Here is a 57,671-nt window from a genome sequence, read left to right as displayed (position 1 = left end):
CGCTATGAAGTCCATCACAACGTCAAAATTTCTGATTCGGCTTTGGTAGCAGCAGCCACTTTATCAGCACGTTATATTAGCGATCGCTTCCTACCAGATAAAGCTATTGATTTGGTGGATGAAGCAGCAGCACAATTGAAAATGGAGATTACCTCCAAACCAGCCGAATTGGAAACCATTGATCGCCGCCTCATGCAGTTAGAAATGGAAAAGCTGTCATTAGCTGGCGAAGAAAAGGGTACTCCTCAAACGAAAGAACGTTTAGAGCGCATTGAACAAGAAATCGCCAATTTAACGGAAAAACAGCAAATATTTAATGAGCAATGGCAAGGCGAAAAGCAGCTATTGGAGGCTATAAGCGCCTTAAAGAAAGAAGAAGATGCCCTGCGAGTGCAAATTGAACAGGCGGAACGTGCTTATGACCTAAATAAAGCTGCCCAACTGAAGTATGGCAAATTAGAAGGAGTACAGCACGATCGCGAAGCCAAAGAAGCCAGCCTTTTAGAAATTCAAAACCAAGGTTCCACTTTACTTCGAGAACAAGTCACCGAAGCCGATATTGCCGAAATCGTCGCCAAGTGGACAGGAATTCCCGTAAATCGCCTGTTGGAATCGGAACGGCAAAAATTGCTGCAACTAGAAAGTCATTTGCATCAACGAGTCATTGGGCAAGAAGAGGCTGTCGAAGCAGTAGCTGCCGCAATTCGCCGCGCCCGTGCGGGAATGAAAGACCCTTCTCGTCCCATTGGCTCATTTTTGTTCATGGGCCCTACAGGTGTGGGCAAAACCGAACTCGCCCGTGCTTTAGCTCAGTTTCTCTTTGATTCTGATGATGCATTGGTGCGCTTAGATATGTCTGAGTATATGGAAAAACACTCAGTTTCTCGGTTAGTGGGAGCGCCTCCAGGATATGTAGGCTATGAAGAAGGCGGTCAACTTTCCGAGGCAATTCGTCGCCGTCCTTACTCAGTGGTGCTGTTGGATGAAGTGGAAAAAGCGCACCCCGATGTGTTCAATATTTTATTGCAGGTGTTGGATGATGGGAGAATTACTGATTCTCAGGGAAGAACGGTAGATTTTCGTAACAGCGTTATTGTGATGACCAGTAACATTGGTAGCGAACATATTTTGGATATATCTGGTGATGATTCCCAGTATGAAACGATGCGGAAGCGGGTAATGGAAGGTTTGCGATCGCATTTCCGCCCCGAATTTCTCAACCGCGTTGATGATATTATTCTCTTCCATACCCTCAGCCGCACGGAAATGCGGCAGATCATCCGCATCCAACTCAAACGGGTAGAAAATCTCCTCCGCGAGCAAAAAATCTTCTTTGAGATATCCCAATCTGCCTGCGATCACCTTGTCGAATCAGGCTATGACCCAGTTTACGGTGCGCGTCCACTCAAACGGGCAATTCAGCGAGAAGTAGAAAACCCCCTCGCCACCAAATTATTGGAAAATACTTTTATCTCTGGAGACACGATTATCATTGACAAAAATGAAAACGGTCTGTCTTTTAGCAAAAAAGTGCTTGTGAAGGTGTCAGTACCACAGATTGCTACATAGCACCTAGCGTCTCCCCTTCATTCAAAGGGACGTACTCAAAGGGATGTAGGGAGAAGACAAACTGGCTTGAATACACAAACAAAATCTAAGAATAATTGAGAGTTTGAAACCCACGGATGTGAGTAAACCCCGTATAGTTGGGGTTGCTAAACATCCTTGTAACATTAATGTAACTGCGTCTGGCATCTATGATGCTTAGTCGCTTCTGTCACACAGTACTAATTTTGCGTACCTTGTGGCAGAAGCTTGCTTGCCGTTAAACGTGGTAGTGGGATTTACGCCAAGGTGTAAGCTAAAACACATCTAATTTGCAGATGAAAATTTTCTCAATATCTTGTGGGGCGGACAAGATGTCATTGGTGTCAAGTTAAAGCCTCAGCCCAGATGTCAAGAGACCCTTTTAAGCGCTGTGGCAAACTAGCTTGTGTTGCTAACAACTTTGCTCATCTCCAGGAATGCGATCATCGTATTACTTACGGGTGCTGCGCGCAATCGCAAACTTTTAAGCGCGAATGCAATCTTGACGAACAAAGTGCTGACTAGGTAAAGGTGAAGTCTCTGGATAGACTGACATTGGTGGTGTCTTGAACGATAGCAATCAACTCACTGCCATAGTAAATTTCTGTGTCTAGAAGCAACGAACTGCCACTCCAATTTGAATAACCGAGAGAGTATTGACTAGAGTTCCCAATAGTTGCAATGTAATCAGCATAGGGGTTCCAGTCAGTAATGGTAGCGTAACCAAAATCTTGGTAAGAAACACCCCAAGAACCGCCAAGAACGAAAGTATCAGAACCAGAACCGCCAACCAGAGTGTCGTATTCTACGCCACTGATTCCATAGCCGTCAAGGCGGTCGTTGCCGTCTCCACCATAGAGGACATCATCGCCACTAGAACCATAAAGGTTGTCAGCCTCATAGCCACCATACAATACATCGTTTCCAGCAGTACCATAGATATAAGACATTTGAGTTTCTCCTGAGAATTTGTGTTTTTGATTGGTTATTTAGTAAACTAGTGTTCAGTCAGCGGTTATTGCTTATGCATAACAGCCAATTTCCTCTGCCCTAAAACGTTGGATATCTTTCCAATTTATTGGACAACAAGTATTTCATCCTGCGGAAAAATTAAAGTTTCTCTAGCTATGCCGCTCATTCGAGTTCACTCATCTTAAAACTAGAACCCTTGGACGTAACCCGATCTCAATTGAGTGATATAACTTCAAGACAACTTGCTATCCTGTTGATTGAATTATTCGTTGATACCCAAAAAACGTTTATAGATTGAGTCTGTCCTTTTTCCCCATTTAACTCAACCGAAGTTGACGAACTTAAGAACAAACTTAAAGACTTCTTAAATTTGATTTTCCTAAGCTAGACACAAGAATTATTTCAGCCACTGCCAAACTTAATTCCCCACTCTCTCTTCTTCCTTAAGTTCGGCAAAACTATCTTAATTTCAGCATCGATAGTTACAAAACTTAATATTAGTTTGTCAAAAAAATATAATTGAAGTTATAGCGAACATAAGAATAGCGATCACTTTCCAGGGAATTTGTGGATAGGGGTTGCAGATATAAGAATTTTTTAACCGCCCCTGCCCAAATTTTGATCGCCTTCACAACAGCTAAAATATTTTCTGTGTTCTGTCGAAACGCTTCAATATCAATCGCAGCAGTTAAGTTTCGATATCAGCAATCGCTCTATAGAACTGAAGAGAAAGGCGATCGCGTCTGGGAATTTGACAATATTTCACTCTGGTTTCAAGCAGCCAGAACCTTGCAACTACTATAAAACTCAGCAATTCGCGATCGCGGTTTTAATAACCAACCGTAAAATTACTTAATGTCGGTGCAAGAAGAAAGCAAGTAACATAAATTTAGCTGGATAAATTGGCTTCATTCAATCTTTTCTTTTAACTTTTACCTGATTTAGATTTGCAATAGTGCATCGCATCTGTGTTCCCTAGGATAATTATTTAACAAATCTTTTAAATGAGTTCAGCTTTTACAATCAAGGTTTGATTGAGCTGTAGATAGCTTTGTAGCTTTCGCAGCTTAAGTTATTTACTGCTGAATTGTGCCAGTTATCTTCTGTTTGCTGCTACATCTTAAAGATGTGCTACAGACGGTCATGCCAAACCATAAAAAAACATTTATAACCTCTGAGGTTCCCAATGAAATCACAACACAGGAGCCGTAGACGTGGTGTAATCCTAACGCCCCAAGGATTGCAGAAACTCCAAGATGCAAAATCTAAATCAGAACATTATGACAATTTCGATAAACATTATAGTCGTGAAGTCTTAGGCTTTCGCATGGGGTTAGACTCCGATACAGTGACAAAGGTATTTGCCTGTGAAATAGGGGTAGATCGGCAAACTCTAAAGTACTGTTTTCAAGCATTCAACCTACAACTAGAACCTCATGACTATCAGTTTTCCAATCAGGATATCAACCTACAGCAAAACTACACAAAAATTCAAAATCAAATTGATTGGGGAGAAGCACCAGATGTATCCCTTTTTTGCGGACGCACGGAAGAAGTGGCAACCCTGAAACACTGGATTGTAGCTGAATCTCCTACAAATGAGCCAATACCCTGTCGTCTGATTACGATATTGGGCATGAGTGGGATCGGCAAAACCTGGGTATCCGTGAAACTAGCTCAACAACTTCAGGATCGTTTTGAGTTCGTGATTTGGCGATCGCTCCTCCCTAATCTTCCAGTTAACGATCTCCTAACAGACCTGATTGCAGTCCTATCCAATGGAAAAGAAACCGATCTGCCAAAACCATTCAATCACAAAATTTCACAGTTGATTCATTATTTGCAACGTCATCGTTGTTTACTGGTTTTAGACGGTGCTGACAGAGTTATCCAAGAATATGCCGCCCCAAAGATCGCCTGTCGAGACTATATCTGGCTTCAGAACACAACCATCGGGGAGTACTGCGAGTTGTTTAGGAAAGTGGGAGAAGTTACCCATCAAAGTTGTTTAATCTTGACAAGTCGTGTCCAATTCCATGAGATTGCCTCGCTTGAAGGAAAGACACGACCTGTGCGAGTGTTCTGTCTCCAAGGATTACAGGTTACAGACATACAAGAACTTTTCAAAACAAAAGGAATCTTTAGAGGAACACCAGAGAACTGGAATCGATTAATCGAATCCTATGCAGGGAATCCCTATGTGCTAAACTGCATTGCGACAACGATTCAACAGTTATTTGATGGCAGCATCACTGAATTTTTAAAACAAAAAGTTACAGTTTTTGGTACAATTCTTAACAGTTTAGATCAAGAATTTGAACGCCTCTCGGATGCAGCTAAAGCAACGATTCAATGCATGGCAATCAATCGTCAACCCATTTCTTTTTCACAGCTACGAACAAAGATGCCATCCTCTGTTTCATCCCAAGAACTCTTGGAAAACTTGGAACTACTGCAAGCGCGATCGTGGATTGATGCCAAATCAGGTCTGTTCTCTCTCAAAACGATGATTATTGAATATATCAAATCTTTTATTCTTGACGAGAAGATCGCCAAATTTCAGCCGAGTGCATTTTTGGATCGAGAACATCAACGTCAGGTAGCAAGCTAAAACTGCCAGGGGAACTTTTGTCTAAGACTATGTTTCTTTGAGTTCATTACCATAACACCTAACAATAGCAAGAAGCTTTCGTGCATCTAGATTGTACTTTTTGGAGGCTGAAAAGTTCACTGTCAGATTTTCAGCTTGAAAAATTAAATCCATCTCAGCTTTATCTACACAATTCGGCGTTTAGCTGCATCTGCTTCTTGAATATACCTTGGCCAAATTTTAAGCACTATTACTTATTGACAAATTGTTTATGACCTTAACCCATCAAGGATGCCCTCCAAATCCTCTGCTCCCGTATGCTTACCCTTTTCATTCGGGGGTTACGTGGTTAACAATGGGTTGAATGTTTTTTAAATGATTCAACTTTATGGCTAGAACTGCAAATGAATATGCCGTATACATCCTACTGGAAAGCGGCCACCGAGAAGAAGTACGTTTTCCTACTATTCAAGAGTTTCAGAAATGGTATAGCGGCGAACTTGTGCCAAAATCTGCTTCTAATGACTTTATTAGCGTGCCGATCAAAAATATTCAAGGGGAATATATGGTAGTACGCCCTTCTCGGATTGTGGCAATCCGGGTAGAACCGATTTTTAGTTCCAGTGTTGAAAGATTCAACTAAATGATGAGAAAAACCCTTACTTTGCTTTCCTTGAGTCTAGGAATTGCCCTCGTAAACCCTCTCTGGTCGGCTGTTGCTCAGGTTCCTAACTTACTGCCGCTGCCACTACCGACTACTCCCGATCTTCCACCTATACCAATACCGATCACTCCTGAGATCACGCCACCGCTAAAACCAATCACCATCGGAAGCGATTGTACAGTCCGGCCGACTTGCTTGGGTTGGGATGAGCAAATTTGGAGTCAAAGAGGTAAAATAGGCGATCGCAAAGCGCTGTTGGCTTCCATTGATAACAGTTTGGTTTACTTAGCAAAGAAAGAAGCGATCGCAGCATATCAAAATTATCCTATCAAGGAAATCACTCTTGATCGCGTCCGCCGGAGTTTACTACGTTTCCGCCAACTGGTTGTCAGTTCTAAGTCACCAGCGCAATTACAAGCCGCTGTCCGCCGTGAGTTTGTCTTTTACCAGTCCGTGGGCAATGATGGCAAGGGTACTGTTAAGTTCACTGCTTACTACGAACCTGTTTACACCGCTAGCCGTGTCAGGACTGCAACATATAAGTATCCCCTTTATCGGCTACCACCTGATTTCAGCCAATGGCCGAAACCCCATCCAAAACGAATTGATTTGGAAGGAAAGGATGGTTTACAAGGGAATAAGAGCAAGTTACGCGGTTTAGAACTGCTTTGGTTTCGCGATCGCTTAGACGCATACATGGTACATATCCAAGGTTCTGCCCAAATTAAATTAACTAATGGCAAGAAAACATCAATTGGCTATGCCGGTGGAACTGATTACCCTTGGACTAGTATCGGCAAAGAACTAGCCAAAGATGGCAAACTTCCCCTGGAAGGATTAACAATGCCACGTCTAATTAGTTATTTCCGACAAAAGCCCCAGGAGTTGAACAATTATCTGCCCCGCTGGGAACGATTTATTTTCTTCCAAGAAACAAGCGGTAGACCTGCTACTGGTAGTATTCATGTGCCAGTAACAGCGGAACGTTCCATTGCTACAGATAAATCTCTCATGCCACCGGGAGCGTTAGCCCTGATTTACAACTCATTTCCCTATCCTGCCAGTGGTGGCAAACTAGAGAGGCGTACTGTCAGCCGCTTTGTGCTTGACCAGGATACAGGAAGTGCTATCAAAGGGCCGGGCCGGGTGGATTATTTTATGGGGTCTGGTAAACTAGCGGGCGATCGCGCTGGTGTCACAGGCGGTAATGGTTCATTATATTATTTGCTGCTCAAAGAATAAAGTTAGAAGTTAGAAGTTAGGAGTTAGGAGTTAGGAGTTAGGAGTTATTAATTCAAAACTCATCACTCCTCACTCCTCACTCTCCTTAATACGGCGGATAAGCAAAATCATCTTCATCAGCATAAACGTAAGAGTTGGAAACTCCTGCCATTGCCAATTTGGGCGTTTCTGATTTGACAGGTTCCTTGCCAAAATCTTTATGTTCTTCAAAAGTCTTACAAATCATTGCAGACTCAAGAGCATCGGAAGCAATTAAATATTGCGTTAAAGTCCCTACAGTGGGATGTTTATAGTCCACAGTTGAAGCTACCAAAACTGTATTTGGTTCAATTCCTCTTTCTTCACACTCAATGATGGGACAAAAAATCCCATGAGCGTGGAACAAAGGCCCTTTCGATGTCAAAGGTTGCTTGCGGTAGATAGCGTAAGCTTTTTCTAGTTCAGCAACGAATCCACTTACTACTCTGCCTTGTTGATATTCGCAGTAGGTTTTGCTGAAACTGGCTCCGGCTGCACCATTGAGAGTTAGTTGTAGTGGTGATTCATGTAAAAACTTTTTATTCTCACCCACTATAAAAATTAGATAGCGAGTAAAGGTTTTAAATTTAAGTTTGTCGGCTAAAAAAGCATCATAATTATCTTTGAGCGTACCCAGTTTTAGACCACTTTCCCGGTCTTTAACAGACAATGGCCCCCGACGCACTATAACCAAGCGTGGAGTAGCGCTAATAAAGACTGTTTCTACTCCAGAGCTAAATTCATGCTCAACTTGCTGCCAATTATCATCTGGCACAAAGCCGACAGCATTGGCATTATCCAGCTTAATCGCCAAACCGTGAGATTGTATACCATCTGTGCCATACCGAGGATTAATCATCTGACACCAGGGAAGGACTTGAGAAGGCGGTGCATTGAATTTCTCGTCTTCAAAGTCAAAATTAGCAGATGCTTTCATCGTTTTAGGCTATCAAAGTGTTTTATTGAACAAGGTTATCGGCAGGGCGCACAGGAAAGGAAAACCAGTTATATGCTGTGGTTTTCAAAGTTTAAGAAAATTAAACTGACGTAGTATTTTTTCTAGAGTAAGACAGAATCAATCTATGTTGCAATCCCTGTTTAGTTTTTTAACAACAAATTCTTTCTTTGGCATCTCTCTATCTAAATACGATCTCCTTTTTGTTGCTCTCGTGGTTAAATTCAAATCAGCAAATTACTGTGAACTTAAAGCCGCGAGAGTCTTCAAATCAGGCATTTCTAAATCAGGTTGAGTGACTGCTGGCAAGTTCGCACTAACCCCTTGCTCTGCTCGACGATTTACCCAGACTGTTGATAATCCCAGAGATTTGGCTGTCACGATATCATGATATACACTAGCGGCAACGTGTAATATCTGCTCTAACGGCAAATCAATTCTCTCAATAGCCAGTCTGAAGTTGTTGAAGGAGGGTTTGTAGCTTTTTGCCTGTTCTGCTGTGATTATCTCGTCAAATTCCACCTCCAAGTGCTTTGCCGAGAAAGCAAAGAGATCGTCATCTACATTTGAGATAATTATCAGCTTAAACTTTTGCTTTAAAGTTCTAAGTGCCTCAACTGTATCGGGGAAAGGCAGCCAATACTGAATCGAATTGGCAAGTGAATTTAGGTCGTCAGCAGTTGGCTCAAAACCAAATCTTCCACCAAATTTCTGAACTACTTTTTTCAAAACTTCTCGATATTTGATATATTCTCCTTTTTCCAGTTCTGCTTCAAATTCAGCAAAAATATCAAGAATTTGATCGTTATCTAAATTAGTATTGTGTGCCAGCAAAAGTGGCTTTAGCACCCCTAAGATGCCATTTTCCCAATCAATTAGGGTTCCGTAACAATCGAAAGTTAAAGCCTTATACTGATTTAATTCAATCACCTTTTTATACTCCAAAGCTTGATTAATAGTGTTCAGTTTTCACAAACTAAAAAGACGGGTGAACCCATCTGCGTTGGCGCAGCCCGCATTTCTCTACGAGATGCTACGCGAACGACATGGTTCGACTCCGCTCACCAGCCGTTCAGTGACCACCGCAGGCATCGCCACATCCACTGTTATTGAAGTCTCTAAACAATTTTTTCTATATCAGGGCAATACGGAACTTATAGGTTGCTCAAAGATTGGCAAAGTTAACCACCAAGGTAGTTTTACAGTTATACCTGCGTTAGAGAGCAGTACTCACCGAAGTTGTATGGGCGTTATCCAAATAAATTCATATTACATTGATATTACAAGATTACTAAGTTTAGGTGTGGGATAATAGTTATTCCAGAAAGGAAATTATTCCTAAGTATAGTTTGTATGGATGTGAAATTTCAGGATACACAAGCGAATACCACTAAACAATTAAACTCAAGTAAACAGCCATCTAATAGCAAGCCATCCGAAACTTTTTCGGTAGCGGAAGCAGTGGTAAAAATCCTGGAAGATATGGGAGTACAGTATGCCTTTGGTGTATCGGGAGGTGCGATCGCCCCAGTGTGGGCTGCATTACATCAAAGTTCCATCCAGGTGTTGCACTTTCGCCATGAAGCTGGAGCCGCTTTTGCAGCCATTGAGGCGTATTTTGCTAGCGATCGCCCAGTTGTGATATTCACTACAACTGGTCCAGGGATCACCAACGCTTTGACAGGGCTATTAGCTGCTCGTTGGGAGGGCGCTAAGGTAATTCTTGTGTCAGCTTCAACCTCAGCACCACAGCGGGGACGTTGGGCTTTCCAGGAAACCAGCGCATACACTATGCCCAGCACAAGTATTTTTAATTCGGGGCAAATATTCCATTACGCGACTAATCTCAAATCTAGCGATGAACTCACAGAGATATCTCGAAGGCTTGCCATCGGGCTAGCACAACCAGAAGGATTCGTCGCCTATCTAAGTATCCCTACAAATATCCAGACAAGTTCACTAACAACTTCGTTGCCACGAGTAACTCTGTCTCATGCTGTGGCAATAGCAAGTGAAGAAACAATTGCAGAATGTGTCCGGTTACTGACTGAAGGGCCCTTTGCCATCTGGGTTGGCTTCGGTGCGCGCGATGCTGCCGAAGAGATTCGGCAACTTGCTGAGATAACAGGCGCAGCAGTAATGTGTTCACCGCGTGGTAAAGGGATTTTTCCCGAAGATCATCCACAATTTGTAGGAGTTACAGGCTTTGCTGGACACAAATCTGTTTTGACATATATGCAGGAGTACTATCCTTTGCACACTTTGGTTCTGGGAACGCGCCTTGGTGAGTTTACATCGTTCTGGAACCCTACAATGATCCCCCAGCGGGGATTTTTGCATATTGACATTGACCGAGATGTGCCAGGAGCAGCATATCCAGATGCTAAGACATTTGCTATCCAGTCTGACATAAAAGTGTTCATCAAGGAGCTGTTGAAGCATTTTTCTGTAAGTGATAGTCGCTCAACGGCGCTAACGCTGCCTCGACCTGAACTTGATTTAATCAAGCCATGTACAGGCAGTTTAGTGCGTCCCAAAGTGCTTATGGATGCGATTCAACAGGTGATTGTTGAAGGAAGCGATGCAGTAGTAATGGCTGAATCTGGTAACTCCTTTGCCTGGGCAATTCATCATCTACGATTTACTAAACCAGGCCGTTTTCGGGTTAGCACTGGCTTCGGGTCTATGGGGCATTTTGTTACGGGTGTTGTAGGTGCGGCACTAGCAAGAAATGGCAAAGCTGTTGCAATTGTTGGGGATGGTGCCATGCTCATGAATAACGAGATAAGTACAGCTGTGCAACACCAGATTCCTGCTGTTTGGATTGTACTCAATGACTCGCGCTACAACATGTGCGATCAGGGATTAACGCTGCTGAATTTCAAAGGAGTACATACGAAGATGACGCCGGCGAATTTTATTGAGATTGCCCAAGGTATGGGATCTGATGGTATACGTGTTGAAAAGGAATCCGACATCCAAGTTGCACTAGAGAAAGCAATGGCAGTGAGCAGTCCATTCGTAATTGACGTACTCATCGACTCCACTCAGATACCACCCTCCGAGAGTCGCAATCAGAGTCTAATTTCGCAAGGCGCTAAGACTTAATTAACTAGGTAATTGGATATGGTGCATCCCCCAGTAGGTATTAGTTCACTCGCCGTGAGCTTTCCAAACGTTATACGTAGAAATGATTATTACATAGAAAAATACCCTGAGCTAGTAACTCAGGCTGAACAAAAAAGTTTAGCAAAGATGTTCTCGCTCGCAGGAGGCATACCCAGCAACGAGTTTGAATTAGAAATGATGCCCTATCTGTCAGATCCTTTTCGTGGCACCGTTGAGAGGCGGGTGCTAGGTCCAGGTGAGTCATCGCTGACGTTGGAGTATCGTGCAGCAAAAGATGCTCTCGATACCGCAAAGCTTTCTATCGACGACGTAGATCTCTTACTCGTCGCCTCCTTCTTACCTGAACAAATTGGATTTGGCAATGCTGCCTTCCTTGCTCGTGAACTGGGACTACAGTGTGGTGCATGGAATCTCGATGCAACGTGTGCCAGTACCCCAGTTTCCCTTCAAACTGCCTGTGCCTTGGTACAAGCTGGAGGGTACCGCAATGCGCTAGTGGTAATATCATGCACGTACTCTCGCTTTTTTGATGAAAATGATACTCTCTCATGGTTTTTTAGCGATGGTGCTGGAGCTTTTGTAGTTAGTTCGCTCAAACCGAATCAGGGTATCCTGGGCACAAAAACTGTTAACACCAGCATTTTGTGCGACCAATTCTTTTTTAAACTTATGGAGGATGAACAGGGCAAGCATCAGCTCCGTATGCAGGTGGCCAAGGGTACAAACAAGGTGATCAGCGAAACAGCCGCAAGTCTTCTCCATACTTGTTGCGAAGGGGCTATTTCTGCTGCTGGTATAACCTTGGAGGAAATTGATTTTTTTATTTTCAACACAGCCTCTGCTTGGTTTGCAAGCTTCTGTATACGTGTACTGGGCATTCGTCCAGAGCGCACAATTAATGTCTACCCACTTTATGCAAACATTGGGCCAGCACTAACTGTAGCCAATTTGTACCATGCTGCTCAACTAGGCAAAATTCGCGAAAATGACTTGGTTTTGATCTATGGCTTTGGTGCAGCTAGTTCTGCCTCTGCAAGCGTGATCCGCTGGGGGGATGTGGTGCTAGGTCCTGTTCCGGTCAATGCAACTGATTCGACAGTGAAAAATTCCGAAACTAGAAGTATCATTCTTTGCTAAGATATGCACCATTATTTAAAGCATAGTTTCAGTGGTTAAATGAAAAAAATAAGTCTGACGACAGGATTTTTCTTGTTGTCTTTCATGTTTCCGCTTAAAATCTTAGCTGCACAGAATTATGAAGATATTTATGTCTTTGGTGACAGCTTTTCTGATACGGGAAATGCATTCAATGCCACAAATAGAACCTTTCCCCCAAGTCCAAAATACTTTGATGGACGTTTTTCCAATGGTCCAGTTTGGGTAGAATATCTGGCACAAGACTTCGGATTATCTTTCAATCCTCGCACCAACTTTGCCTTTGGGGGAGCCACCACCGGAGTCGATAACATTAGCGTTCCTGAGTTCCCCGGATTGCAACGGCAAATCGCTAGCTTTACAGCAGAAAATCCGTCTGCTAATCCCAACGCCCTCTATATTGTATGGGCTGGTGCTAATGATTACTTCAGTTATTTTGCCGGGGGTGTTCCGAACCCCAATCAGGCAGTTGCAAATATATTAGCAGCAGTCACATCGCTTGCTGCCATAGGCGCTCAAGATATCATGGTCGTTAACCAGCCAGATTTGGGAAAGTTTCCAGTTGCGAACTTCAATACTCAAATACCCAGCTTATTCAGTACATTGACCAATGCACATAATTCTGGCTTAAACGCGACCATCAACTTTTTTAACCAGCAACTAGACCCTGATATCAACATCATTCCTCTCAATGTCAATAACTTATTTAGTCGGATAATCGCCGAACCACAAGAATTCGGTCTGACAAATGCTACCAACTATTGCATACAAGATTTATCAGTAGTGCCCTTAAATTTGCCCACCCAGCCAGTCGCCTGTAATCCAGACGAATTTTTATTTTGGGACCCTGTTCATCCTACAACCGCAGCTCATCGGCTTATTGGAGAATCTGCGTTTTCAGTACTGAAGCCAGTTTCTGTCCCTGAACCTTCTAATGGGTTAGAAGTGTTAGCTTTGAGTGCTTTTGGTGCGGCTTTGCTTCTGAAACACAAATAGCTATCTGTGTTAGTCTTCTTTATTCTCAAACGCCCCTAAATCTTTCAGAGTAATTTTTTGAGCCTCAGTTAAACCCGTCACCCCAGTAAGATTCATTCCATCATAAAGGTTAGAGTTATTAATAGTTTTCAGGCACTCACCTGTGTTTACATTCCAAACCTTAATCGTATCATCTTGACTACCACTAATTAGGGTTTGAGCATCGGGACTAAAGGCTACTGACCAAACTAACTTGGAATGTCCAAAGAAAGTTTTTACGCAGCTGCTTGTACTAATATCCCATAGTTTCACATTTTGATCGCCGCTACCACTTGCCAATGTACAAGCATCTAGAAAGGTGACTGAGTAGATTGAACTGGTATGCCCCTCTAAAGTTTCAATATTCTGACCTGTACTGACATTCCACAGCTTGATTGTTTTATCAGTGCTACCACTTGCCAGCGTTCGACCATCAGGACTAAAGGCAAGTGACCATATCCAATCATTATGACCATGCAGAGTCTGAAGACAACGACCACTGCTGACATCCCATAGCCTTATTATTTTGTCATGACAGCCACTGGCTAGCAGATGACCATCCGGGCTGAAGGCGACTACCCATACCCAATGCATATGCCCTTTCAAAATATCGAGGCATTGACCCGTTTTAATACTCCATAGCCTTACTGTCTGGTCTTGACAACCACTGGCTAGCAGATGACCGTCTGGACTGAAGGCGACTGATGTGACTCGATTACTATGTCCCTGAAAAGTTTTGAGGCATCTACCAGTACTAGCATCCCACAGTTTCACTGTTTGATCCTCACTACCACTAGCAAGTATTTGACTATCCGAACTAAAAGCGACTGATGTGACTCGATTACTATGCCCCTGAAAAGTTTTGAGGCATTTACCAGTAATAGCATCCCAGAGCTTAACCTTTTGGTCGTTACTGCCACTGGCAATAACAAGACCGTTTGAACTGAAGGTAACCGACCAAATCCCATTACAATAACCTTGCAATATCTTGAGGCATTTACCAGTCTTGATATCCCAAAACATTACTGTTTGATCTTCACTGCCACTTGCTATTTTCGTTCCTTCTGGACTAAAAGCAATTGACGGTATTCTGCTACTATGTCCTTGTAAGCTTGTACAACAACGACCCGTATTAATATCCCACAATTTCACCGTTTGGTCATCACTGCTACTTGCTAGCGTCTTACCATCAGAACTGAAAACCACTGAATTTACGCAGTCAGTATGACCTTGCAAAATCTGAACAAATTTTCCTGTACTTAGATCCCATAGCCTGACCATCTTATCATGACAACCAATAGCCAGAGTTTTACCATCAGGGCTGAAGGCGACTGACCGACTCCCACTATTATCAACCTGTACGGTACTGAGGCATTGCCCAGTACTTATATCCCATAACTTCACAGTTTTGTCATCACTGCCACTGGCAAGCGTGAGACCTTGAGGACTGAAAGCGACTGATGTAACGCGATTACTATGTCCCTGCAAAGTTTTGAAGCATTGCCCGGTGCTGGTATGCCACAGTTTTACTGTTTGGTCTTCACTACTACTGGCAAGTATAGTGCCTTGGGGACTGAAGGTAACTGACCATATTCCACCATTATGCTGATTTAAGGTGGTTAAGCATTGCCCAGTGCGAGTATCCCACAGCTTAACTGTTTGATCATCACTTCCACTAGCAAGAATATGACCATCAGGGCTAAAGCTAACCGGCCAGATAAAACCTGTGTGCCCTTTGCAGGTAAGCAGTTGTTTCCCATCCGCAACTTGATACAAGCAAATCTCATTATTAGTATCCCCCGTAGCTAAAAGTTTTCCATCAGGGCTGAATGCCACAGAATGAATACCGCCGAGGGTTTCGGCAAAAACAGACTTGGTCAAATTGGCATGAACAAAATTTACATTGTGTAAATTCACACTTCGCAAGTCTGCTTGCCAAACAGTCAGATAAGAAAAATCATAGCCATTTAAATCTGTTTCTAAATGAGAAAGCAAATTGAGAATATTGCCAGTTGTATATCCTGGTTCTAACGGCGATGTCTCTCGGAGTTTTGTGATAATTTGAGTTAATTGATTTTCAATATTTCTTTTACTTCTTAAAACATCAAGCAAGCCATCTATAACTGGTTTGATGATGAGACGAACTTGGGTATCTTTAACATAGTCTTTACCCGTCGCCTTCATCAGAGCATGACATCTGAATAAATCAATATTCTGAGTGACAATCTCCTCACAGACATTTTCTATCAAGCTACTAGTCACATATTCCATAACTACAGGCTGGAGCGTAAAGAATGATCCAGTTTTTTCAATAAGCGTAGGCGTAGCCTTCTCGATTAGCGATCGCCTTCCTAAAGATTCTACAGCCTCTAGTAATTTTGCTGGTGGTACTGGTGATATAATATCATCTCGTAATTCTGACAGGGTAATTGACTCACGATTAATCGCTAGCCAGTACATTATGTTTTTTTCTAAATCTGACAAGCGCTCAAACTGCTGCTCTAAAATATCGCGAATGTCTCCAAAAACAGCAGTGTCTTGTTGCAAAAACTCAGTCACATTACCATCAAAGATATCTTGAACAGTCGTGGCAACTATCTTCAAGGCTAATGGATTGCCTGCATAACGTTCAATCATTACTTTCCATTCATCCTCTGCCGCCGATAGCCCCTTGAGTTTCAAGATTTCTTGCCCTTCCACCATCTTCAAGCCACTCATTGGCAATGAGCGAACAGGTAGTGCTTGTCCTTCGAGTAATGCCACTTCTTTCGGTTTTTCACGACTAGTCAGCACTAAGCAGCTTTGGTGAGTAGCTTCTCCTACCCGTCTTAAAAGCTCACCATATTCTTCATATCCTTCTCGATAAAGTCCGGCGCGGCTACCACTGCGGAGAATTGATTCTGCATTATCAAGGATCACTAAACAGCGATTATTTTGTAAATAATAGAGTAGTCGCGATACGCGATCGCTAAAACTTTCTGGTAAGTTACTTTCTGTTTCCTGTTCGTCAGATAGAAATTGGATTAAGTTACCCACGATAATTTTAACAGGCGGTGCTTCTCGCAGCGATCGCCAGATCACATACTCAAAGTTGTCCTGAATTTTTTGCGCAAACTTTACAGACAGTGCTGTTTTTCCAATACCTCCTATTCCCAATAGTGCAACCAATTGGCAGTGTTCATTGAGAATCCATTGCTCTAGTGTAATCAGTTCTTCTATACGCCCGTAAAAAGTTGAGTTAAAGATAGCTTCTCCCCAATCTAGACGAGTATTTGAGCTTGAATAGTCACTTTTATCTATTTTTAAGTTAAAAACTGAAAAAAGCTTCTCAATAGTCTGTTTGTCAACTCCTCCTTCCCGATTCAATACTTTCGAGATGGTGGCGGAATATAAACCAGAACGTACACTCATTTCTTCAAGAGTATACCGATTTCCAAAATTTTCTTTTGCTTCTGACTGATGCTTTGCTTCTTTAATTTTTTGTAAACCCTTAGTAGTAAGTGCAACGCCACGCTTACGTCTCCAATTCTGTAAAGTCATGTATTAACTCACTGTTTGTTTAATCACTTTTTATTAAAAGGAATTATCTACTAGGTTGCTATAGATATGGAGTAATAGCCATAACAAACGAATAATGTCATGTTGTAGAGGATTTAAAACAGTTATATTACCAAAATATTCAGTAGACTTCTTACATAAGTTGCGAAAAGGGGAAGGTGGGGTTTCCTCTGGGGATAAGGGGCGGGAGGAAGGGGAAAAGAAAAGGTTCTGTATTGTCCCCTTCCCCTTTAACCTTTACCCTTTACCCCTCTCTTGCAAAAGCACTTTTGCAAGAGACTTCATCAGCTGGGCTCACAAGGAACAATGAAAATGTCTTTTCCTCCTGCCTCTTACCACCTTTGGCATCCACTCATCTCGGTAATTCAACGCCGCTTGCTCAACAGACTATCTGGACTCTAGGGCATTGCTAACATCATCTCTTCAGCCGAAAGTTTCTTTATTGCACTTGCTAACGGGAGAATTATTACGTATGTAATAGTTATTTAATACTGCGTATTCACCGTAATATTTTTGGGGCGTAAAGCTTAAGTTCAATCTCAAAATCTCGATTTTCACTGGTAAAGACAGCTCAGAATTGGCAATCTTGATAAGGAAAGTTTGTATATATCTAGCTTATCAATCAATGAATAAAACTGCTGCACTTAAATTTCCCCGTTTGACAACCTCCAGTCAAAAAAGAGCGATTAAGCGAATTACTATCAATTTGACATCAGATGAAGCCCAAAACCTTGAAAAGTATTGTGAACAGGCAGGCAAATTAGCAATAGACGTGATTCGAGAACTCATTCAAGCTTTGCCTTGAGCTGCTGGACGTTGACGCTAAGTCTGAAAAGCGCCAGTCCAGAAGAGTTATGGCTGAAGTAGAAGGTATTACAAATTTGGACAAAGGTTTTCAATTTGACTCTGACGTGAGTAATTGCAAGAGCAGTAATCATAGATTAGATCCTAACAACTGTATATTTGCTAACTCAATAGAGAATAAGGATAGTGACCGAACCAAAAAAATATTCTCTCACTCCTGATTGTGCAACTGAATAATAGCGATTGTGTCATCTTCTTTTTGGCGCGCTGTGCCCGCCGTAAATGAGCGCAGCACGCCAGAAACTAAATTTTTACGTTCCTCTCAATCATCACAAAAAATTACTAACTCTGAATTTAAGACCTCCAATTAAACCAAATTTTAATACTTATATCTTGAAAATAAACCAAGGTAAAATAGTTCGCAAATATACTTTTATTTCGTCAGTGGCAAGGCTCGAATAAGTTCTCTAATTACATCCGTTGCCGGTCTACCTGTCTGTTCACAATATTTTTCAAGGTTTTTGGCTTCATTTGATGCCAGGTTTATAGTGATTCGCTTGACCGCCCATTTTTTGTTCATACTGAAATAGATAAATCGTGTAATCATAACTTAAAATCCTGATTTTACCTTCCAACTGGAAAGTAACCTAAATTTTGGATATACTGAGATACCCTTTTAATAGGACATGTTGTAAATAAATATTGCAGGTGTGCTTTACTGATTTACTAACTTGTTTATAAATGATAAAGGAATAATCAATATTTGGTACTCTACCATTCATTTAATTTTTTATCGCTGCTTAGGCTGTAGTCTAATGCCTACCCATTCGCTGCGCGTAGCAAACTATGCAAAGCAGCAACTACGACAAAGCTGACCATAAAGTCGCCAGTATCTACAATCTACAATAAGAGCGAGCAAATGGTTAAGAGTAAGGGAATCCAAACGGACTTGGCAAATAAAGATAAATTCTAAAAGTATTTCTGTCTTTTCAATCTTAATTCATCATTGAAAGTGTAGGTTGAGAGCAATATTTTTACTCGATTTAAAGAAAATATATATGGTATCTAGTTAATTCTAGACGATCAAAATTTTACGGTGTTTCAATTAAACTATAAACCTACTTTATTCACCTCAATAACTTAATTAATATTGGCATAATATCTATTTATATCATTCTGAATAGAGTCATAATTGAAGATTAATTGCAATTAATTTAGAATTAACAATATTGTAGAAAGCCTTAACCTAAATTTGTACTAAGTTTAACTCAACCTTTGCTTACGCTGTATGCCTTAGTAAGAAGATTGTGTAGTAACTATGGCAAAATACTGTATTGCTATCGGGTTTTAGATGTATTAATGCCATTAACCCAGAGTTAAAAGTCAAATTGGAGGTTCTTAGGAGTTGCTGATTACTGCATTAAGGATTGGAGATTCATAGAAACTGCAACTAAACCAATTACATATACTCTGAGCAAAATTAGCTGGAGTGTAGACACATAAGATGCACAGATGCTGCTTTAGTGGCGGAAAACTAGGTGTTTACGCCCACAGAATGACATTTGCATATTTTCTGTGGAGTTTTATTAACTATTCTTGAGGAGTACAAATGCTTGAGGCTATCGCTGTTGCTTGGTTATTACTGTTTTTTGGCGATTTTCTATCTACATTCTTTTATCACGTACCCGAGCACGTTTTTGGTAGCCTTCATTTAAAAACACACCACTCCTGGAAGAAGGACTTCCGCCACTATGCTATTTTGACTTTTAATCCCCAGGTTCTTTTAGATGGTATCTTGGGAGCTTTACCTTATGTACTTATAGCAGTAGTCTTGTGGTCTTTCTCTCCCATTGGCGTTATCTCTGGATTACTGCTTGGTCAGTTTCATGTATGGTGGAGACACATAAGTGTACTAGGTTGGCAAACTCCTAAGCCTGTAAATATCTTATGTCAAATTCTATTTATTACCACTCCTGAGAGACACTGGTTGCATCATCACAAAACTAATTTAGGTTTCGGCGATATTTTCACCTTCTTTGAACAACCTGCACAAATGTGGTTGTGCTGGCTGCGATTACTCAGACTTCGTTTTCGCGATTATCGGATCTAACTAAAACTAGCGCTTACCTAAATACTTTTTAAAATTACCAAAAGAAGCTGCGATCGCAGCTTCTTTTGTTACATTAAAGGTAATTATTATACTCTCAGAAATACGCTCACCCATATACCCAAAAAGCTAATTCCCAATTTATGAGGAATAGAAACAAAAGACATTAATTTACCATAGATTTAAATCTATGCTTTTATCTAATTAATTTTTTTTTACTTATAGTTGTTATAACTGAATCAAACAGTAAGCAAGTTACAAGGACGGAAAAATGCCTCTGGTACAGAGTTTAAAGGTATTTGCTACCGCTCGACTTCGCTGTTATATCACTAAGGTTTTTGGGAAAACTAGTCTTAATTAGTAAATTATTATATCCCTAGATTTTTATGAGAATTCCTCTCTTTTCTGGAGATGCTAGGCATAGCTTGCTTATACAAAGGAGTACGGATAGCTACGGTGAAGGTGGTAGGAGGTTGCAATACAGTGTAGGTTTCTGTTTGAGACACTACTCAAACGAGCTAACACTGATTGTCAAAAATTTGCAACCTGCTCTAGATGAGGTGTTTCATGCCCGCAGTTAGCCTCAGAAAGATGCTCAACAAAAAAGAGTTGCCATCTCTTATTAATAACTTAGTCTACCAGTTCAACATCGCGATTGATGTTGAACTGGTAGACGGCACGAAACTGATTAGCATTGGGGAGCAAACTGTAGAAAACCGTTATCCAATCGAGGTTTCAGGAGAAATCATCGGTTGGGTTGTTGGGCAAGAACAGGCAATTATACTTGCAAATTTGCTCTCATTTCTGGCAAAGCAGGAAGCTGAGAAGAAAGTACTCGCTAAAGAATTGTTAGAGCGATACCAGGAAATTGATTTGTTTGACGATATCTCGACTCAACTCACAACAAGTTTAGATACGCGACAGATTGCCCAACTTGTGCTGCAAGAATTGAGTCAATTAATTGAATCATCTGCGGGAATGATTCTGCTTTTGAGTCCAGATGCAACTGCGTTTGAAGTCATTGCCGAATTTGGAGTGTTTTTTGACCATAATCAGCCGGAACCGGGTAAGGGAATTATCGGCAACATTGTGCAATCCAACCGAGCCGAACTTGTCAATGATGTGCAAGCTGATCCTCGGTTAGAGGGGCAAAAAAACGTTGCTGCAATGATTTGTGTACCGTTACGAGCCAAAGAGCGGGTACTGGGAGCGATCGCCATTGGAACGGCTAAAACTGACTCATACAAGGCTGAACACCTGAAACTGGTGAGTATCTTTGCCTCTCAAACAGCGATCGCTATTGACAAAGCTGTGCTTTACGAGCAAAGCACTCAAGCAGCCCTCCAGGCAAAAGCCCAAACACAGAAGCTTCAGCAAGCTCTCCATGAGTTGCAATTGGCCCAAACTAAGTTGATCCAAAGCGAAAAAATGTCCAGTTTAGGGCAACTTATTGCCGGAGTTGCCCACGAAATCAACAACCCGGTTAACTTTATTTACGGCAATTTAAAGTATGTTGCCGAATATGCCCAAGACTTGTTGTACCTGTTGGAAAAGTATCAGAAATTCCTACCTGTTGCTCCTCCAGAAGTGGAATCAGAGTTAGACAACATAGACCTGGAATTTATTATCCAGGATCTCCCCAAACTGCTAGATTCAATGAAACTGGGCACAAGTCGCATTGTTGAAATTGTCCAATCCTTGAAAAACTTCTCCCGCCATGACGAAGCAGAAATGAAAGCCGTTAACATCCACGATGGCATCGATGGAACCTTAATGATTCTTCACCATCGCCTGAAAGCAGATGTTCATCGTCCGGCAATTGAAATCGTTAAAGACTATGCAACACTTCCTCTGATTGAATGCTACCCCGGACAGTTGAATCAGGTATTTATGAACATCCTCGCAAATGCCATTGATGCTTTGGAAGAAGGTATAGAAAATTCGGGAGTCAGTAGTAGTTCCCAATCCTCAATCCCCAATTCCCAAATCACTATTCGTACCAAAGTCCTTGACCAACAATGGGTTGTGATTCGCATTGCTGACAACGGCCCAGGAATGAAGGAGGAGGTAATTCGCCGCATTTACGATCCCTTTTTCACCACGAAAGATATTGGTAAGGGAACCGGGTTAGGCATGGCAATCAGCTACCAAATTGTTGTAGACAAACATGGGGGAATGCTCAAATGTCGTTCTCAACCAGGTGAAGGGACAGAATTCTGGATTCAGATTCCGTTAAATTGTGCATTTGCAGAAGCTACTGAAGAACAGAATTACACTTCTCCCTCGCCAACTCAAACCACAGAATTATCCCATACTTCCGATACCGACGGCTTCATTCCATCAACAGCTCCAATGCTCAAACCGACGGATTTGCTGATCCGCCATACTCAACTGATCCAGCGACTTTCACAGCACAGTCCAGATGTAGAAGGTGCATCACCCGATCAAATTTACCAAATGTTTCAACGCCACCCAATTTCGTTAAGGCTTTACGCCACTTTATTGTCTTGGTTCTGTTGTTCTAACCCTACCCAAATACGCCATTAAAGAAACCTCAACTATGTTTAACCAACTTGATGAATACAAAAAAATCTTAAAACAGAGTGAAGAACGGTTTCGGTCTTTGGTGACAGCTACCACGCAAATTGTCTGGGTATCTACATCAGAAGGAATATGTTTTGAACTGGCAAGCTGGATAGCTTATACAGGTCAAAGTCTAGCTGAAGCTGAAAATGGGGGCTGGATTGATGCCGTTCATCCTGATGATCGTCCCCTCACCGCCCAAGCCTGGGGTGTAGCCGTAGCCAACCGCAGCCTCTATGAAATTGAATACCGGATTCGTGGACAAGACGGCTCATACCGCCACTTCTTTGTTTGTGGCGCACCTGTCCTCGAAGAAGACGGTAGCATCCGCGAGTGGGTAGGCACTTGCACTGATATTCACGATCGCAAGGTAGCAGAAGCCGAAAAGGAGTGTATCGAAGCCCGATACCGCTCTTTAGTGACAGCTACCTCCCAAATGGTTTGGATTACCACTCCTGACGGACTGCAAAAGGCAGACATGTCTGAGTGGAGAGCCTACACGGGTCAGACAATAGCTGAAGCCGATGGCTGGGGCTGGTTAGATGCCGTTCATCCTGATGACCGTCCCCTCACCGCCGAAATTTGGAGTGCTGCTGTGGCTAACCGCAGCCTCTATGAAGTGGAATATCGGGTGCGTGGCAAAGATGGCACTTATCGCTACTTTTTTGCCTGTGGTACTCCCATTTTAGAAGAAGACGGCAGTATCCGCGAGTGGGTAGGTACTTGCACTGATATTCACGATCGCAAACTGGCAGAAGCCGAAAATCAGCGTCTTCAAGAACGATATCGCTCCTTAGTAACTGCTACTTCACAGATCATCTGGGGAGCTACCCCGGAAGGATCGGGGATAAGCAGTGAAATGCTCACCTGGATGGACTATACGGGGCAGAGCGAAGCTGAAGTAGAAGGTTGGGGCTGGATCGATCCAATTCACCCCGATGACCGTGCCAACTCTACAGAAGTTTGGAATGCTGCTGTGGCAAACCGAGGTATTTACCAAACCGAATATCGGCTGCGTAGCAAGGATGGCACATACCGCTACTTCTCTGTCTGTGGTGCGCCCGTCCTGGAAAAAGACGGCAGTATTCGGGAATGGATTGGCACCTGTACTGATATTCACGATCGCAAGCAGGCAGAAGCTGAAAATCAACGTTTATTGGATATGTTGAATCATTCCAGCGATGCCATCATCGTCCGCGACATGGGCGACAAAATCTCTCACTGGAATCAGGGTGCCGAAAGACTCTACGGTTGGACGCGTGAAGAAGTGAAAGGCCAATGCATTCAGGCTTTTATCAAAAAAACCTTTCTCAAGCCAAAGGAAGAAATTATCGCAGAGTTATTAGATCAAGGTAATTGGGAAGGAGAAGTGGAACATCTGACCCATGAAGGCAAACTGATTATCGTCCAGAGCCGATGGACGTTGCAACGGGACATCGACCGTCAGCCCTGCGCGGTGCTGGAAATCAATACCGACATCACTGCCCGCAAACAAGCAGAAATCTCTCTGCGGCAACTGAATCAAGAATTAGAAGCCAGAGTTATAGAGCGGACAGCTGCACTGCAAAATACCCTAGCAGAAGCACAGGGATTAAATGCCATTTTAGATAACTTAGCTGATGGTTTGTTAGTGGCAGACACCACAGGACAAATTACCCACTTCAATCCTGCTTTTTTAGCCATGTATGAATTGACAGCTACCGCCCTCAACGGTCACTACCGAGAATTGCCGATATCTGGTTTAGCAGACCTGGTTGCACGAACTCAGTCCCATCCCGGTGAGGTGTTCTCTGCCGAAGTTGCATTGACCAAAGAACGTATTGGTCAAGCAGTAGCAACCGCCATTTTCAAAAAGACAACAGATTCAGAACCCTCTACCTGCTTTGGTTCTGCACTACTGATTCGAGATGTAACGGCAGAAAAGGAAATCGACCAGATGAAGACCGATTTCATCTCAACAGTTTCCCACGAGCTGCGGACGCCACTAACTTCTGTCCTCGGTTTTGCGTCCATCATTCAAGAAAAGCTGGAAACCGATGTGTTCCCCATGATTTCTACCGAAGACCGTAAGCTTCAAAAAACGATTAAGCGGGTAGCTGACAATCTCAACATTATTGTGTCGGAAGCAGAACGGCTCACGTCTTTGATTAACGATGTCCTGGATATCGCCAAGATGGAAGCAGGTAAGGTGGAATGGCACATGCAGCCGATTGATCCCAGCGAATTAATGGATTGGGCAACCAATTCTACCGCCGGATTATTTGAAACCAATGGCTTGCAATTGGTCAGCGAGATTGAACCTGGACTGCCTCAGATAGTAGGCGATCGCAACCGTCTGCTGCAAGTTTTAATCAACCTGATTTCCAATGCCGTTAAGTTTACCGAATCTGGTTGTGTCACCTGTCGCGTTAAACAAGGAAATGACGGTGTTTGCATCAGCGTCATCGATACGGGTATTGGGATTGCACCCGAAGATCAGCCGAAAGTATTCGAGAAATTCCGCCAAGTTGGCGACACCCTCACCGACAAACCCAAAGGCACAGGGTTAGGACTGCCCATCTGTAAACAAATCGTCGATCATCACGGCGGTAGAATCTGGGTTGAAAGTGAACCAGGTAAAGGCAGCATATTCTCGTTCATCATTCCCACCTATGCCAGCGATCAAAAAACCACTGCTAATCTGAATTTGGATACGCTTGTCAAACAACTCAAAGAACACGTCATCACCAAAAGCGCTGTGTTGAACCAAAACCGTAAAACCATTTTGGTTGTAGATGATGACGCTAACATTCGCGAACTGCTGCGTCAACAACTGGAAAACGAAGGCTACAATGTTCGCGAAGGAAAGGACGGCATGGATGCAATTCATCAAATCAAAATAGCCCGTCCCGATCTGATTCTCTTGGACGTGATGATGCCCCAAATCAACGGCTTCGATGTGGCAGCAGTTCTCAAAAATGATCCTCAGACCGCAGACATTCCAATTATCATTCTGTCAATTATTGAAAACAAAGAACGGGGCTATCACATTGGCATCGATCGCTATCTTACCAAGCCCATTGATACAGAAAAACTCCTCAACGAAATTGGCTCGCTGCTTTACCAAGGCACTTCTAGTAAAAAGGTATTGGTTGTAGATAAAAATGCATCAGCCTTAAAAACCCTATCAGATGTACTGCAAACTCAGGGATACAGCGTGATTGAAGCCTCCGATCCGCAAGAATGCATTTATAAAGCCCTGTCAGCCAAACCTGACATGATTATCATCGATTCTATCTTCTCTCAAGAAGCCGATTTGGTGAAAACCCTACGCTTTGAGAAAGAGTTGGAAAATGTATTTTTTATTATGTTGTCTGAACAGTAATCTCTAGGGATTGGGGATTGGAAACTGGGAAATGGTAAAGAATTATTCTAATCCCTAATCTTTAATTCCCAATGCCCAATGCCCAATCCCACTTCCCAATCCTCAATCACCAATCCCCATGACCCAGAAAATTCTAATTGTTGACGATGAACCCAATATCTTGATTTTGATGGAACAAGCTTTAGAAGCATTAGAAGATGAGGGTGTTGAACTTCTAACTGCTAGAAATGGAGAAGAAGCTCTCGAAACTATTAAAGCTGAAAAACCAAACCTGGTTTTTCTTGATGTGATGATGCCGAAAATGAATGGTCTGCAAGTCTGCCATGTTGTAAAACACGACTTACAAATGACTGATATCTACATTATAATCTTGACAGCTAAGGGACAGGAATTTGATAAACAAAAAGGACTTGAGGTTGGTGCAGACTTATATCTAACTAAACCATTTCGCCCCAAAGAAGTTCTTGAAAAATCAATGCAGGTGTTGGGCTTTTGAGGAAAGTATTGAATGATTTTGCCTGCGATCGCTTCCAATTTAACGTAGGCGATCGCAGTACTTTCTTTATTGTGCCACTTCATCCGCAATGGGCATAGCTTGCTTCTGCAACTAGGCTATCTTGACTTTTAATCACCAGCTTTTTTAGATAGAATTAAATACTTTTTAAAATTATTAAAAGTAGCGGCGATCGCATCTGAATTGCGATCTGCATTCACAAACTTCCCGACTGCGAACAACACTACCATCCGGCATAGGTAACGCGGTGTGCAACTTTCTCTCAAACCTAACCCCCAGCCCCTTCCCTTGTAGGGAAGGGGAGCAAGACTTAAAGCCTCTCTCCGCTTCGGGGAGAGGTTTGGAGAGGGGTTTTAAGAATAAGTCGCACATCGCGCTAGGTAGTGGTGTACATAATAGCTCCACTGAATGTTGGCATTTTTAACAACAGCCAAATTAGCATCAGTGAGGTTGGCCATGTTGAGAGAAGCTCCGCTCAAATCAGCGCCAGCCAAATCGGTATGATTCAAACCTACATTCTTGAGATTGGCTTCCCGCAAAATGGCAGTGAACAATTCAGAAGCACTCAAATTATAGCGTTTACTAATCACATGAGGTACATCATAGTCCCCTCTCGAAGAGCGGGGAGCAGAGTGGTTTCATACGAAAAAAGAAAAATACATAAGTCTTGATTTCTCATGTATAACCATAGATTTTGACATTCCTCTTCCCCGTTGGCGTCAGCCTGCCGTTACGCAAGCGGAGAGAGGCTTTGAAACCCAGTTTTAATTTTTCTCTCGTTGTATGAAACCACCCTCCTCGCTTGCGGGGTTCTTTTACCTCACTCAACTGAGAACCGCCATAGCACAAACCGTAATTACAAATCTTCAAGAGTAGGTGTAAAGGTTAGCAGAGCCGACACAAGGAAAAAACCTTTCTTCTGCCCCTGCTTATTCAAAAGGTAATTCTGGGAAAGCTTAATTTGTGAGAGCGAGAGGCTTTTGCCAGAAGGAACTAGAATTAGGAAACACCTAGCTGGGTTCTTCTGACTTTTGAAATTAGGAGTGCATGTGTGCCAAAATCCCCTAAATATTTGCTGATTGGATCGACCGAGAATTACAGCGGTAAATCTGCAACTGTTCTGGGTTTGTCTCATCAGCTACAGCAAAAAGGTCTGGATATTACCTACGGTAAACCGCTCGGTACGTCTTTCAATTCGTCCAGTGGAACCGTAATTGAGGAAGATGTCCAGTTCATCGCTCTTAGCCTCAATTTGCCGGAAAACCGCGTTGCACCTACAATGCTGGCTTTGGATGAACCAAATGTGCAAAAGCGCTTACGGGGGGAAGACAAAACCGATTATCAGCAGTCCCTAATACAGCAATATTTACATAAGTCTCAAGGAGATTTGGTGTTATTGGAAGGGCCTGGTGATTTGTCCGAAGGCAATTTGTTTGATTTGTCTTTGCTGCAAATGGCTGAAGTATTGGATGCTGGTGTGCTGTTAGTAAGCCGCTATAAATCCTTGCTTTCGGTTGAGGCACTATTGGCTGCTAAAAGGCGTGTGGGCGATCGCTTGATTGGAGTTGTGATCAATGATATCCCTGTCACTCAACTAGAAGCAGTTGAAACTCTCGTGCTACCATTTTTGGAACAGCAGGGTATTCCAGTGCTAGCAATGTTGCCAAACAGCGATTTGCTCCGCAGTGTGAGTGTTGGCGAACTAGTCAAGCAGTTAAAGGCTGATGTTCTCTGTCGTAACGATCGCATGGATTTGTTGGTAGAAAGTCTGGCAATTGGAGCGATGAATGTCAATTCAGCTGTGAAATATTTCCGCAAACGCCGGAATATGGCAGTGGTGACAGGAGGCGATCGGGTGGAAATTCAGCAAGCGGCTTTGGAAACTTCTACCCAATGTTTAATTCTCACTGGGCAACTACCACCCCCACCGTTCATTCTCAGTCGCGCTGAAGAACTAGAAATACCCATTTTGTCTGTTGACTTAGATACCCTCACTACTGTCGGAATTGTTGACCGCACTTTTGGTCAAGTCCGTGTCCACGAGCCTATTAAGGTTCAGTATATTCGCCAGTTGATGTCCGAGCATTTTGACATTGACCGCTTGTTATCCAAACTAGGTTTAACTCCCGCAGCGGCATTGTCTTAGATTCATGAGTGTATTGAAGGAGGCAGGAGGCAGGAGACAGAAGGAGTAAATCATCCGGGATTCGATCCCGGATGATTTGAAGCTACTGAAGTTTGAAGCTACTGAAGTAAGAATTTGGTGGGGTCTTATTAGTGATGGCTATAGAAGTCACTGGAACTAGGAGAAAATGGATTTAACGGCAATTGATCCCCTGAAACTACCCTCCCTTCCATTGGAGAAAAAAGCTAATCTCCCTGACTGTCCAGCCATCTATTTCGCGATTTCTGGTTCTGGGGAAATTCTCTACATAGGCAGAACTGCTGATCTTGCACGTCGTTGGATATCACATCATCGAAAAATAGTTGCAATGTCTAACTTAAGTTTTCTTCGCATCTACACGCTGTTTGGTAAAATATCTGGGTCGTTTAGTCTGATTATCTCCATCTTTGAGCCAATCAACAGACCTTATTAACCTCGATACATTAGCCCAAGAATTGGCGACAATCCAGCAAACAGGTTCTAAAAGAATTGCTTTGCTGGGTTCTCGTCACGTCCCGATAACGCATCAGAATCTTATTGAAATGATGACTTATGCCCTAGTTTTATCGGGTAATCGAATCATTACTTCTGGTGCTACAGGTACGAATTCAGCGGCCATCAAGGGAGCAACGCGGGCTGATGCAAATTTGTTGACGGTGATTCTACCCCAAAGCCTGGAACGCCAGCCTTTAGAATCGCGCCAGCAACTAGAACAGGTAATGCATCTAGTCGAGAATCCCAGTAATGATAATCTATCTCTGGCGGAAGCTAGTTACTTGTGCAATAAGGAGATTGTCTCCCGTTGCCAGCAACTAATCTGCTTTGCGTTTCACGACAGTCGCACCCTGTTACAAACTTGTCAGGATGCAGAAGAACAAAGAAAAGTGGTAACGCTTTTCTACTTTGATTAGTCATTTGTCATTTGTCTTTTGTCATTTGTATTTGACTAATGACTGATGACTGATGACTGATGACTAATAACCAACGACTAATAAGTAATGATAATTTTTTTGTACTCGATCGCTGCTGCCGTCGTTCTAATTTATGTGCCATTTTTGGTGGTAGCTTATGCCCGTGTGCGTATTGGGCCTGAAATGCTTTCTACTCCTCGCGCCATGTTTGATAAATTGCCACCTTATGCCCAACGAGCTACTTGGGCACATCAGAACACCTTTGAAGCCTTTATGGTGTTTGCCGCAGCCGCATTGATGGCTTATGTAACTGGTGTAAATTCTTTTACAGCCCAAGTAGCGGCGATCGCTTTTGTGGTGGCCCGTTTCCTATACTCGATTTTTTATATTTTGAATATACCCCTTTTGCGATCGCTCATGTTTGCCATTGGTATCTTTAGCTGTGCCACTCTCTTTTTCTTGAGCATCATCCAAGCTACTAATTAATTGGGGCATGGGAACTGGGGACTGGGAAAGAGTTTTCTCAATACTCAATACCCAATCCAAAATCGTTCGACTGAGCGAAGTCGAAGTCCAAAATCTAAAATCCAAAATGTTTTATGGCTTCTACTTTTTCCTTTGACATTGTGAGCGACTTTGACCGACAAGAGTTGGTTAACGCCGTCGATCAAGTTATACGAGACATCAAAGGTCGTTACGACCTCAAAGACACTGAAACTACTGTCGAGTTAGTTGAAGAAAGCATTAACGTTAGCACTGACAGCGAGTTTACCTTAGATTCCGTACACACCATTCTGCGAGAAAAAGCCGCCAAGCGTAACCTCTCCCAAAAAATCTTTGATTTTGGCAAGGTTGAATCAGCCAGTGGTAATCGCGTGCGTCAAGAAATCAAACTCAAAAAAGGCATAAGTCAGGAAATCGCCAAACAAATTTCCAAATTGATTCGGGATGAATTTAAAAAGGTACAAGCTTCAATTCAAGGGGATGCTGTACGGGTTTCTGCCAAATCTAAAGATGACTTGCAAGTTGTCATGCAGCGGCTAAAACAAGAAGACTACCCAGTTGCTTTGCAATTTACAAATTATCGTTAAAAGATTCGTAATTCGTAGTTAAAAATTCAATTACGAATTACGAATTACGTTAGCGACGCAGGAGCGTCATTACGAATTATTTTAAGTCCGTCCGCCAATACTTCTTAGAAATGCCGGACGTTCAGATAACTGCTTCATATAGTTCAACACCGCTGGATAGGGGCTGAGGTCTAGCTTCAGGATCATGGGAATGTAATTCAAAATAGACCCCACTGCTACATCAGCAACAGTAAAATCATTGCCAACTAAAAAAGGTTGCTTACTGAAAATTTCATTTAAGGGAGTCAACAAGCGGGGCATTTCCCGCTCCCGATTTGCTTCTACAAAAATTCCTGGGCCAAGGGTAGCATTGGCAAACAACACCCATTGGGAAAATACAGCATTTTCCTTTGGTGAAAGTGGAGTTTTACTGTACTTATCGGCAAGATACAACAAAATTGCCCCAGATTCCCAAACCTGAAAATCCTCATCAACAATTGCTGGAACTTTACCAAATGGGTTGATTGCCAAATACTCAGGCTTAAGGTGTTCACCCGCCTGCATATCAAGCTTGACGAATTCGTAAGGAATTCCTAATTCCTCTAAATACCAGTGAACAATTGATGCTCGACTACGAGCGCCACCGTAAAGTTTTAGCATAATTACTTAAAGCACTTTGTGAGTGTGAGAATGCTGTTTAACGTTATCTTCTTTGGTTACAACTCTGGCGGCGTTTAACACCCGTTTCCGCTCAATGGAATACTTAAATTCAGTGTAGTTTGTACCCAATGGAATCAGAGATTTTGCAGATTCACGACGCTTGTAGGTACGAGCTGCTGCAAATGCCCGTGGCACAAATTCCTCTCCAAACTGAGCCGATTCTGGGAAGCCATCTGGCAGCAGTGGTGAATCGCCATCCAGCACAGATCCCAGAGTTGTGGCATGAGCCAGCTTATAGGAGGTAGGAATGCCCTTTAATAGCGCTTCCAAAGCCGCAGAGGGTATTGGTTCTATAACTTCGATTTGATAAACTTCTCCATCTTCTTTGACGAAGCAGGTTGCCAAGCCGATCACAATGTAATCATCAATTGCTAAATCAGGGGCATTGGGATAGGAAATTGCAGTTGTCATCGGGAAATTTCTCAAAACTTAAAAATTGAATTTAGGGAATGGGACATGGAGAATTGGGCAAAACAGTGCTGAGTTAGGAGTTAACAGTTATTCTCCCCCTGCTCCTCTGCTCCCCCGGTTACTGAGCGTAGTCGTTGGCGCAGCCTCTCGTAGAGAAGTATGCTTCCCTGCTCCTTTGCTTCCTCATCCCCTCTTTAACGAACGGCTTGTTGGCATTCTACCAATTTGCTGCTCTCACTACTTGACTAGTCTTTGAGATTAACCTCTGCTATTTCTGGAATTCATCTTCGGGATCGAGTATCTATAAATAGGTTTGAGGAGCAATTGTTTATTTAAGGGGTAGATTTCTACTGGTATGAGTAGTTTAAATCTCAGTCTTAAGATGGCTTTCAAGTAACCATAAATACCTTGAGAATAGACACAGTGGTAAAACCACCAGAGTTAAAAAACTAGACTTTTATTTAAAAAAGCAGGTATTTCAAGCAGGGAAAGATGAATATTTACTCATTTTTAGCCGACGATGACCAGCAAAGTAACCAATATCAATATGTTCTAAATACTACAAGCAAACTTCAAGAACGGAGGAAAAGCGATCGCAGCGAATCTATTTTTGGGGATAGCGACTTGCGCTCTTGTGCTTTGAGGTTGGCTCAACAAGGAGATTATGCTGAAGCGATCGCACTTTTAACCCAACTAATCTGCCGCCATCCCCACAATGCTGTTGATTACAACAACCGAGGGCTAATTTATTTCCAAAGTGGCGAAAGGCAAAAAGCGCTTTACGACTACAACACCGCCCTGAAACTTAATCCCTATTTGGCTAGTGCTTATAATAACCGAGCAAATTACTACGCGGCTTGTGGAGAATTAGCAGTAGCACTTACCGACTACGATCGAGCAATTGATTTGAAACCTCACCATATCCGGGCATGGATTAACCGAGGTATTACCTGGCGTGATTTAGGGCAATACGAGGAGGCAATTGAGAATTTTGAGGTAGCACTGCTTTTCGGTCAACTAGAAGGTCATATCTGGGCTGAACGCGGCAGAACTTACCATCTTTGGGGTGACTGGAATTGTGCGATCGCTGATTATCGTCGCGCCCTCACTCAACTGCCCTCTCTCGACAACGATAATGATATTACTGGTTGTCGTTTGCGTTTTCAACTTGAAAATTGGCTAGACGAGTTACTATCTCAATCAGCGTCCTAATTGGTAGATTAGTTCTTCTGGGGGATTCAAAATTCAAAATAATTGATTAATTTTGAACTAGAGTTTAGTGACGCTGTATCGCTAATGACTAATAGATGATAACTACATAGCTATTCAAAAATTAGCTATTAACCATTACTTGTTAGCAATAATATAAATTACACCCGGTTTATACGTAGCCTGAATCACAATTAACCTAAATAATCCCAAATTCGCCATTTGTCTTAGGGTGACGAGTCTGTTTGCTCATCTTCTCGGCGATCTTGATTCATCAACACGATCTGACGCTGGCTGGGATCGAATCGGTATCCTTGGCGTTGTCTAATAATTTTAGCTTCTTGGGGATCAAAGTTACGGCTAAATTCTGCCTGCAAACCATTGACATGTCCTTCCATCAGCTTGACTTCAGTACTCATTTCTCGCAATTTTTCTTGCTGTAACCAATGATAAGGCAAGAGTTGTGTTAAAGCAGATGCTGCAACGGCAGTAATCACAAGATTGACCGCTATTTTGGCTGTACTTTCCAGTGCCATCACCTGGTAAGAACGTTGACGAAGATGCCGCTTTGGTCGAGAAATGACCCGGCGTTTTTGTATAGGTTGTAACGGTGGTCTAGAGGGTTGAATCGCGTTCATGATGCTAAAAGATAACCTCGCTTAGTGAAGGGAAGCACTGTAAAAGCCCTCTGGCGCTAATTACTGCTTGATTTAGCTGTCATATTACTTCATTTTTTTGAAATAGCTACAAGTGTCGCACCAGTTAAAAAATAACCTGGCTTACGTAAGTGCAAGATTTGGAGCTACTTATGGCATGAAACCGCAAGCTTCTAAAAATTGCACCCCGTACTGCCAGGATTATTAGCTTTTCAACTGTGTCACATCGGAGCGTTATTTGTAAAGTTCTGTGGCTAATCGCCAAGCTAGAACTCCTGGGATCAAGGCTACAACAAGAGCGATGTAGACTTGAGTATCTGAGATGGAAGATATCTGAGCAATGTACAGAGTATCTAAGATAGGCATGGCTGAAAACCTCCTAACCTGAATAGATTTTGAACAGTTCGTTTACTACTTTTCCTTGTTTTGCCAAGATTTTGGAATATCTTGTTACAAGATGCAACAAAAGCAGTTATTAGTCAGTAGTCGTTAGTGATTCGACCTTAGAAAAATTTATAAAAATATGAATTTATATTTGGGTATCGACTTCGGCACATCTGGCGCACGCGGTGCAGTTATTGACGAGGAAGCTTGTTCTATTCAAGTTGAGGTACGATATGCCTTCCAGGACTCACCAGCCGCCGTTACGCCAAAAATTTGGCAGGAGGCTTTGTTTGCGCTGGTGGAACAAATACCTGAGAAATTGCGGCGAGAAATTAAAGCGATCGCAATTAATGGGACTTCTTCCACCGTCTTGCTGGTCGATGCTGCTGGCAATCCAACAGATGCACCACTGCTGTACAACGATGCGCGGGGATCATCTGTCCTAGAGGATTTGAGGAATATCGCACCCTCTAATCATACCGTGTTGAGTGCCACCTCCAGCCTAGCCAAACTTTTGTGGATGAGACAATTACCCTCATTTAGTGAAGCTAGATATTTCCTGCATCAAGCAGATTGGCTGGCGTTTCTCCTACATGGACAGTTGGGAATTAGTGATTACCATAATGCTTTAAAGCTGGGTTATGACGTGGAGGAGTTGAAATACCCAGAATGGCTAGAAAATTTGCAAATACCGATTCAGCTACCCAAAGTTTTAACTCCCGGTACTCCTGTTGCAGAATTGCGTCCTGAAATTGCGGATAAGTTCGGTTTGGGCCGTAATTGTCTGGTGTGTGCAGGTACAACTGATAGTATTGCGGCTTTTATTGCCAGTGGCGCAAAATTACCTGGTGAAGCCGTGACTTCCCTTGGTTCAACGTTGGTACTAAAGTTGTTAAGTCGTACCCGTGTAGAAGATGCCAGATATGGGATTTACAGTCATCGCTTGGGGGATTTGTGGCTGACTGGGGGTGCTTCTAATACTGGGGGTGCTGTACTCAAGCAATTTTTCACAAACGCTGAGTTAGAAAGCCTTAGCCGGGAGATTGATCCATCAAAACCTAGCGATTTAGATTATTATCCGTTGTTGAGGGTAGGCGATCGCTTTCCGATTAACGATCCCAATCTAGCTCCACGTTTGTCACCACGCCCAGATAATCCAGTGGAATTTTTGCATGGGTTATTAGAAAGCATTGCCCGCATAGAAGCGCAAGGATATGAATTATTACAGCAGATGGGCGCAGACAATCTGAGTCGTGTTTATACTGCTGGCGGTGGCGCGGCTAATCATACTTGGACTGCGATTAGGGCGCGTCATTTGCAGACTCCTGTAGTAGCGTCAGTGTACACAGAAGCAGCTTACGGGACAGCCCTGTTGGCGATGGGAGAGAGAAAAAGGGGTTAATCAACAACGCATCTTTTGGTAGATATCTTTTAAATCAGTATCTATCCCAGTGACAATCGACATATCTCGGCCGATACTGGGATGATTAGATACCGGACTATAGATTCCAGGTTCATAATCTGGGCAGCTATTCGGGGATGGGTGCTTTGCAGCAAGCGAATGTCATCCATCCCCTTTACTAATTATTGGTGTGATTTATAACTAGCCTAGCGTCGCGAAGAAAACGGTTGTATTCAGGCGATCGCAACAAACTTTCACTGTAAAAAGAACGCCAAATTATGGGTTGAAAGTAACCGGATGCTGCGGCGCTATAGTGTAGAAGCTAATGACAGCAAGCGGAACACAGAGACAAAAAAGTGCAAATCACCAAGCGCAACGTTGAGTTAAGAGTAGATGGCAGCTTAATGCGTGTTTATGTAGCGGCTCCCAAAGCAGCAGGAAAATACCCTGGTATTGTCTTCTACAGTGATATTTATCAGTTAGGCGATCCAATGATTCGTCTAGCTAATTACTTAGCAGGATACGGCTATGTGGTGGCAGCCCCAGAAATTTTTCACCGAATTGAGCCAGTTGGTTCAGTAATTGAGCCAGACGATCTGGGAAGGATGCGCGGTAATGACGATGCGCGTCGAACCTCCGTAGCTGATTATGATGCCGATTGCCTTGCTGTGATTGAATTTCTGAAAACAGAGAGTGCAGTTTCTTCAAATAAAATAGGCACTCTCGGCTTTTGTATAGGTGGACATTTAGCTTTCCGTGCAGCATTTCAAAACAAAATTCGGGCTTGTGTCTGCTGTTACCCTACTGGTATTCCCAGTGGTAAACTGGGTAAAGAGGTAGCCGATACAATCCAGAGAGTAAGTGAAATACGAGGTGAGATGCTAATGGTGTTCGGTACTCTTGACCCTCATATACCAGAGAGCGATCGCCAAACCATAATAAAAGCAATGGAGGATGCTAACATACCTCACCAAGTTTTCTTGTATGAAGCAGAACATACATTTATGCGCGACGACGGTTATCGTTATGATTCTAGTGCTACCACCGCAGCTTGGTCTGAAATAATAACTTTCTTGGGGCGCATATTTGCAGACTAAAAACTTATATTATTGGTTTCTTCGTGTCAATTTTGAGTTGTTTGCAACGCTAACAAACCAGCACCATAAGCAGGTTCATGCCTCGGAAAAATCACGCTTACATTAGGAAACTCCTTAATAAGAGACGCTGCAAATCTTTCATGGATATTGCATCTACCGCGCCACACACTTCCTGTTGTGACGACTTCTAAAGCTGAGTCAACACTAAAAATTGCATCAATTACTATAGATGTAGCTTTTACTAACTCTTTGACAGCATCATCAATTATGATATTCGCTACTATATCACCTGATGCGGCTGCAAAATCTACAACTGGTGCTAAAGCAGCTATCTGTTTAACTCCCCATTCTCGGCGATATATTACTTCTATTAAATCTTCTATACTTTCCAAATCAAGATGCTGTTTGAAACCCTCTATCAAACTTGTTGAAATATCTCGGCCATCATAATATTTTAATGCTGCATTCATGCCTGCGATCGCAATTTTATAGGCGCTACCCTCATCTCCTAAAATATAACCCCAGCCGCCGACTCGCTTAGTATGTCCCTGATGATTTCGTCCAAAAACTATCGAACCAGTGCCAGCTGCAACCACAATTCCTACAGACTGACCAATTCCACCAACTAAAGCAATTAAAGCATCGTTACAAATTACAATATTCGCTGATTGCAATGCCCAGAAAATAGGCAATTTGCTATTCTGTAATTCTTTAACTAAATCTTTTACTACTTCAATATCTGCTGCACGACCTACACCCGCTAAACCCAAACATATTGCGTCAATCTTATCAGTATTTGTAATTATTGCTGCCTCAAAAGCATTTTGAATTGCTGATTGAATAGATTGTAAAGTTGCTTCTCTTCCTATACTCTGATAATTAGATGGCCCAGCTTCACCACGACCTAGCACTTGATATAAATCATCCATCAAGACACAAACAGTTTTGCTACCGCCGCCATCTATTCCCAAAACATAACTCATGATTGGTAATCATATTAATTATTTTGACGCTTCGGTTCTTCTTTTAAAGGTATAAAAAAGATAGCAATCATTCCAGGAATGGTCAGCAAACAAACCAAGACAAAAAATAATGGATAACCAAGTGCTTTTTGCAGATAACCGCTAATTAAACCTGGTAACATCATTCCTAAAGCCATTATGCCTGTGGAGATAGCAAAATGAGAAGTTTTATATTCACCTTGGCAAATATACATTAAATAAACACTAAAAGCTGTAAATCCAAAACCATAACCAAATTGCTCCAACGAAACCAAGGGATATATTAATGTTAGCGAAGGTTTAGTGTAAGCCATATATACATAAAATATATCAGGCAAGTTTAATGCTAAAGCCATAGGAAAAAGACATTTTTTTAATCCATATTTAGAGATTAGCAAGCCTCCTAAAATTCCTCCACAAATTAGAGATATAACCCCAAATGTCCCGTAGACTAACCCAACATCTGATGTTGATAGTCCTAAGCCTCCTACTTCTGGTTTGTCCAATAAAAATAAAGAGGCTATTTTGACAAGCATTGCTTCGCCAAATCTGTAGAGCAAGATAAAGGCTAAAATACTGATAATTTTATCTTGAGCAAAATATGAGCTAATAATTGACCAAAAGGGTATATTTTCTCTAGCTTGTATTTGTTGTCGGTTATCTGATTCAGGTAATGGTAAAATTAGGCGATGAGAAATAAACAGAATTGCTAAAATTAAAGCTGAGAAGCCAATAGAAATAGTCCAGCTTAAAGGAATGTTGTTGAGAGAGACTTCAAGCTGTCCTGCTAACACTACTAATATCCCAGAGCCAAAGATTACGGCAAGTCTATAACAAAGCGAACGAATGCCTACAAAAAACGCTTGTTGTTCTGGAGATAAAGCGATGAGGTAGAAGCCATCTGTGGCAATGTCATAAGTTGCAGAAATAAATGCTCCTATTGTTAATGCTGCAAGGGAAATGAAAAAGAAATTTGGCAGTTGTAAAGAGAAGGCTATTAAGCCTAAGCAGCAAAACATGGCAAATTGGGTATAGAGTATCCATTTGCGTTTGGTAGAGTAAATATCAATGATTGGGGCCCAAAACATTTTGATGACCCAAGGTAGATAGAGGAAGCTTGTCCAAAGGGCAATTTGGGCGTTATCGATTCCGAGTTTTTTGTAAAAGATTACGGAAACTGTGTTGATGATGATGTAAGGTATGCCGGAGGAAAAGTAGAGGGTGGGGATGAATTTCCAAGGGGAGGGTGTTTGATTCATGGGTTTGGTTTAACGAACCGCAGAGGCGCAGAGAGCGCAGGGAGATTAAGAGAGGATAATACGTTTGATACCGTCTTTGAGGAGGGGGACGTTAAAGTTAATCAGGAGAGCAAGGGGGTAATTAGTCATTTTAAGGTAGGAGAGGACTTGAGCTTCGTGGTTTGGGGCTAAATTTTGGACAGCTTTTAATTCCACAATTAGACAATTAGCAACCAGAAAATCTAATCTACCCTTACCAAATTCATGTCCTTTGTAATTGACTGTTACCGACTTCTCAACTAGATGAAGTATCCCGCACCTGAAAAATTCTATAATTATCGCCTCCTTATACACCTCCTCCAAAAACCCTGGCCCCAACACCCTATGTACCTCAATCGCCGCCCCAATCACCTTACCCGTAAGCTGATTCATCTCCTCTCCTAACTCTCTTCCCTCCGCGTTCTCTGCGCCTCTGCGGTTCGTTTCCATAATCCCCCTCCAACCCTATGGCAAAATTTATAAAAGTCCTTCCTTAGTTTTCCCAGCATGACCGCAACCATTCCCAATCTCCCCAGTCTCTACGACCCCTTTTCCACCGAAGCCAAGTGGCAAAAATTCTGGGAAGACAATCAAGTTTACAAAGCTGACCCCAGCAAAGGCGGCGAACCCTACTGCATCGTCATTCCTCCCCCCAATGTCACCGGCAGTTTGCACATGGGTCACGCTTTTGAAAGTGCGTTGATTGATACTCTCGTGCGCTACCACCGGATGCAGGGACGTAATACCCTATGGTTACCCGGAACTGACCACGCCAGCATTGCTGTGCATAGTATGCTAGAAAAGCAACTCAAAAAAGAGGGTAAGACTCGCTACGAGTTGGGGCGCGAGAAGTTTCTAGAACGCGCTTGGCAATGGAAGGCGGAGTCTGAGGGAACGATTCTGAATCAGCTACGACGCTTGGGTGTCTCGGTGGACTGGTCACGGGAAAGGTTTACTCTGGATGAGGGTTTATCCAAAGCTGTTGTCGAGGCATTTACTCGCCTCTACGAAGAAGGCTTAATTTATCGTGGTGAATATTTAGTTAACTGGTGTCCCGCTTCTCAGTCGGCTGTGTCTGATGTGGAAGTAGAAAATCAAGAGGTGAATGGAAATCTCTGGCACTTCCGCTATCCCCTCACCGATGGTTCCGGTTTTGTAGAGGTGGCGACAACTCGACCAGAAACGATGCTGGGTGATACAGCTGTAGCAGTTAATCCCAATGACGATCGCTACAAACATCTCATTGGCAAAACTTTAACTCTGCCAATTCTACAACGAGAAATTCCGATCATTGGCGATGAATATGTTGACCCCACTTTCGGTACAGGTTGCGTGAAAATAACTCCCGCCCATGACCCAAATGATTTTGACATGGGTAAGCGTCACAATCTGCCGTTCATCAACATCATGAATAAAGACAGCACTCTCAACGCCAATGCTGGGGAGTTTCAAGGACAAGACCGCTTTGTTGCTAGAAAGAATGTGGTTTCTCGCCTAGAAGCAGATGGCTTTTTGGTGAAGATCGAAGATTATAAGCATACCGTTCCCTACAGCGATCGCGGTAAAGTACCTATTGAACCCCTCCTCTCGACTCAGTGGTTCGTCAAAATTCGCCCCCTAGCTGACAACACTCTCGAATTCCTCGACCAGCAAACTTCTCCAGAGTTTGTCCCCCAACGCTGGACAAAGGTTTATCGTGATTGGCTAGTAAAACTTACTGATTGGTGTATCTCTCGCCAATTATGGTGGGGACACCAAATTCCTGCTTGGTACGCTGTCAGTGAAACAGATGGGCAAATTACCGATAACACGCCGTTTGTAGTCGCAAAATCGGAAACTGAAGCTTGGGAGAAAGCTAAATTACAATTTGGCGAAAATGTCAAGTTAGAACAAGATCCAGATGTTCTGGATACTTGGTTTTCTTCTGGACTTTGGCCGTTTTCTACTTTGGGCTGGCCAGAACAAACTCAAGATTTAGCAACTTACTACCCGACTACCACTTTGGTAACAGGCTTTGACATTATCTTTTTCTGGGTAGCCAGAATGACTATGATGGCTGGGCATTTTACGGGGCAAATGCCTTTCCAAACAGTTTACATTCATGGCTTGGTGCTGGATGAAAAAGGTCAGAAGATGTCAAAGACCAAAGGTAATGGCATTGACCCATTGTTACTGATTGACAAATATGGTACTGATGCCTTGCGCTATACCCTAATTAGGGAAGTGGCTGGCGCTGGTCAAGATATCCGCTTGGAGTATAATCGCGGAAAACAGGAATCGGCTTCTGTTGAGGCATCGCGTAACTTTGCAAATAAGTTGTGGAACGCAGCCCGGTTTGTGATGATGAATTTGGATGGACAAACGCCGCAACAATTGGGAAATCCAGTCGCCACAGAATTGAGCGATCGCTGGATTATCTCGCGGTATCATCAAGTTGTCAAACAAACCACCAATTACATCGATAATTATGGTTTAGGGGAAGCAGCTAAGGGATTGTACGAATTCATCTGGGGTGATTTCTGCGATCAATATATTGAACTGGTGAAATCTAGGTTGCAAACAGGTGCAGACTCCGCATCAAGGCGGGTAGCAGAGCAAACTCTTGCCTACGTGCTAGAAGGGATTTTGAAACTGCTTCATCCCTTCATGCCGCATATTACTGAGGAAATATGGCAAACTCTCACCCAACAATCAGCAGATTCACCGCAAACTTTACCATTACAAACCTATCCCCAGATAGATGTCAACCTAGTTGATATAGCTTTAGAAGAACAGTTTGAATTGCTGATTGGTACTATCCGCACAATTCGGAATTTGCGGGCTGAAGCGGATATTAAACCAGGCGTAAAAGTGACAGCGAATTTACAAACTGAAAGTGAGAAAGAGCGGGAAATCCTTACTGCTGGACAGTCTTATATTAAAGATTTGGCAAAGGTTGAGACTTTAATCATTACTGACAAACAACAAAACCAAACTGTTGCTGCCAAAAAACCTCAAAGGGGTTTGAAGACAATTGGCTTAATTATTGTGGCCATTGTATTTGGTAGATTGGGTTTAGCTGTGGGGTATGCCATTGATGACACTCCCCTCGTCGGAACTTTCTTTGAACTAGTTGGTTTTGGTTACACAGCCTGGTTTGTTAGCCAAAATTTACTAACTGCTCAAGCGAGACTTAAGTTATGGAGACGCTTTTTCCCGCAGAGTGAATTAAAACAACCACAAGAACCAGAAAATGCGATCGCAGGTGTGATTGGTACAATACAAGTGCTAATTCCTTTGAGCGGCGTAGTAGATATTGAAGCTGTCCGTGCCAAACTAGAGAAAAGCTTGAGTAAAGCCGAAGCAGAAGTTCAATCTCTGAGTACCAGATTAAACAATCCTAGTTTTGTAGATAGAGCTAGAGCCGACGTGGTACAGGGAGCGCGGGATGCCTTAGCAGAAGCACAGAAACAAGCAGAAATTTTGCGCGATCGCCTTCAGGGTTTGTCTTAGCGATCGCCTGCTTAGCTTAGGATAACTGTAATGGGTAATAGGAGTGTTTATAATTCCCAATTACCCATTACCAATTAACAAGATCCAAATATCCATTCTGGTACTTATTTTTTTATTAAATTTTTTTTGAATTTTGAATTTTGAATTGGAGCGAAGCTACCTCATGCTATATCTAGCCCAGGTGCGTAAAAACGATTTTTTAGACCAGCACCAGTTACGCTTATTGGCGCGTCAAGAAGCTGATAACTTGTGGGCGATAATTCCCGAAGAGGCTTTCATTTTGCTGGGAAAGGGAAAGATCATGAGTGAGAACTTGCTTGTTTTAGTCGAACTTTCTCCTACAGGCGATATTGAAAGACTAGAAGACGCCACCAACTGGGTACTGCATCTAGTACAAAACTACCTCACCATCGGCATTACCCCAGAGTTTTTGCAGCATGAGGCCGAGCGAGCAGAACATTGGCGACAATCCCTGACGTTGCAAAACCAAGACTTAGCAAGGCGTTCCTTAGAATTGGAAGCCAGACGCGAACAAATTCAAGCCTTAGAAGAAACCCTCAAACGCGAGAAAAATGGTTATTCCCAAGAGGAAAGTTAAAAGTTTGCAGTTATATTGCACTCAAATGTGTATTTATAAAAGATTACCCAGAAAGAGTTGATCTGTCTCTTACTGGGTAATCTCTCAATGCTTGCTATAGTTAGCTTGCGTTAGGCAATGATAGTAATATTTGCACTACTAAGCGCCACCTGATTGGAGAACTGGGCAATTTGAAGAACTTGTGCAGTCTTACCAGTTCCATCCGCGTCAAAGAAAAGATTACCCGTAGTTTGATCGTACATAAAGCGATCGCTCGCTGCGATCGCGGTGGTACCAAGTCGAAATAAGCTCGGATCGAGCGTAGTATTTTGAGATTGAACCAGTCCGAATTCAGCCTTGGAAATCAAGATAGTATCCTCTCCAAGAGTAAAATCAGCGATCGTATCATACCCTCCAGTACGGGTACCAGTTAGGTTGAAGCTATCTTGTCCAGTTCCACCAGTCAATACATCTCGACCAACTCCACCAGCGATTATATCGTCACCTGCACTACCGAACAAGGTGTCATTGCCTGAGTTACCAAAGAGGCTATCATTGCCATCTCCTCCTGTTAACGTGTTAGCAGCATTATTTCCCATCAGGATGTTATTAAGGCTATTACCAGTACCATTGATTGCTCCGGTTCCAGTCAGAGTCAAATTCTCCTGGTTATTTCCCAACACCCAATTCACCGAAGAATTGACTAAATCTGTGCCTGCATCTAAGCCTTCAATAATCAAGTCGTTTACGTTGTCTACAGTGTAAATATCATTACCGACTCCACCATCAAGACTGTCAGTCCCTGCACCTCCATTCAAGGAGTCATCACCTACACCGCCTAACAAGGTGTCATTACCTGAGCTACCAAAGAGGCTATCGTTGCCATCAACTCCATTCAACGTGTTAGCACCACTATTTCCTGTCAGGATGTTATTAAGGCTATTACCAGTACCATTGATTGCCCCACTTCCAGTCAGGGTCAAGTTCTCCAGGTTATCTGCCAACACCCAATTCACCGAAGACTTAATTAAATCTGTGCCTGAATTTAAGCCTTCAATAATCGAGTCGTTTACGTTGTCTACAGTGTAAATGTCATTGCCAGCTCCACCATTAAGACTATCAGATCCTAAACCTCCATCCAAGGTGTCATCACCTGCACCGCCTAACAAGGTGTCATTACCGGAACCACCAATTAGGCTATCATTGCCATCTTCTCCACTCAAGATGTTAGCGCCAGTATTTCCAATCAAGATGTTCTTAAGACTGTTACCAGTACCATTGATTGCCCCACTTCCAGTCAGGGTCAAGTTCTCCAAGTTATTTCCCAACACCCAACTCACCGAAGACTTAACTAAATCTGTACCTGCATTTAAGCCTTCGATAATAATATCGTTCGCGTTATCTACAGTATAAATGTCATTACCGATTCCACCATCAAGACTATCAGCTCCTAAACCGCCATCTAAGGTATCATTGCCTGCACCACCTAACAAGGTGTCATTGTCGGAATCACCAAAAAGGTTATCGTTGCCATTTTCTCCACTCAAAATGTTAGCGCCAGTATTGCCAATAAAGATGTTATTAAAGCTATTACCAGTACCATTGATTGACCCACTTCCAGTCAGGGTTAAGTTCTCCAGGTTATTTCCCAACACCCAACTCACGGAAGACTTAACTAAATCTGTGCCTGCATTTAAGGCTTCAATAATAATATCGTTCAGGTTGTCTACGATATAAATATCATTGCCTTTACCACCGATGAGACTGTCAACTCCTGCACCACCATCTAAGGAATCATTCCCATCGCCGCCATCAAGGGTGTCATTATCAGCTAGTCCTTGGAGCGTGTCATTGCCCTGCAATCCTGAGATGACATCAATATTGACTGTACCATTCAGGTTGTCTGCACCCAAAGTACCATTAATCACATTGTATTGATTAATAGTCAAGTTGACGGTAGCAGTACTATTGCCTCCGTGCCCATCACTTATACTGTAAGTGAAGCTATCGAAGCCATAATAGTTTTGGGCAGGGGTATAAGTGTAAGTACCGTCATTGTTGTTAACTAAGCTTCCTTGGCTAGGTTGGGTGAAGTCAGTAATACTCAAAACATCACTAACATCGACATCTTTATCATTGCTTAACAGAGTAGTAGCACTAATAATAACGGGTATGTTTCTTTTTGTGGTGATGCTATCGTTAACAGCAACAGGCGCATCATTCACCGCCGTAATATTAATATCGCGAGTAATGGCAGTACTATTAGCAGCCCCATCATTAATTACAAAGCTGACGGTACGAGGTGTAAGACTGGGGTTATCACTGCTATTGGTATAAGTAATGGAACGTAGTGCGGTTTGATAATTAGCAACGGTGGCACTGCCAGTTAAGGTTAAGACACCTGTGCTGCTGTTGTAGCTGCCCATAATCCCATTTTGATTAGTGAAGGCGAGGGTATCTTGAGCAGAAATAAAACCACTGCTAATTCTGACAGTAGCACTAGCTAGGTTAGCAGAGTCTACATCGCTGACGGTGATGCCTGAATCGATGGCTGTAGTAGCGTTCTCGGTGTATGCCAGAGCAGAGTTGGTAGCAGTAGCAATGGGCGCATTGTTCACTGCCGTAATATTAATATTGCGGGTAACAACAGTACTATTATCAGTCCCATCATTGACCACAAAGCTGACGGTACGAGGTGTAGTAGTGGGGTTATCACTACTGTTGGTATAAGTAACAGAACGTAGTGCAGTTTGATAATTAGCAATGGTGGCACTACCAGTTAAGGTTAAAACACCTGTGCTGCTGTTGTAGTTGCCTGTAATCCCATTCTGGCTGGTGAAGGTGAGGGTATCTTGAGCAGAGGCGAAACCACTGGTAATGCTGACGGTGGCACTAGCTAGGTTAGCAGAGTCTACATCGCTAACGGTGATACCTGAGTCAATGACTGTAGTGGCGTTCTCAGTGTATGCCAAAGCAGAGTTGGTGGCAGTAGCAACAGGTGCATCATTCACCGGCGTAATATTAATATCGCGGGTAATGGCAGTACTATTAGCAGCCCCATCATTAACTATAAAGCTGATGGTACGAGGTGTAAGACTGGGGTTATCACTGTTGTTGGTATAAGTAATAGAACGTAGTGCGGCTTGATAGTTAGCAACAGTGGAACTGCCAGTTAAGGTTAAAACACCTGTGGTGCTGTCGTAGCTGCCCGTAATCCCATTTTGGTTGGTGAAGGCGAGGGTGTCTTGAGCAGAGGCGAAACCACTGGTAATGCTGACGGTGGCACTAGCGAGGTTGGGGGAGTCTAAGTCGCTGACGGTGATGCCTGAGTCGATGGCTATAGTGGTTTTTTCGGTGTATGCCAGTGCAGAGGCAGAAGCAGAGATTATCGGGGGAATGCCATTGTTAATGTTTAGTTGGGCATATATCCCATTACCAGACCCGTCCTGACCATCGCTTTGCCAAGAAACGACAAAGTCACCCCCTGCATTCATCGCAACTATGGGGTTAGTTTGGTCGCTGGTGGTGTAGGTATTAACCTTAAATTCGCCCCCTTGAGCCACCCCAAGATTGTTGTAGCGTTGGGCATATATCCCATTGATAGAACCATCTTGACCAAAGCTTTGCCAGGAAATCACAAAGCTTCCATCTGCATCCATCGCGACAGTGGGATTAGCTTGGTCGCTGGTGGTGTAGGTATTAACCTTAAATTCGCTTCCTTGAGCCACCCCAAGATTATTGTAGCGTTGGGCATATATCCCATTGATAGAACCATCTTGACCATCGCTTTGCCAGGAAATCACAAAGTTCCCATCTGCATCCATTGCGACCGTGGGGTTAGCTTGGTTGTTGCCGGTGTAGGTATTAACCTTAAATTCACCCCCTTGAGCCACCCCAAGATTGTTGTAGCGTTGGGCATATATCCCATTAGTAGACCCGTCCTGACCAAAACTTTGCCAGGAAATGACAAAGTCCCCATCTGCATCCATTGCGACTGTAGAGTTATATTGATCGCTAGTGGTATAGGTATTAACCTTAAATTCATTCCCTTGAGCCACCCCAGCACTGTTGTAGCGTTGAGCATATATCTCATAGCTAAACCCTTCCTCTAAACTAATCCAAGAGATAACAAAGTCCCCACTTGAATCCATCGCTACTGCTGTGGGACTATATGGATTGCCAGTGGTGTACGTATTAACCTTAAATTCGCCTCCTTGAGCCACCCCAGAACTGTCGTATCGTCGAGCATACATATCAGTCCCGTCTTGACTATCACTTTGCCAGGAAATAACAAAATCCCCATCTGTATCTATCGCTATTACGGGATTATATTGATTGCCAGTAGTGCCAGTATTAACTTGAAATTCGTCCCCTTGAGATGTCCCGTCAGTGTTATAGCGTTGGGCATATATCTTAGTTCCGTCTTGACCATCACTTTGCCAGCAAATAATAAAGTTACCTGCTGCATCTATAGCTACAGTGGAGTTAGATTGATTGCCAATGGTGGTGGTATTGACTTGGAATTCAGTCATGAAAAAACCTCTGAAAAAACTAAAATTTTTATTTCAACAATTACGGTCTAATTAGACAGATTCCTTAGTTATTAGGAATAACTGCACTCGGTCGCAGCCAGTAGTTCAACTCTGGTGCAGTAAATGCTTGGCGGATTTCTTTTCGTTCTTGATTCAAAACCATCGGACGCTGTACACCAGCAAGAAACTGTACATCATAAAGTTCTTGACAGCCTGTGGTGAACTTCAGCATCCCCACCTGTTGCCCATTTCGCAAATCCACAACTGCCACACCACAGAGCAACTTCTCAAATCGTTGAGTTATGGGCAACCCTCCGAAAATATGCCGTTCCCGAATCTGGCATAGTCCCACTAGGGCGTAATACCCTACACAGCACAACCCCCGCAGAAATCCAGGGAGTACACAGACTACTTGTTGGTCTCCTGATTCTGGATGAATGCGCCATATTTCCCCGGCACCAGAGTTGAGTAACCACAAAAACCCGTCATGCCAAATTGGGGAATGGGGCATTGATAATCCATCTACAACTATTTCATTGCTCTCTACTTCCACTACAACTCCACCGTTGGCTTTACCCGGACGCCATCCCCCGACGGTATCTGTCGCACCGAGGGCAGTCACATACTTGGGTTTGCCATCCACCATCGCTAATCCATTCAGGTGACATCGGTCTTCTGGCACTACTTCAGAAATAAATTTCGGATGCCAGCGCGGTACAAAGCTAAAGTCTGGACTCAACGTAGAAAGACACGAAAAGCGGGTGTTGACAATCCACAGCCCTTCTCTGCCAAATTCCAGGTCGTGAATGTTCAGGTCGCCTGTAAAATATGTCATCCGTGGCAAGTAGAGGGCATCGTAGCGTCCGGGCTGGTCTTCTAAAAACTCATAAGCTAAGTCGGGGGCATTGGCTAATAAACAGACTTCATGATGGGTAGCCAGTGCCAATCGTGAACCATTCACTGCCAATCCCATTGGTTTGGAAAATTGGCGTAACAGCATGGTTATCTGTTCCCCATTCCAGCCTACTAGTGCTAGTTTTCCGGCTTGGTAGGTGGTGATGACAACTGAGCCTCCGGCTTGACTCAGCCAGGAGATAAATCCCTGATCGGCATCACATTGAATTAAGTTATTCTCTTCTGGGGCAGTATTGGGAAAAGTGGACAACATAAATCAGTTGAATTAAATTTCAAATTTTGTTGAGGAACTTTAGACTTAGTTAAATACAAAATATACTCAGTGGCTCTAGCCCTTAAAATAGAGCGGTAAATCACCAACTACGAACCCTGAAAATTACTGGTACAAAGCGCTAGTACAGCATGGCGTAAATCCAGCTATCACCTCAATTAAGTAGACAAGTTGCTCTGAGCAACTTGTTAAAGGTGAACAAATTTATGCCAAAGTGTATTGGTGATTGATGTCATTGGTTTTGATGAGTTGTGAAAGTTTGTATTCAGGGCTAAAACCCTTGAAGTTGAATGATAAATCGCTCACTACGAAACTCTCAGAATTAATCACACAGACCACTAAGCGTGCCATTATTGTCAATAAACAAGTCTGTACCAGAAACAGCACTTAAAGGAATCGCCCCCAGAAAATAGGTCGCGCCGCCATAAAGCTGCACTGGATCTAACTTTGCAAATATTTTGAACTTAGTTTTTTATAATGTCTTAGCAGTAAATCTTGTTTGGTAATCTATTGTTATAATAAAGACTATTCTATTTAAAAATAAACTGTATATATACTGAATGTAATAATTAGTTAAAACTTTAATAATTTGAAAACTCGATCGACAAGTTTTGTTACTATAACCGCAAATTGCGTTGTTATGGTAGAGAAAATGCGTAGGTGTATCCTGTCGTATTACATCGCCATGCTTCGTATTAAATATTTAGCCTAAATACGTATAATTATGCGATTTTTCACTTGAAATCAGTAGAGGTAAAAGTAGCAAGCTTGACATAGGATGCCTTGCAATTGCTGAAATTCCTGATAAAAAAGGATTATAAAAATAAAATTACTATTTGACCCACAATTACCTAAAAAAGCTTTTTTGGTGTGCCATTTAAAATTTACGACGAAAGTAGGATGAGACAACAAGAGTGTGGTGTGGCAGTATGGTTCACTGGTCTGAGTGGTGCAGGTAAAACTACTATCTGTCAATTCGTGGAGAAGGAACTGCGGGTACAGGGATACAGAGTTGAAGTTCTGGATGGTGATGCAGTACGTCAAAACCTATGTAAAGGATTGGGTTTCAGCAAAAAGGAGCGAGCGGAGAATATTCGGCGCATTGGCTTTGTAGCTAACCTTCTTGCCAGAAATAATGTAATTGTATTGGTTTCAGCAATTTCACCATACCGCGAAATTCGAGAAGAAGTGCGCCAAAGTATTCGATTTTTCATTGAAGTTTACGTCAACGCATCATTAGAAGTTTGTGAACAACGAGACGTAAAAGGGTTATATAAAAAAGCAAGAGCAGGGGAAATTAAGTACTTCACTGGTATTGATGATCCTTATGAAATACCACTCTGTCCTGAAGTCGAATGCAAAACTAACCAGGAAAGCGTTGCTCAAAGTGGAACTAAGGTCTTAGAAAAGCTAGAAGAGTTGGGTTATATAGTTGCTAAAATGAATGGCTTATGAGTTAAAAACTTTATTTAACTCATAATTTTTACTAAGATGCCAATAGTTGCCGAATTAACCTCGCCACAGCTTTCTGCGTGAAGCGGTTGGCTATTTGTTGACCTAAACGTTGTACATCTGAATTTACCAATAACTGGGCAATTTGGGATGTAATTTGCACTGGGTCAAAGCCTCTTGTTTCTCGGAGAATACCTAATATACGTTTGATATGCTCTAAGGTTTGTTGTTGTTCAACTGTGGCCGCTGGAGTTTTATTCACTGCTGTCAATCCTACGCGTTCTCGCAACAAGGAGGTAAAGTTATGCAAAACATTTTTACCTAAAGCATCAAGTCCGTTAACAGATTCATCTACTAGTTTGTCACGAATAAAAGCACCGCGTTCAGATGACAGAAATTCTATCCCCTGATTTAGCACTAAATTAAAGTCGTAGTCTTGACTATTACGCGCATTTTTTAATAAGTTTTCTAAGCGATTCCAGCGAAATCTGCCATCTTTAAATAACAAATCTTGCAATGATGCTCTTAATTGCGGTGCTGGATCTGTTAACAGGCGTTTGGAAACGTAGGGATAAGCTTCGCTGAGGACTTTAAAGTTGGGATCTATATATATTGCAATACCTTCTAGCGTCACCAGGGAGCGAATAATTAAGGCGTAGTAGGGCGGTACGCGGAAAGGATACTCATACATCAAAGCCGATAGTTCATCGGTGATGCTTTTAATATTAAGATCGGCAACACTGGCTCCTTCGGCATCAGCAAAGACTCTCGCAAAAGCTGGGATAATTGGTGTTAAATCAGTTTCTGGTGATAAGAAATCTAATTTAACGTAATCTTTTGCTAATCCTTCAAAGTCGCGGTTGACGACGTGGACGATCGCTTCAATTAAACCATAACGCTGTGGTGGTTTAATCTCGCTCATCATCCCAAAGTCAAGATAAGCTAATTTGCCATCGGTTGTCGCTAACAAATTTCCAGGGTGCGGATCTGCATGGAAAAATCCATGTTCTAGCAGTTGGCGCAGGGAACACTGCACACCCACTTCAATTAGATAACGAGCATCTATTCCTTGGGCGCTAATTTCTTCTGTCTGGGTTAATTTGGTGCCGTTAATCCACTCCATCGTCAAGACGCGACGATTGGTATATTCCCAGTAAATTTTCGGTACGTATATGTCTTTTATGTGACCGTATAACTCAAAAAATCGTTCGGCATTTTCACCCTCATGGATGTAGTCCATCTCTTCAAAGATGCGATCGCCTAATTCATCGAGAATCCCAACTAAGTCACTTCTTACCTTTTTAACCTTTTTCTGCACCCAAGCGGCGAGGTTACGCAAGATATACAAGTCAATGGTGATTCCCTCTCTTAAGTCGGGGCGTTGAACTTTAACAGCGACTTCTTCACCAGTTTTTAGCTTACCTTTATATACTTGCCCCAATGAAGCCGCAGCAATTGGCTGGGCCGACAGTTCTGCGTAAACCTCTTCTGGAGGTGCGCCTAATTCTTCTTTGATAAACTGGTAAGCAATTTCGTTGGGGAAAGGCGGTAATTGGTCTTGTAGTTTAGTTAATTCTTCTAAATATACGGGAGGAACTAGATCCGGTCTGGTGGACAAAGCTTGGCCAATTTTGATGTAAGCAGGCCCTAATTGGGTTAGCAATACTCGTAGCTGAGTGGCTCGGCGGCGGTCATTTTTGACGACAATTCCTCGTTTACTATCCGACCACAATCCAAAAACAAAGGATAGAGTCGGCCCCAACACGGCAAAAATCCGCCGCAAAACTTGCACTTTTCTATTTTGGTAATGGGCTGCTATGCCCACAGGATCATAAAGCGTCTCAGATTGGGCTGCTATTCTCACCTTTTGGGCTGCTAAGAGTCTTGGCGAGCGTACAACTAAACCATCTTCGGGTACTACATCAATAACATTGAGTTCGTCGCTTCGGCGATTTGTGCCGTTGCGACTTTCCTCCTGAATCGGTCGGGAACTAGGGGGAAGTGTCTTAACAATCATGAAGAAGGCCACCAGTCAGAACGATCACATTAAGTATTGTAACAATATGTTTAGAAATTGGGAATTGGGAATGGGGCATTGGGTATTTTTTCCTCATCTCCCTCTGCTTTCCTTACTCCCTAGTACTAATAGGTCTGCTACACTTAAACGGGCATACTAGTTCAATAGTAGTAGGTATTGCTAGTTGCTGAAAGATCATACTTATTGTCTTGTAAGTTAGAAGTATCTGGCATCTGCCCTCATGGAGAATTTGGCTTGATGTTGCTTTGCCTGCGAATTGAAAACTTTGCCCTAATTGACCAACTGGAATTAGAATTTGGCGCGGGACTAAATGTGTTGACAGGTGAAACCGGCGCTGGAAAATCTATTATCTTGGATGCAATTGATGCCGCTTTGGGCGGTAAAGTCTCTAGTAGAGTTATTCGCACGGGGACTAGTCGGGCGATGGTTGAAGCTACTTTCACATCAAACGCACCCCTAGCGGCTTGGTTGACTGAACAAGAAATAGATTTACTTGATGAAAATTCTGTAGTCATTAGCCGAGAAATTACAGCCACTGCAAGTAATGTCCGTAGTCGATCGCGGGTAAATGGTGTGTTAGTAAATCGGCAGATCATGGGAGGAATGCGCGATCGCTTGGTGGAAATTACCGCCCAAGGTCAAACGGTGCAAGTGGGACAATCTGCCCAAGTCCGCGACTGGTTAGATTTGTATGGGGGCGACTCCCTAATGCAGCAGCGCCATAAAGTCGCCACGAATTTCAGCGCTTATCAACAGGCGCATTTAGCACTAGAAAAACGCCGGACATCGGAACGGGAACGATTGCAACAACTCGACTTGCTTACTTATCAAGTGCAGGAATTGGGAGCAGCGAATCTGGGCGAACCTAATGAATTGGAACAGTTGGGACAAGAACGGGAACGCCTGAATCATGTTGTTGATTTACAACAAATGAGTTACAAGGTTTATCAGGCTTTGTATCAAAACGATCATGAAACCCCTGCCGCAGCAGATTTATTGGGAGATAGTGAGGCGACACTAAATAACATGGTGGAATACGATACCCAACTACAATATCTGTTGGAATTGGTACGGGACGCACAAGCTGCGGTAATGGAAGTTGGAAGGCAAATTAATGCTTATGGGGACGGTTTGGAAGCAGATCCGCAGCGGTTGGAAGAGGTGGAAGAACGAATTCAGGAGTTAAAGCAAATTTGCCGCAAGTATGGACCGACACTTACAGAAGCGATCGCTTACTACCAACGTATCCAAGCAGAATTAGCCCAACTTAACGACAGCGAACAATCTATCGAAAGTCTGGAACAGCAAGAAAAGGCGTGTTTTGAGAAACTTACCCAAGCAAGTAATCAGTTAACTCAATTGCGGAGTAAGGCGGCGGCTAATTTAGAATCACGTTTGATAGCTGAACTCAAGCCCCTAGCGATGGAAAAGGTGAAGTTTATGGTTGAAATATTACCAGCTTTCCCAACTGCGATGGGAGCAGATAAAATTACCTTTACATTTAGCTCCAACCCTGGAGAACCACTACAACCGTTAACAGAAGTTGCCTCTGGCGGGGAAATGAGCCGCTTTTTACTGGCTTTAAAAGCTTGTTTTTCCCAGGTTGACGTAGCTGGAACAATGGTGTTTGATGAAATTGATGTTGGGGTTTCGGGAAGGGTAGCCCAAGCGATCGCAGAAAAATTATACCAGCTAAGTCAACGTAACCAAGTCTTATGTGTTACGCATCAACCTTTAGTTGCGGCAATGGCCGATCGGCATTTTCGTGTAGATAAGCAAACTATCAATCAAGGCAAAGGTAAAAAAGCCAACAATGATAATGCCGAACAGCGTACCGTTGTTAGAGTTACTACCTTGGATAATTTAAACACCCGTCGGGAAGAACTAGCGCAGTTGGCTGGTGGTAAATCTGCAACTGATGCGATCGCTTTTGCAGAGTCTCTATTACTACAAGCTGCTAACCACCGTCGCGGAAAGCATACTTAACCAAATAATTACGAATTACGAATTACGAATTACGAATTACGAATTATAAATTTAGGCTGCCAATTCTGAAAGGCGTAAACCAGCAATATTCTCACAGGAAAAAGTCTCTTTACCCATACATCGCCGACAGATTAGCTCTATGATTTGCCCTGCCCAGTTACGGAAAAACCATTGGCACAAGGAATCATCTTCTTGAGGAGTTCGAGACAGAGGAATAAAGCCTTTCTTCTGCCATACTTCTGCTGCTGTATAGATATCATCAACAAGAATGGCAACGTGATGGACAGTATTAAAACCTTGCTCCTGGAATAAGCTAGCAATCTGTTCATCTGGCGCGTTAGGTGCAAGGAGTACCAAAATCATGCCTGACGGCATTAAGGCTGAGAGAAAGTACATACTTGCATCTTCGGGCAATAGATTTTGCTCAAGACAAAAATCATCAGGCCATTTTCCTGGCCCCTCGGTGATTTTGGCATCATAGTTTATGAGAGTTTTACCATAGTCTGTAAGAGTTTCTGAATCAGGAAACAACAGTACATAGTGATCTACGATAACTTGTTCACCAAATAGATGTATGCAAAAAGATGAGTTTAGAAACTCTGGAGTCTTGCACCCATCTTTATACAATAGCAATCCATCATTTTCTACAAAAGGCGACTCCTTATTCATTGAAGTTCCAGCTAAGTTAAAACCTTTTCTAGGATCTACTGGAAGGTTATTGTTCATAATGCTCACCTATAAAAATAATCTATAGTATTTATTCAAAATTGAGGCTTAGAAACAGGGATTATATCTACCATTATACTCAAATTGCTTTGAGCTAATCTCAAACACCTGCAAGGCAATTGTAGTAACTAATAATACTAACTGTCTCTAAATTTGCGCCGAATAATTTTTAACTTATCTCTTCCTTTTATTCTTGATGAGAGACTCTGCATAGTTCGCCTCTTTGTATCCTTCTGAGCGAGAGGCTGCATGTAGCAGGCAAGGAACAGCTTTATTACTCTCCTACTCTAAGTAATTTTTCGGCTATAGGAGCAATCTGTTCTTTGAAATTTTCAAAGACAGCTAATTACGCAATGTGCAACTTTCGCCAAACAAAAATCCCACCCGTATAAAAGCTACAAGATTGTAATTGTTATCTCTTACTGAGGTGGGATTTTTATTATCTGATATCTAATAGATCAGTGCTTCTATTTATACTCTTGTAAAGCCCCTAACTTGCGAATTCCTGGTCAAATCATTGCCGTAGCAATCACCACTACAATTGTGCCAATTCCACCACCCACAACGGAAATCACTGGGCCAAATAAAGCCGCAGTCAAGCCTGATTCAAAGCCCCCTAATTCATTCGAGGCACTAATAAACACGCTATTAATAGCAGCAACCCGACCACGCAAATGATCTGGTGTTCTGATTTGAACTAATGTATGGCGAATTACAACGCTAATTCTATCTAGTGCGCCACCAAGAATCAGCATCAACATAGATAGCCAAAAGGAACGAGAAAGTCCAAAGATAATTGTTACAACTCCAAAGCCAACCACTGACCACAATAAGGACGGGCCTGCTTTACGTAACGGTGGTAAATACGCCAGGGTAATAGCCATAGTCAAAGCACCGATAGAGTGGGCTGCTTGGAGATATCCCAACTCTACTGGCCCCACATGTAAAATATCTTTGGCAAAAATCGGGAGAAGCGCGATCGCACCACCCAACAATACTGCAAACATATCTAATGTGATCGCTGCTAAAATCAACTGATTCTGCCAAACAAATTTAGCGCCAGCAGCAAGCGCTTGGAGTGAGATTGGCTCAGTTGAACGGATGACTTTTTGCTCTTTGATCGCCAGCGTTAAAATAAAACACAGTAAGGCTGCGAGCGCTGCTAATAGATAAACCCCTGTAGCACTTCCTAGTAGCGCAATCCCAAATCCTCCGAAGGCTGGGCCGATAACAGCAGCCAACTGAAAGCTACTACTATTCCAAGTAGCTGCATTGGTAAAGGCGCTGACAGGTATTAATTGCCACATCAGAGCATCACTGGCAGGTTTGAGGAATGCCCTCGCTACACCCGTTAATACCAAACAGGCGTAAATTAGAAAAATTGCACCCTGAGTATAGGAAAGTACACCCAAAGCTAGTGAGCAGAGGGCTAGCAATATTACCGAGAGTAGCATGGTGAGTTTGCGATCGCGGCGATCGGCTACATCTCCAGCAATTAAGGTGAGAACAATCATCGGTAGGACTTGCGCTAGCCCTACACCACCTAATGCGATCGCTGAGTTAGTCCGCTCATAGAGTTCCCAGCCAATCGCTACAGTTTGCATTTGCGACCCCACGAACAGCACCAGCCGTCCGATGGTAAATAGCCGATAGTCTCGAAACTTAAAGGCTGCAAAGGGATCGTGTTGTGCAACCTCAAAGTTATGGGGCTTTGAGTTCTGTTTTCTCGAAGACATTTTTTAGTAGAGTTAAGCCTTCTTCAATATTGGAAATTTGGTCTTCTGAAAGACCTTTCAGCAAGTCGGTAATATGAGCACGAGTTTGATCTTGGGATTGCTTGAGATGATGTTTTCCATCTTCAGTTAAATTGAGCAGCACCCGCCGCCGCTCTTGAGGATGAGCAATCCGTTTCACGAAGTCGCGTTGTACCAAGCGTTCTATGGTTGCTGATGCCGTGGCAGAGGTGACACCTAAATGCTCTGCTAAGTCAGATAATGAAGCACCAGGATTACGGTTGATAAATGCTAGCGATCGCAATTGAGGTATAGATAAAAAAGCGGCACTATGGGCACGCATATCCGCTCGGATAAACCGCATCACTAATGGAACTGTTTCCATTACTCTAGCGGCACATTCTTCGGAAGTTGCACCTTGATTAGGTTTATCCAAGGTCATGGGCTTGTTGTTCTCCTAGTTACATAGCCACCCGTGGATAAAGTTTTCCACCAAGGATGGCCAAAATTATTAATGTGAATAAGAGAATTGTACAATCCAGACCAAAGCCATAGATGCTAGTGCCATTCAACAGCATGGTGCTACGTAACCCGTCAACCAGATAAGTCAACGGATTTAAATGGGAAATGAACTTTAACCAACTGGGCATCAACGAGATCGGATAGATGGCATTGCTCGCAAAAAATAACGGCATGGTTAACAATTGTCCAATACCCGTCATCCTTTCTCGGCTTTTCACCAAACAGCCAATAATTAATGAGAAAATACAAAAGGAAGCCGCCCCCAGTATGACTAGCAGCAATACTTGGAGAATAGCTAGGGGATGAAGATTTAGTTTGACACCTAATAAAAATGACAATCCGTAAATGAATATTACCTGAGATAAGCACCGTACCCCACATGCTAAACCTTTGCCCAACACCATCGCTACACGGGGTGTTGGACTAGCTAAAAATTTATGGACAATCCCTAAATCTCGCTCCCAGATTAGGGTCATTCCACCACTAAAAATTGCCACAAACAAAATACTCTGAGCCAAAATACCAGCAGAAATGAAGTCCAAATAGGGTAAGTTCCCTGTAGGAATTGCGCGAGTTCGGGCGAAAACTTGCCCAAAAATTAGCAGCCATAAAGCTGGTTGCACAGCCCGAACGACTAAATCCGTGGGATCGTGGCGGAGTTTCCGTATTTCTAATTCTGCGATCGCCAGGGTTTTCGTAACTAGCTCTTTAATTGCAGAGATCAAATCTACTCGGACAGTGGGTGGTGCTTTAACCCAACCGTTGAGCAGTACGTCTGGTTCTTGCTGTGTCACGGTAGTTGACTCCTGATGTTAACTGGTCGCCTGTATAGTGAATAAAGACATCATCCAAACTTGCATTTGGGTTAT

General features: G+C 42.8%; 48 protein-coding genes (2 of these 48 running past the window's edge). 26 read left to right on the top strand and 22 right to left on the bottom strand.

Translation table 11 applies throughout. The features are described from left to right. Window positions 1-1,569 carry the 3' portion of an ATP-dependent chaperone ClpB gene (clpB, locus tag RMX69_RS07980; protein WP_289796786.1) on the top strand. The gene continues 1,074 nt to the left of window position 1, outside the view, so only the last 1,569 of its 2,643 coding nucleotides appear in the window; the start codon falls outside the window, past its left edge; the stop codon is at window positions 1,567-1,569. A gap of 539 nt (window positions 1,570-2,108) precedes the next feature. Here clpB and RMX69_RS07975 read toward each other — a convergent pair. Further along, window positions 2,109-2,537, bottom strand: a complete 429-nt coding sequence (locus tag RMX69_RS07975; protein ID WP_289796785.1) for a calcium-binding protein — start codon at window positions 2,535-2,537, stop codon at window positions 2,109-2,111. 673 nt (window positions 2,538-3,210) lie between these two features. On the opposite strand from RMX69_RS07975, the gene RMX69_RS07970 reads away from it, so the two are divergent. From RMX69_RS07970 to RMX69_RS07955, 4 genes are all read left to right on the top strand, one after another. Continuing rightward, complete coding sequence (locus RMX69_RS07970; protein WP_322637106.1) at window positions 3,211-3,363, top strand: hypothetical protein; 153 nt, start codon at window positions 3,211-3,213, stop codon at window positions 3,361-3,363. A 382-nt stretch (window positions 3,364-3,745) separates the two neighbouring features. Further along, on the top strand, window positions 3,746-5,170 hold the full coding sequence (locus RMX69_RS07965) for an NB-ARC domain-containing protein (protein ID WP_322637105.1): 1,425 nt from the start codon (window positions 3,746-3,748) through the stop codon (window positions 5,168-5,170). 367 nt (window positions 5,171-5,537) lie between these two features. Then, on the top strand, window positions 5,538-5,792 hold the full coding sequence (locus RMX69_RS07960) for a hypothetical protein (RefSeq protein WP_094348386.1): 255 nt from the start codon (window positions 5,538-5,540) through the stop codon (window positions 5,790-5,792). A 3-nt stretch (window positions 5,793-5,795) separates the two neighbouring features. Continuing rightward, window positions 5,796-7,055: a murein transglycosylase A gene (locus tag RMX69_RS07955; protein WP_289799977.1), complete on the top strand. Its 1,260-nt coding sequence runs from the start codon at window positions 5,796-5,798 to the stop codon at window positions 7,053-7,055. A gap of 85 nt (window positions 7,056-7,140) precedes the next feature. On the opposite strand, the gene RMX69_RS07950 is transcribed toward RMX69_RS07955, so the two are convergent. Continuing rightward, window positions 7,141-8,010 (bottom strand): DUF5895 domain-containing protein, encoded by an 870-nt coding sequence (locus RMX69_RS07950; RefSeq protein ID WP_094348387.1) that lies wholly within the window; start codon window positions 8,008-8,010, stop codon window positions 7,141-7,143. A 255-nt stretch (window positions 8,011-8,265) separates the two neighbouring features. Further along, window positions 8,266-8,958 (bottom strand): haloacid dehalogenase type II, encoded by a 693-nt coding sequence (locus RMX69_RS07945; protein ID WP_289796782.1) that lies wholly within the window; start codon window positions 8,956-8,958, stop codon window positions 8,266-8,268. A gap of 58 nt (window positions 8,959-9,016) precedes the next feature. Here RMX69_RS07945 and RMX69_RS07940 point away from each other — a divergent pair, with 58 nt between their 5' ends. The 4 genes from RMX69_RS07940 to RMX69_RS07925 are packed head-to-tail and all read left to right on the top strand — an operon-like array spanning window position 9,017 to window position 13,308. Then, window positions 9,017-9,340: a hypothetical protein gene (locus RMX69_RS07940; RefSeq protein ID WP_322637104.1), complete on the top strand. Its 324-nt coding sequence runs from the start codon at window positions 9,017-9,019 to the stop codon at window positions 9,338-9,340. A gap of 41 nt (window positions 9,341-9,381) precedes the next feature. Then, window positions 9,382-11,136 (top strand): ScyA-related TPP-binding enzyme, encoded by a 1,755-nt coding sequence (locus RMX69_RS07935; RefSeq protein WP_322637103.1) that lies wholly within the window; start codon window positions 9,382-9,384, stop codon window positions 11,134-11,136. 18 nt (window positions 11,137-11,154) lie between these two features. Continuing rightward, a complete protein-coding gene (locus tag RMX69_RS07930) occupies window positions 11,155-12,294 on the top strand; it encodes a 3-oxoacyl-ACP synthase III family protein (RefSeq protein ID WP_322637102.1) in 1,140 nt (379 codons plus the stop codon). Between the two features lie 39 nt (window positions 12,295-12,333). After that, window positions 12,334-13,308 carry an SGNH/GDSL hydrolase family protein gene (locus RMX69_RS07925; protein WP_322637101.1) on the top strand — a complete coding sequence of 325 codons (975 nt, stop codon included), beginning with the start codon at window positions 12,334-12,336 and terminating at the stop codon, window positions 13,306-13,308. 9 nt (window positions 13,309-13,317) lie between these two features. On the opposite strand, the gene RMX69_RS07920 is transcribed toward RMX69_RS07925, so the two are convergent. Then, on the bottom strand, window positions 13,318-16,866 hold the full coding sequence (locus tag RMX69_RS07920) for an NB-ARC domain-containing protein (RefSeq protein WP_322637100.1): 3,549 nt from the start codon (window positions 16,864-16,866) through the stop codon (window positions 13,318-13,320). A 643-nt stretch (window positions 16,867-17,509) separates the two neighbouring features. Between RMX69_RS07920 and RMX69_RS07915 the strand changes: the two genes are divergently transcribed. Further along, complete coding sequence (locus tag RMX69_RS07915; RefSeq protein WP_289796777.1) at window positions 17,510-17,689, top strand: CopG family transcriptional regulator; 180 nt, start codon at window positions 17,510-17,512, stop codon at window positions 17,687-17,689. Window positions 17,690-18,121: 432 nt separating this feature from the next. Here the strand turns inward: RMX69_RS07915 and RMX69_RS07910 are convergent, their stop codons facing one another. Beyond that, complete coding sequence (locus RMX69_RS07910; protein WP_094348756.1) at window positions 18,122-18,268, bottom strand: ribbon-helix-helix protein, CopG family; 147 nt, start codon at window positions 18,266-18,268, stop codon at window positions 18,122-18,124. 1,029 nt (window positions 18,269-19,297) lie between these two features. Here RMX69_RS07910 and RMX69_RS07905 point away from each other — a divergent pair. From RMX69_RS07905 to RMX69_RS07890, 4 genes are all read left to right on the top strand, one after another. Then, window positions 19,298-19,798: a fatty acid hydroxylase gene (locus RMX69_RS07905; RefSeq protein WP_289796776.1), complete on the top strand. Its 501-nt coding sequence runs from the start codon at window positions 19,298-19,300 to the stop codon at window positions 19,796-19,798. A 564-nt stretch (window positions 19,799-20,362) separates the two neighbouring features. Further along, window positions 20,363-22,342, top strand: a complete 1,980-nt coding sequence (locus RMX69_RS07900) for a sensor histidine kinase (protein ID WP_322637099.1) — start codon at window positions 20,363-20,365, stop codon at window positions 22,340-22,342. 13 nt (window positions 22,343-22,355) lie between these two features. Next, window positions 22,356-25,742, top strand: a complete 3,387-nt coding sequence (locus RMX69_RS07895; RefSeq protein WP_289796775.1) for a PAS domain S-box protein — start codon at window positions 22,356-22,358, stop codon at window positions 25,740-25,742. A 118-nt stretch (window positions 25,743-25,860) separates the two neighbouring features. Beyond that, complete coding sequence (locus RMX69_RS07890) at window positions 25,861-26,238, top strand: response regulator transcription factor (protein WP_289796774.1); 378 nt, start codon at window positions 25,861-25,863, stop codon at window positions 26,236-26,238. 128 nt (window positions 26,239-26,366) lie between these two features. On the opposite strand, the gene RMX69_RS07885 is transcribed toward RMX69_RS07890, so the two are convergent. Together RMX69_RS07885 and RMX69_RS07880 are read right to left on the bottom strand one after the other, a co-directional pair. Beyond that, window positions 26,367-26,522 (bottom strand): hypothetical protein, encoded by a 156-nt coding sequence (locus RMX69_RS07885; protein ID WP_322637098.1) that lies wholly within the window; start codon window positions 26,520-26,522, stop codon window positions 26,367-26,369. A gap of 87 nt (window positions 26,523-26,609) precedes the next feature. Continuing rightward, window positions 26,610-26,825, bottom strand: a complete 216-nt coding sequence (locus RMX69_RS07880; protein WP_322637097.1) for a pentapeptide repeat-containing protein — start codon at window positions 26,823-26,825, stop codon at window positions 26,610-26,612. Window positions 26,826-27,307: 482 nt separating this feature from the next. Between RMX69_RS07880 and RMX69_RS07875 the strand changes: the two genes are divergently transcribed. The 5 genes from RMX69_RS07875 (at window position 27,308) to RMX69_RS07855 (ending at window position 30,422) form a co-directional block, all read left to right on the top strand. Then, window positions 27,308-28,402: a phosphotransacetylase family protein gene (locus RMX69_RS07875; RefSeq protein WP_289796771.1), complete on the top strand. Its 1,095-nt coding sequence runs from the start codon at window positions 27,308-27,310 to the stop codon at window positions 28,400-28,402. A gap of 166 nt (window positions 28,403-28,568) precedes the next feature. Then, a complete protein-coding gene (locus RMX69_RS07870) occupies window positions 28,569-28,853 on the top strand; it encodes a GIY-YIG nuclease family protein (protein WP_289796770.1) in 285 nt (94 codons plus the stop codon). Next, on the top strand, window positions 28,828-29,331 hold the full coding sequence (locus RMX69_RS07865; RefSeq protein WP_041565591.1) for a hypothetical protein: 504 nt from the start codon (window positions 28,828-28,830) through the stop codon (window positions 29,329-29,331). The genes RMX69_RS07870 and RMX69_RS07865 overlap by 26 nt, the downstream gene beginning before the upstream one ends. Window positions 29,332-29,418: 87 nt before the next feature. Next, window positions 29,419-29,817 carry an MAPEG family protein gene (locus RMX69_RS07860; RefSeq protein WP_289796769.1) on the top strand — a complete coding sequence of 133 codons (399 nt, stop codon included), beginning with the start codon at window positions 29,419-29,421 and terminating at the stop codon, window positions 29,815-29,817. A gap of 113 nt (window positions 29,818-29,930) precedes the next feature. After that, window positions 29,931-30,422 carry a YajQ family cyclic di-GMP-binding protein gene (locus RMX69_RS07855; protein ID WP_012411046.1) on the top strand — a complete coding sequence of 164 codons (492 nt, stop codon included), beginning with the start codon at window positions 29,931-29,933 and terminating at the stop codon, window positions 30,420-30,422. Between the two features lie 81 nt (window positions 30,423-30,503). Here RMX69_RS07855 and RMX69_RS07850 read toward each other — a convergent pair whose 3' ends face one another. Then, a complete protein-coding gene (locus tag RMX69_RS07850) occupies window positions 30,504-31,061 on the bottom strand; it encodes a glutathione S-transferase family protein (protein WP_322637096.1) in 558 nt (185 codons plus the stop codon). A 6-nt stretch (window positions 31,062-31,067) separates the two neighbouring features. Then, complete coding sequence (locus RMX69_RS07845; protein ID WP_289796767.1) at window positions 31,068-31,532, bottom strand: hypothetical protein; 465 nt, start codon at window positions 31,530-31,532, stop codon at window positions 31,068-31,070. Between the two features lie 492 nt (window positions 31,533-32,024). Between RMX69_RS07845 and RMX69_RS07840 the strand changes: the two genes are divergently transcribed. Next, a complete protein-coding gene (locus RMX69_RS07840; protein ID WP_322637095.1) occupies window positions 32,025-32,744 on the top strand; it encodes a tetratricopeptide repeat protein in 720 nt (239 codons plus the stop codon). 224 nt (window positions 32,745-32,968) lie between these two features. On the opposite strand, the gene RMX69_RS07835 is transcribed toward RMX69_RS07840, so the two are convergent. Both RMX69_RS07835 and psaM read right to left on the bottom strand, forming a co-directional pair. Further along, window positions 32,969-33,379, bottom strand: coding sequence for a hypothetical protein (locus RMX69_RS07835; protein ID WP_289796765.1), 411 nt, complete (start codon window positions 33,377-33,379; stop codon window positions 32,969-32,971). Window positions 33,380-33,631: 252 nt separating this feature from the next. After that, complete coding sequence (psaM, locus tag RMX69_RS07830; RefSeq protein ID WP_040630342.1) at window positions 33,632-33,721, bottom strand: photosystem I reaction center subunit XII; 90 nt, start codon at window positions 33,719-33,721, stop codon at window positions 33,632-33,634. Between the two features lie 199 nt (window positions 33,722-33,920). On the opposite strand from psaM, the gene RMX69_RS07825 reads away from it, so the two are divergent. Both RMX69_RS07825 and RMX69_RS07820 read left to right on the top strand, forming a co-directional pair. After that, window positions 33,921-35,183 carry an FGGY-family carbohydrate kinase gene (locus RMX69_RS07825; protein WP_322637094.1) on the top strand — a complete coding sequence of 421 codons (1,263 nt, stop codon included), beginning with the start codon at window positions 33,921-33,923 and terminating at the stop codon, window positions 35,181-35,183. A gap of 356 nt (window positions 35,184-35,539) precedes the next feature. Continuing rightward, window positions 35,540-36,280 (top strand): dienelactone hydrolase family protein, encoded by a 741-nt coding sequence (locus RMX69_RS07820; protein WP_322637093.1) that lies wholly within the window; start codon window positions 35,540-35,542, stop codon window positions 36,278-36,280. Between the two features lie 26 nt (window positions 36,281-36,306). On the opposite strand, the gene RMX69_RS07815 is transcribed toward RMX69_RS07820, so the two are convergent. From RMX69_RS07815 to RMX69_RS07805, 3 genes are read right to left on the bottom strand one after another with little or no spacing between them, the layout of a single operon-like run. Beyond that, complete coding sequence (locus RMX69_RS07815; protein ID WP_322637092.1) at window positions 36,307-37,263, bottom strand: N-acetylglucosamine kinase; 957 nt, start codon at window positions 37,261-37,263, stop codon at window positions 36,307-36,309. A gap of 14 nt (window positions 37,264-37,277) precedes the next feature. After that, window positions 37,278-38,540: an MFS transporter gene (locus tag RMX69_RS07810; protein ID WP_289796761.1), complete on the bottom strand. Its 1,263-nt coding sequence runs from the start codon at window positions 38,538-38,540 to the stop codon at window positions 37,278-37,280. A gap of 45 nt (window positions 38,541-38,585) precedes the next feature. Continuing rightward, window positions 38,586-39,008, bottom strand: coding sequence for a GxxExxY protein (locus tag RMX69_RS07805; RefSeq protein WP_322637091.1), 423 nt, complete (start codon window positions 39,006-39,008; stop codon window positions 38,586-38,588). 57 nt (window positions 39,009-39,065) lie between these two features. Here RMX69_RS07805 and RMX69_RS07800 point away from each other — a divergent pair, with 57 nt between their 5' ends. After that, window positions 39,066-42,050 (top strand): valine--tRNA ligase, encoded by a 2,985-nt coding sequence (locus tag RMX69_RS07800; protein ID WP_322637090.1) that lies wholly within the window; start codon window positions 39,066-39,068, stop codon window positions 42,048-42,050. 163 nt (window positions 42,051-42,213) lie between these two features. Next, entirely contained in the window at window positions 42,214-42,648 is a 435-nt protein-coding gene (locus tag RMX69_RS07795) for a hypothetical protein (RefSeq protein ID WP_289796758.1), read from the top strand. Between the two features lie 110 nt (window positions 42,649-42,758). On the opposite strand, the gene RMX69_RS07790 is transcribed toward RMX69_RS07795, so the two are convergent. Continuing rightward, entirely contained in the window at window positions 42,759-47,159 is a 4,401-nt protein-coding gene (locus tag RMX69_RS07790; RefSeq protein WP_322637089.1) for a beta strand repeat-containing protein, read from the bottom strand. A gap of 64 nt (window positions 47,160-47,223) precedes the next feature. Then, a complete protein-coding gene (locus tag RMX69_RS07785; RefSeq protein WP_322637088.1) occupies window positions 47,224-48,327 on the bottom strand; it encodes a TIGR03032 family protein in 1,104 nt (367 codons plus the stop codon). Window positions 48,328-49,227: 900 nt separating this feature from the next. Between RMX69_RS07785 and cysC the strand changes: the two genes are divergently transcribed. Further along, window positions 49,228-49,800: an adenylyl-sulfate kinase gene (cysC, locus tag RMX69_RS07780; RefSeq protein ID WP_322637123.1), complete on the top strand. Its 573-nt coding sequence runs from the start codon at window positions 49,228-49,230 to the stop codon at window positions 49,798-49,800. A gap of 31 nt (window positions 49,801-49,831) precedes the next feature. Here the strand turns inward: cysC and RMX69_RS07775 are convergent, their stop codons facing one another. Continuing rightward, a complete protein-coding gene (locus RMX69_RS07775; RefSeq protein ID WP_289796755.1) occupies window positions 49,832-51,814 on the bottom strand; it encodes an ABC1 kinase family protein in 1,983 nt (660 codons plus the stop codon). A gap of 258 nt (window positions 51,815-52,072) precedes the next feature. Here RMX69_RS07775 and recN point away from each other — a divergent pair, with 258 nt between their 5' ends. Then, the gene (gene recN, locus RMX69_RS07770) at window positions 52,073-53,821 is read left to right on the top strand and encodes a DNA repair protein RecN (RefSeq protein WP_322637087.1); all 1,749 of its coding nucleotides are present in this window, start codon (window positions 52,073-52,075) and stop codon (window positions 53,819-53,821) included. A gap of 51 nt (window positions 53,822-53,872) precedes the next feature. Here the strand turns inward: recN and RMX69_RS07765 are convergent, their stop codons facing one another. The 5 genes from RMX69_RS07765 to RMX69_RS07745 all read right to left on the bottom strand — a co-directional run. Continuing rightward, window positions 53,873-54,547, bottom strand: a complete 675-nt coding sequence (locus RMX69_RS07765) for a VOC family protein (protein WP_322637086.1) — start codon at window positions 54,545-54,547, stop codon at window positions 53,873-53,875. A 509-nt stretch (window positions 54,548-55,056) separates the two neighbouring features. Then, entirely contained in the window at window positions 55,057-56,283 is a 1,227-nt protein-coding gene (locus tag RMX69_RS07760; protein ID WP_322637085.1) for an MFS transporter, read from the bottom strand. Next, window positions 56,249-56,722 (bottom strand): MarR family winged helix-turn-helix transcriptional regulator, encoded by a 474-nt coding sequence (locus RMX69_RS07755; RefSeq protein ID WP_012410989.1) that lies wholly within the window; start codon window positions 56,720-56,722, stop codon window positions 56,249-56,251. Before RMX69_RS07755 ends, RMX69_RS07760 begins: the two co-directional genes overlap by 35 nt. Window positions 56,723-56,741: 19 nt before the next feature. After that, a complete protein-coding gene (locus RMX69_RS07750) occupies window positions 56,742-57,596 on the bottom strand; it encodes an ABC transporter permease (protein ID WP_322637084.1) in 855 nt (284 codons plus the stop codon). Further along, window positions 57,553-57,671: the 3' end of an ABC transporter ATP-binding protein gene (locus RMX69_RS07745; protein ID WP_322637083.1), read on the bottom strand. Its footprint extends 733 nt past the window's final position; the window shows 119 of its 852 coding nt (coding positions 734-852); its start codon lies beyond the right edge, outside the window — the gene reads right to left on this strand; the stop codon is at window positions 57,553-57,555. The genes RMX69_RS07750 and RMX69_RS07745 overlap by 44 nt, the downstream gene beginning before the upstream one ends.

It is taken from the genome of Nostoc sp. EspVER01 (assembly GCF_034530635.1).
Classification (GTDB): domain Bacteria; phylum Cyanobacteriota; class Cyanobacteriia; order Cyanobacteriales; family Nostocaceae; genus Nostoc.
This window is presented reverse-complemented; position numbering and strand designations above follow the sequence as displayed.

What these genes read in the sequence shown, in the direction of transcription:
- RMX69_RS07835 (WP_289796765.1), bottom strand. Translation starts at nt 33,379, where the DNA reads ATGAACGCGATTCAACCCTCTAGACCACCGTTACAACCTATACAAAAA.
- RMX69_RS07850 (WP_322637096.1), bottom strand. Translation starts at nt 31,061, where the DNA reads ATGCTAAAACTTTACGGTGGCGCTCGTAGTCGAGCATCAATTGTTCAC.
- RMX69_RS07845 (WP_289796767.1), bottom strand. Translation starts at nt 31,532, where the DNA reads ATGACAACTGCAATTTCCTATCCCAATGCCCCTGATTTAGCAATTGAT.
- RMX69_RS07860 (WP_289796769.1), top strand. Translation starts at nt 29,419, where the DNA reads ATGATAATTTTTTTGTACTCGATCGCTGCTGCCGTCGTTCTAATTTAT.
- RMX69_RS07810 (WP_289796761.1), bottom strand. Translation starts at nt 38,540, where the DNA reads ATGAATCAAACACCCTCCCCTTGGAAATTCATCCCCACCCTCTACTTT.
- RMX69_RS07775 (WP_289796755.1), bottom strand. Translation starts at nt 51,814, where the DNA reads ATGATTGTTAAGACACTTCCCCCTAGTTCCCGACCGATTCAGGAGGAA.
- RMX69_RS07855 (WP_012411046.1), top strand. Translation starts at nt 29,931, where the DNA reads ATGGCTTCTACTTTTTCCTTTGACATTGTGAGCGACTTTGACCGACAA.
- RMX69_RS07870 (WP_289796770.1), top strand. Translation starts at nt 28,569, where the DNA reads ATGGATTTAACGGCAATTGATCCCCTGAAACTACCCTCCCTTCCATTG.
- RMX69_RS07825 (WP_322637094.1), top strand. Translation starts at nt 33,921, where the DNA reads ATGAATTTATATTTGGGTATCGACTTCGGCACATCTGGCGCACGCGGT.
- RMX69_RS07895 (WP_289796775.1), top strand. Translation starts at nt 22,356, where the DNA reads ATGTTTAACCAACTTGATGAATACAAAAAAATCTTAAAACAGAGTGAA.
- RMX69_RS07950 (WP_094348387.1), bottom strand. Translation starts at nt 8,010, where the DNA reads ATGAAAGCATCTGCTAATTTTGACTTTGAAGACGAGAAATTCAATGCA.
- RMX69_RS07890 (WP_289796774.1), top strand. Translation starts at nt 25,861, where the DNA reads ATGACCCAGAAAATTCTAATTGTTGACGATGAACCCAATATCTTGATT.
- RMX69_RS07760 (WP_322637085.1), bottom strand. Translation starts at nt 56,283, where the DNA reads ATGTCTTCGAGAAAACAGAACTCAAAGCCCCATAACTTTGAGGTTGCA.
- RMX69_RS07905 (WP_289796776.1), top strand. Translation starts at nt 19,298, where the DNA reads ATGCTTGAGGCTATCGCTGTTGCTTGGTTATTACTGTTTTTTGGCGAT.
- RMX69_RS07920 (WP_322637100.1), bottom strand. Translation starts at nt 16,866, where the DNA reads ATGACTTTACAGAATTGGAGACGTAAGCGTGGCGTTGCACTTACTACT.
- RMX69_RS07840 (WP_322637095.1), top strand. Translation starts at nt 32,025, where the DNA reads ATGAATATTTACTCATTTTTAGCCGACGATGACCAGCAAAGTAACCAA.
- RMX69_RS07790 (WP_322637089.1), bottom strand. Translation starts at nt 47,159, where the DNA reads ATGACTGAATTCCAAGTCAATACCACCACCATTGGCAATCAATCTAAC.
- RMX69_RS07805 (WP_322637091.1), bottom strand. Translation starts at nt 39,008, where the DNA reads ATGGAAACGAACCGCAGAGGCGCAGAGAACGCGGAGGGAAGAGAGTTA.
- RMX69_RS07910 (WP_094348756.1), bottom strand. Translation starts at nt 18,268, where the DNA reads ATGAACAAAAAATGGGCGGTCAAGCGAATCACTATAAACCTGGCATCA.
- RMX69_RS07800 (WP_322637090.1), top strand. Translation starts at nt 39,066, where the DNA reads ATGACCGCAACCATTCCCAATCTCCCCAGTCTCTACGACCCCTTTTCC.
- RMX69_RS07955 (WP_289799977.1), top strand. Translation starts at nt 5,796, where the DNA reads ATGAGAAAAACCCTTACTTTGCTTTCCTTGAGTCTAGGAATTGCCCTC.
- RMX69_RS07765 (WP_322637086.1), bottom strand. Translation starts at nt 54,547, where the DNA reads ATGAACAATAACCTTCCAGTAGATCCTAGAAAAGGTTTTAACTTAGCT.
- RMX69_RS07795 (WP_289796758.1), top strand. Translation starts at nt 42,214, where the DNA reads ATGCTATATCTAGCCCAGGTGCGTAAAAACGATTTTTTAGACCAGCAC.
- RMX69_RS07975 (WP_289796785.1), bottom strand. Translation starts at nt 2,537, where the DNA reads ATGTCTTATATCTATGGTACTGCTGGAAACGATGTATTGTATGGTGGC.
- RMX69_RS07915 (WP_289796777.1), top strand. Translation starts at nt 17,510, where the DNA reads ATGAATAAAACTGCTGCACTTAAATTTCCCCGTTTGACAACCTCCAGT.
- RMX69_RS07925 (WP_322637101.1), top strand. Translation starts at nt 12,334, where the DNA reads ATGAAAAAAATAAGTCTGACGACAGGATTTTTCTTGTTGTCTTTCATG.
- RMX69_RS07930 (WP_322637102.1), top strand. Translation starts at nt 11,155, where the DNA reads ATGGTGCATCCCCCAGTAGGTATTAGTTCACTCGCCGTGAGCTTTCCA.
- RMX69_RS07960 (WP_094348386.1), top strand. Translation starts at nt 5,538, where the DNA reads ATGGCTAGAACTGCAAATGAATATGCCGTATACATCCTACTGGAAAGC.
- recN (WP_322637087.1), top strand. Translation starts at nt 52,073, where the DNA reads ATGTTGCTTTGCCTGCGAATTGAAAACTTTGCCCTAATTGACCAACTG.
- RMX69_RS07755 (WP_012410989.1), bottom strand. Translation starts at nt 56,722, where the DNA reads ATGACCTTGGATAAACCTAATCAAGGTGCAACTTCCGAAGAATGTGCC.
- RMX69_RS07900 (WP_322637099.1), top strand. Translation starts at nt 20,363, where the DNA reads ATGCCCGCAGTTAGCCTCAGAAAGATGCTCAACAAAAAAGAGTTGCCA.
- RMX69_RS07965 (WP_322637105.1), top strand. Translation starts at nt 3,746, where the DNA reads ATGAAATCACAACACAGGAGCCGTAGACGTGGTGTAATCCTAACGCCC.
- RMX69_RS07935 (WP_322637103.1), top strand. Translation starts at nt 9,382, where the DNA reads ATGGATGTGAAATTTCAGGATACACAAGCGAATACCACTAAACAATTA.
- RMX69_RS07815 (WP_322637092.1), bottom strand. Translation starts at nt 37,263, where the DNA reads ATGAGTTATGTTTTGGGAATAGATGGCGGCGGTAGCAAAACTGTTTGT.
- RMX69_RS07785 (WP_322637088.1), bottom strand. Translation starts at nt 48,327, where the DNA reads ATGTTGTCCACTTTTCCCAATACTGCCCCAGAAGAGAATAACTTAATT.